The organism is Pseudomonas sp. DF5, assembly GCF_058148225.1.
This window is the reverse complement of record NZ_JBYVYM010000005.1, coordinates 1-56648: the sequence shown is the minus strand read 5'-3', so window position 1 is coordinate 56648 and position 56648 is coordinate 1. Positions and strand designations below refer to the sequence as shown.

The 56648-nt window shown below is 58.7% G+C and carries 53 protein-coding genes, 1 other RNA gene and 3 pseudogenes (1 of these 57 running past the window's edge); 26 read left to right on the top strand and 31 right to left on the bottom strand.

The features are described from left to right. Positions 1 to 32, top strand: the end of a protein-coding gene (gene recN, locus AC30D7_RS06585; protein ID WP_490133501.1) for a DNA repair protein RecN. The gene continues 1642 nt to the left of window position 1, outside the view; only the last 32 of its 1674 coding nucleotides appear in the window; its start codon lies off the left edge, out of view; the stop codon is at positions 30 to 32. A 75-nt stretch (positions 33 to 107) separates the two neighbouring features. Here the strand turns inward: recN and fur are convergent, their stop codons facing one another. Beyond that, positions 108 to 512 (bottom strand): ferric iron uptake transcriptional regulator, encoded by a 405-nt coding sequence (fur, locus tag AC30D7_RS06580; RefSeq protein ID WP_003197684.1) that lies wholly within the window; start codon positions 510 to 512, stop codon positions 108 to 110. A 97-nt stretch (positions 513 to 609) separates the two neighbouring features. Between fur and AC30D7_RS06575 the strand changes: the two genes are divergently transcribed. Then, complete coding sequence (locus AC30D7_RS06575) at positions 610 to 1137, top strand: outer membrane protein assembly factor BamE (protein ID WP_018929473.1); 528 nt, start codon at positions 610 to 612, stop codon at positions 1135 to 1137. 62 nt (positions 1138 to 1199) lie between these two features. Here the strand turns inward: AC30D7_RS06575 and AC30D7_RS06570 are convergent, their stop codons facing one another. The 3 genes from AC30D7_RS06570 to AC30D7_RS06560 are packed head-to-tail and all read right to left on the bottom strand — an operon-like array spanning position 1200 to position 3352. Next, positions 1200 to 1514 carry an RnfH family protein gene (locus AC30D7_RS06570; protein ID WP_490133500.1) on the bottom strand — a complete coding sequence of 105 codons (315 nt, stop codon included), beginning with the start codon at positions 1512 to 1514 and terminating at the stop codon, positions 1200 to 1202. Then, positions 1507 to 1941 (bottom strand): type II toxin-antitoxin system RatA family toxin, encoded by a 435-nt coding sequence (locus AC30D7_RS06565; RefSeq protein WP_007933502.1) that lies wholly within the window; start codon positions 1939 to 1941, stop codon positions 1507 to 1509. Before AC30D7_RS06565 ends, AC30D7_RS06570 begins: the two co-directional genes overlap by 8 nt. Before the next feature lie 7 nt (positions 1942 to 1948). Next, entirely contained in the window at positions 1949 to 3352 is a 1404-nt protein-coding gene (locus tag AC30D7_RS06560; RefSeq protein WP_490133499.1) for a sodium-dependent transporter, read from the bottom strand. A gap of 118 nt (positions 3353 to 3470) precedes the next feature. Between AC30D7_RS06560 and smpB the strand changes: the two genes are divergently transcribed. Continuing rightward, positions 3471 to 3953, top strand: coding sequence for an SsrA-binding protein SmpB (gene smpB, locus AC30D7_RS06555; RefSeq protein ID WP_490133588.1), 483 nt, complete (start codon positions 3471 to 3473; stop codon positions 3951 to 3953). 148 nt (positions 3954 to 4101) lie between these two features. Here the strand turns inward: smpB and AC30D7_RS06550 are convergent, their stop codons facing one another. Then, positions 4102 to 4869, bottom strand: coding sequence for an FCD domain-containing protein (locus tag AC30D7_RS06550; RefSeq protein ID WP_018929469.1), 768 nt, complete (start codon positions 4867 to 4869; stop codon positions 4102 to 4104). Between the two features lie 262 nt (positions 4870 to 5131). Between AC30D7_RS06550 and AC30D7_RS06545 the strand changes: the two genes are divergently transcribed. From AC30D7_RS06545 to ssrA, 7 genes are all read left to right on the top strand, one after another. Continuing rightward, complete coding sequence (locus tag AC30D7_RS06545) at positions 5132 to 6823, top strand: lactate permease LctP family transporter (RefSeq protein ID WP_490133498.1); 1692 nt, start codon at positions 5132 to 5134, stop codon at positions 6821 to 6823. Positions 6824 to 6973: 150 nt separating this feature from the next. Then, a complete protein-coding gene (locus AC30D7_RS06540) occupies positions 6974 to 7798 on the top strand; it encodes a (Fe-S)-binding protein (RefSeq protein ID WP_018929467.1) in 825 nt (274 codons plus the stop codon). Further along, entirely contained in the window at positions 7795 to 9249 is a 1455-nt protein-coding gene (locus AC30D7_RS06535) for a LutB/LldF family L-lactate oxidation iron-sulfur protein (protein WP_019651062.1), read from the top strand. The genes AC30D7_RS06540 and AC30D7_RS06535 overlap by 4 nt, the downstream gene beginning before the upstream one ends. Beyond that, positions 9249 to 9920, top strand: a complete 672-nt coding sequence (locus tag AC30D7_RS06530) for a LutC/YkgG family protein (RefSeq protein ID WP_490133497.1) — start codon at positions 9249 to 9251, stop codon at positions 9918 to 9920. The genes AC30D7_RS06535 and AC30D7_RS06530 overlap by 1 nt, the downstream gene beginning before the upstream one ends. Then, the gene (locus AC30D7_RS06525; protein ID WP_490133496.1) at positions 9917 to 12742 is read left to right on the top strand and encodes an FAD-binding and (Fe-S)-binding domain-containing protein; all 2826 of its coding nucleotides are present in this window, start codon (positions 9917 to 9919) and stop codon (positions 12740 to 12742) included. The genes AC30D7_RS06530 and AC30D7_RS06525 overlap by 4 nt, the downstream gene beginning before the upstream one ends. Positions 12743 to 13027: 285 nt before the next feature. Next, a complete protein-coding gene (locus AC30D7_RS06520; RefSeq protein ID WP_019582464.1) occupies positions 13028 to 13303 on the top strand; it encodes a PA2433 domain-containing protein in 276 nt (91 codons plus the stop codon). Between the two features lie 116 nt (positions 13304 to 13419). Further along, positions 13420 to 13817, top strand: a transfer-messenger RNA (tmRNA) gene (gene ssrA / locus AC30D7_RS06515). Between the two features lie 187 nt (positions 13818 to 14004). Here the strand turns inward: ssrA and AC30D7_RS06510 are convergent. Together AC30D7_RS06510 and AC30D7_RS06505 are read right to left on the bottom strand one after the other, a co-directional pair. Further along, positions 14005 to 14361, bottom strand: coding sequence for a DUF7079 family protein (locus tag AC30D7_RS06510; RefSeq protein ID WP_490133495.1), 357 nt, complete (start codon positions 14359 to 14361; stop codon positions 14005 to 14007). Further along, positions 14346 to 14945, bottom strand: a pseudogene (locus tag AC30D7_RS06505) (hypothetical protein); the annotation flags it as partial. The gene AC30D7_RS06510 and the pseudogene AC30D7_RS06505, both read right to left, overlap by 16 nt. 603 nt (positions 14946 to 15548) lie before the next feature. Here AC30D7_RS06505 and AC30D7_RS06500 point away from each other — a divergent pair. Together AC30D7_RS06500 and AC30D7_RS06495 are read left to right on the top strand one after the other, a co-directional pair. Next, positions 15549 to 16046, top strand: coding sequence for a GNAT family N-acetyltransferase (locus tag AC30D7_RS06500; RefSeq protein WP_490133494.1), 498 nt, complete (start codon positions 15549 to 15551; stop codon positions 16044 to 16046). A 26-nt stretch (positions 16047 to 16072) separates the two neighbouring features. After that, positions 16073 to 16261, top strand: a pseudogene (locus AC30D7_RS06495) (hydrolase); the annotation flags it as partial. Between the two features lie 47 nt (positions 16262 to 16308). Here AC30D7_RS06495 and AC30D7_RS06490 read toward each other — a convergent pair. The 4 genes from AC30D7_RS06490 to AC30D7_RS06475 form a co-directional block, all read right to left on the bottom strand. Next, positions 16309 to 16596: a hypothetical protein gene (locus AC30D7_RS06490; protein ID WP_019651040.1), complete on the bottom strand. Its 288-nt coding sequence runs from the start codon at positions 16594 to 16596 to the stop codon at positions 16309 to 16311. Next, complete coding sequence (locus AC30D7_RS06485; RefSeq protein ID WP_490133493.1) at positions 16593 to 17315, bottom strand: N-acetylmuramoyl-L-alanine amidase; 723 nt, start codon at positions 17313 to 17315, stop codon at positions 16593 to 16595. Before AC30D7_RS06485 ends, AC30D7_RS06490 begins: the two co-directional genes overlap by 4 nt. Next, entirely contained in the window at positions 17315 to 17854 is a 540-nt protein-coding gene (locus tag AC30D7_RS06480; RefSeq protein WP_490133492.1) for a PAAR domain-containing protein, read from the bottom strand. Before AC30D7_RS06480 ends, AC30D7_RS06485 begins: the two co-directional genes overlap by 1 nt. Positions 17855 to 18215: 361 nt before the next feature. Continuing rightward, positions 18216 to 19378 (bottom strand): IS3 family transposase gene (locus AC30D7_RS06475; protein WP_490133491.1). Its coding sequence is split into 2 segments (ribosomal slippage): positions 18216 to 19123 and positions 19123 to 19378, totalling 1164 coding nucleotides; the frame shifts between segments, so codons are not numbered across the junction. An 892-nt stretch (positions 19379 to 20270) separates the two neighbouring features. Here AC30D7_RS06475 and AC30D7_RS06470 point away from each other — a divergent pair. From AC30D7_RS06470 to AC30D7_RS06440, 7 genes are all read left to right on the top strand, one after another. Continuing rightward, positions 20271 to 20504 carry a hypothetical protein gene (locus AC30D7_RS06470; protein WP_490133490.1) on the top strand — a complete coding sequence of 78 codons (234 nt, stop codon included), beginning with the start codon at positions 20271 to 20273 and terminating at the stop codon, positions 20502 to 20504. A gap of 44 nt (positions 20505 to 20548) precedes the next feature. Further along, complete coding sequence (locus AC30D7_RS06465; RefSeq protein WP_490133489.1) at positions 20549 to 20917, top strand: DUF6124 family protein; 369 nt, start codon at positions 20549 to 20551, stop codon at positions 20915 to 20917. A gap of 35 nt (positions 20918 to 20952) precedes the next feature. Next, positions 20953 to 21210, top strand: a complete 258-nt coding sequence (locus AC30D7_RS06460; RefSeq protein WP_018929441.1) for a hypothetical protein — start codon at positions 20953 to 20955, stop codon at positions 21208 to 21210. Between the two features lie 144 nt (positions 21211 to 21354). Then, the gene (locus AC30D7_RS06455) at positions 21355 to 22395 is read left to right on the top strand and encodes a DMT family transporter (RefSeq protein WP_490133488.1); all 1041 of its coding nucleotides are present in this window, start codon (positions 21355 to 21357) and stop codon (positions 22393 to 22395) included. A 220-nt stretch (positions 22396 to 22615) separates the two neighbouring features. Beyond that, the gene (locus tag AC30D7_RS06450; RefSeq protein ID WP_028939926.1) at positions 22616 to 22984 is read left to right on the top strand and encodes a DUF6124 family protein; all 369 of its coding nucleotides are present in this window, start codon (positions 22616 to 22618) and stop codon (positions 22982 to 22984) included. 430 nt (positions 22985 to 23414) lie between these two features. Beyond that, entirely contained in the window at positions 23415 to 24107 is a 693-nt protein-coding gene (locus tag AC30D7_RS06445) for a DUF433 domain-containing protein (protein WP_490133487.1), read from the top strand. After that, a complete protein-coding gene (locus AC30D7_RS06440) occupies positions 24104 to 24511 on the top strand; it encodes a PIN-like domain-containing protein (protein ID WP_018929437.1) in 408 nt (135 codons plus the stop codon). The genes AC30D7_RS06445 and AC30D7_RS06440 overlap by 4 nt, the downstream gene beginning before the upstream one ends. 217 nt (positions 24512 to 24728) lie before the next feature. On the opposite strand, the gene AC30D7_RS06435 is transcribed toward AC30D7_RS06440, so the two are convergent. Beyond that, positions 24729 to 24992 (bottom strand): GNAT family N-acetyltransferase, encoded by a 264-nt coding sequence (locus tag AC30D7_RS06435; protein ID WP_490133486.1) that lies wholly within the window; start codon positions 24990 to 24992, stop codon positions 24729 to 24731. Positions 24993 to 25168: 176 nt separating this feature from the next. Between AC30D7_RS06435 and AC30D7_RS06430 the strand changes: the two genes are divergently transcribed. Continuing rightward, positions 25169 to 26608 (top strand): ArnT family glycosyltransferase, encoded by a 1440-nt coding sequence (locus AC30D7_RS06430; RefSeq protein ID WP_490133485.1) that lies wholly within the window; start codon positions 25169 to 25171, stop codon positions 26606 to 26608. Here the strand turns inward: AC30D7_RS06430 and AC30D7_RS06425 are convergent. Both AC30D7_RS06425 and pmrG read right to left on the bottom strand, forming a co-directional pair. Next, on the bottom strand, positions 26559 to 27422 hold the full coding sequence (locus AC30D7_RS06425) for a phosphatase PAP2 family protein (RefSeq protein WP_490133484.1): 864 nt from the start codon (positions 27420 to 27422) through the stop codon (positions 26559 to 26561). The two genes, AC30D7_RS06430 and AC30D7_RS06425, sit on opposite strands and share 50 nt — an antisense overlap. Positions 27423 to 27456: 34 nt before the next feature. After that, a complete protein-coding gene (gene pmrG, locus AC30D7_RS06420) occupies positions 27457 to 28128 on the bottom strand; it encodes a lipopolysaccharide core heptose(II)-phosphate phosphatase PmrG (protein WP_490133483.1) in 672 nt (223 codons plus the stop codon). A 260-nt stretch (positions 28129 to 28388) separates the two neighbouring features. Between pmrG and AC30D7_RS06415 the strand changes: the two are divergent. Next, positions 28389 to 29402, top strand: a pseudogene (locus AC30D7_RS06415) (methyl-accepting chemotaxis protein); the annotation flags it as partial. Between the two features lie 42 nt (positions 29403 to 29444). Further along, positions 29445 to 30308 (top strand): methyl-accepting chemotaxis protein, encoded by an 864-nt coding sequence (locus AC30D7_RS06410; RefSeq protein ID WP_490133587.1) that lies wholly within the window; start codon positions 29445 to 29447, stop codon positions 30306 to 30308. Positions 30309 to 30462: 154 nt separating this feature from the next. Here the strand turns inward: AC30D7_RS06410 and AC30D7_RS06405 are convergent, their stop codons facing one another. From AC30D7_RS06405 to mdaB, 8 genes are all read right to left on the bottom strand, one after another. Continuing rightward, positions 30463 to 30675: a FitA-like ribbon-helix-helix domain-containing protein gene (locus AC30D7_RS06405; RefSeq protein ID WP_490133482.1), complete on the bottom strand. Its 213-nt coding sequence runs from the start codon at positions 30673 to 30675 to the stop codon at positions 30463 to 30465. A gap of 67 nt (positions 30676 to 30742) precedes the next feature. Next, positions 30743 to 31111 carry a glyoxalase superfamily protein gene (locus AC30D7_RS06400; RefSeq protein ID WP_490133481.1) on the bottom strand — a complete coding sequence of 123 codons (369 nt, stop codon included), beginning with the start codon at positions 31109 to 31111 and terminating at the stop codon, positions 30743 to 30745. A 161-nt stretch (positions 31112 to 31272) separates the two neighbouring features. Then, positions 31273 to 32730: an N-acyl-D-amino-acid deacylase family protein gene (locus AC30D7_RS06395; protein WP_490133480.1), complete on the bottom strand. Its 1458-nt coding sequence runs from the start codon at positions 32728 to 32730 to the stop codon at positions 31273 to 31275. 1 nt (position 32731) lies between these two features. Further along, positions 32732 to 33592, bottom strand: coding sequence for a MurR/RpiR family transcriptional regulator (locus AC30D7_RS06390; RefSeq protein ID WP_490133479.1), 861 nt, complete (start codon positions 33590 to 33592; stop codon positions 32732 to 32734). A 15-nt stretch (positions 33593 to 33607) separates the two neighbouring features. Continuing rightward, positions 33608 to 34957: a GntT/GntP/DsdX family permease gene (locus tag AC30D7_RS06385; protein ID WP_258672318.1), complete on the bottom strand. Its 1350-nt coding sequence runs from the start codon at positions 34955 to 34957 to the stop codon at positions 33608 to 33610. Positions 34958 to 35171: 214 nt separating this feature from the next. After that, entirely contained in the window at positions 35172 to 36617 is a 1446-nt protein-coding gene (locus tag AC30D7_RS06380) for a SulP family inorganic anion transporter (RefSeq protein WP_490133478.1), read from the bottom strand. A gap of 206 nt (positions 36618 to 36823) precedes the next feature. After that, on the bottom strand, positions 36824 to 37735 hold the full coding sequence (locus AC30D7_RS06375; protein ID WP_490133477.1) for a LysR substrate-binding domain-containing protein: 912 nt from the start codon (positions 37733 to 37735) through the stop codon (positions 36824 to 36826). A 55-nt stretch (positions 37736 to 37790) separates the two neighbouring features. Beyond that, a complete protein-coding gene (gene mdaB, locus AC30D7_RS06370) occupies positions 37791 to 38381 on the bottom strand; it encodes an NADPH:quinone oxidoreductase MdaB (RefSeq protein ID WP_490133476.1) in 591 nt (196 codons plus the stop codon). Between the two features lie 159 nt (positions 38382 to 38540). Between mdaB and AC30D7_RS06365 the strand changes: the two genes are divergently transcribed. Next, positions 38541 to 38855, top strand: coding sequence for a putative quinol monooxygenase (locus AC30D7_RS06365; RefSeq protein WP_305411048.1), 315 nt, complete (start codon positions 38541 to 38543; stop codon positions 38853 to 38855). Here AC30D7_RS06365 and AC30D7_RS06360 read toward each other — a convergent pair. Then, positions 38845 to 39609 carry a sulfite exporter TauE/SafE family protein gene (locus AC30D7_RS06360; RefSeq protein WP_490133475.1) on the bottom strand — a complete coding sequence of 255 codons (765 nt, stop codon included), beginning with the start codon at positions 39607 to 39609 and terminating at the stop codon, positions 38845 to 38847. The two genes, AC30D7_RS06365 and AC30D7_RS06360, sit on opposite strands and share 11 nt — an antisense overlap. Before the next feature lie 233 nt (positions 39610 to 39842). On the opposite strand from AC30D7_RS06360, the gene AC30D7_RS06355 reads away from it, so the two are divergent. Beyond that, positions 39843 to 40727: a LysR substrate-binding domain-containing protein gene (locus tag AC30D7_RS06355; protein ID WP_490133474.1), complete on the top strand. Its 885-nt coding sequence runs from the start codon at positions 39843 to 39845 to the stop codon at positions 40725 to 40727. Between the two features lie 155 nt (positions 40728 to 40882). Next, the gene (locus tag AC30D7_RS06350) at positions 40883 to 41227 is read left to right on the top strand and encodes a cupin domain-containing protein (protein WP_007900627.1); all 345 of its coding nucleotides are present in this window, start codon (positions 40883 to 40885) and stop codon (positions 41225 to 41227) included. Between the two features lie 94 nt (positions 41228 to 41321). Here AC30D7_RS06350 and mmsB read toward each other — a convergent pair whose 3' ends face one another. Together mmsB and AC30D7_RS06340 are read right to left on the bottom strand one after the other, a co-directional pair. Continuing rightward, the gene (gene mmsB, locus AC30D7_RS06345) at positions 41322 to 42209 is read right to left on the bottom strand and encodes a 3-hydroxyisobutyrate dehydrogenase (RefSeq protein ID WP_019582621.1); all 888 of its coding nucleotides are present in this window, start codon (positions 42207 to 42209) and stop codon (positions 41322 to 41324) included. Positions 42210 to 42219: 10 nt separating this feature from the next. Beyond that, positions 42220 to 43737 carry a CoA-acylating methylmalonate-semialdehyde dehydrogenase gene (locus AC30D7_RS06340; protein WP_490133473.1) on the bottom strand — a complete coding sequence of 506 codons (1518 nt, stop codon included), beginning with the start codon at positions 43735 to 43737 and terminating at the stop codon, positions 42220 to 42222. 163 nt (positions 43738 to 43900) lie between these two features. Between AC30D7_RS06340 and AC30D7_RS06335 the strand changes: the two genes are divergently transcribed. Next, positions 43901 to 44848 carry a LysR family transcriptional regulator gene (locus AC30D7_RS06335; protein ID WP_096481194.1) on the top strand — a complete coding sequence of 316 codons (948 nt, stop codon included), beginning with the start codon at positions 43901 to 43903 and terminating at the stop codon, positions 44846 to 44848. Here the strand turns inward: AC30D7_RS06335 and yfiB are convergent. From yfiB to recC, 6 genes are all read right to left on the bottom strand, one after another. Beyond that, positions 44845 to 45348: an outer membrane lipoprotein YfiB gene (gene yfiB, locus AC30D7_RS06330; RefSeq protein ID WP_490133472.1), complete on the bottom strand. Its 504-nt coding sequence runs from the start codon at positions 45346 to 45348 to the stop codon at positions 44845 to 44847. The two genes, AC30D7_RS06335 and yfiB, sit on opposite strands and share 4 nt — an antisense overlap. A 5-nt stretch (positions 45349 to 45353) precedes the next feature. Next, entirely contained in the window at positions 45354 to 46622 is a 1269-nt protein-coding gene (dgcN, locus tag AC30D7_RS06325) for a diguanylate cyclase DgcN/YfiN (RefSeq protein WP_490133471.1), read from the bottom strand. Continuing rightward, a complete protein-coding gene (yfiR, locus tag AC30D7_RS06320) occupies positions 46619 to 47194 on the bottom strand; it encodes a regulatory sequestration protein YfiR (RefSeq protein WP_028939939.1) in 576 nt (191 codons plus the stop codon). The genes dgcN and yfiR overlap by 4 nt, the downstream gene beginning before the upstream one ends. Positions 47195 to 47311: 117 nt before the next feature. Continuing rightward, a complete protein-coding gene (gene recD / locus AC30D7_RS06315; RefSeq protein ID WP_490133470.1) occupies positions 47312 to 49420 on the bottom strand; it encodes an exodeoxyribonuclease V subunit alpha in 2109 nt (702 codons plus the stop codon). Next, positions 49417 to 53106 carry an exodeoxyribonuclease V subunit beta gene (recB, locus tag AC30D7_RS06310; protein WP_490133469.1) on the bottom strand — a complete coding sequence of 1230 codons (3690 nt, stop codon included), beginning with the start codon at positions 53104 to 53106 and terminating at the stop codon, positions 49417 to 49419. The genes recD and recB overlap by 4 nt, the downstream gene beginning before the upstream one ends. After that, complete coding sequence (recC, locus tag AC30D7_RS06305) at positions 53103 to 56555, bottom strand: exodeoxyribonuclease V subunit gamma (protein ID WP_490133468.1); 3453 nt, start codon at positions 56553 to 56555, stop codon at positions 53103 to 53105. Before recC ends, recB begins: the two co-directional genes overlap by 4 nt. Positions 56556 to 56648 lie beyond the last annotated feature (93 nt).

The window sequence follows — 56648 nt, the reverse complement described above, 5'->3', positions numbered from 1 at the left end:
CGAAGAAAATGGTCGTTACCGCAAAGATCTAAGAACGGCAGAAAGCACGAAGGCGACCCAAGGGTCGCCTTCGTTCGTTTCGCAAACCTGAAGTTCGCGCGACATGCTTACTTTTTCTTGCGCACGTACAGTACAAGATTGTGATCGACCATCTCGAAGCCATACTTGTCGACGATTGCTTTCTGCAGCCGCTCGATTTCTTCGTCGAAGAATTCGATCACTTCACTGGTCTCGACGTTGACCATATGGTCGTGATGCTTGCCGTCGTCCAGCTCGAAGACCGCATGGCCTCCGTCGAAGTTGTGCCGCACCACAAGGCCAGCTGCCTCGAACTGGGTCAGAACACGGTAAACCGTGGCCAGACCGACGTCCTCACCAGCCTCCATCAGCGCCTTGTAGACATCCTCGGCACTCATGTGGCGTTGCTCGGCGGAATCGAGCATTTGCAGAATCTTGACCCGTGGAAGGGTCACTTTGAGGCCGGCTTTGCGTAGTTCGCTATTTTCAACCATGGTCAGCTTTCTCGCGATGCTGCTTCGCAGCTTCTCTTAATGCGGGTATGATCGGCGTTTACGTTGTCCCAGCCAAGATAGTGGAAGTCGCCCACCGATGCAAAACACCAAGCTCTTGCTAACCAGTTTCACCTTTGTGGGACTGCTCGCACTCGCCGGTTGTTCATTCCCCGGGGTTTACAAAATCGACATCCAGCAGGGCAATGTCGTCACGCAGGACATGATAGACCAGTTACGCCCGGGAATGACCCGTCGGCAAGTACGGTTTATCATGGGCAACCCTCTGTTGACTGACACGTTCCACGCCGATCGCTGGGATTACCTGTATAGCCTGCAACCGGGTGGCGGTGAACGCCAACAGGAACGCATCAGCGTTATCTTCAACCCGAATGACCAACTTGTCAGCCTCTCTGGCGATTTCATGCCAGGCGTGAGCCGCGACGAGGCCATTCTCGGCAAGGACAGCGGCACTACCGTGACCGCGCCGGCAGGAAACGCCGAGAAGCCGAAGCCAGAAAAACCGGTCAAGCCAGGCTCGTTGCTGGACCAGATCCAGAAGGACGTGGACAACGTAGAAACTGTCCCGGTCCCGACTCCAGAACCGCTGGAAACCTCGCCGCAATAATTTGCGACGCAATAAAAACCCCGGCATGTCCGGGGTTTTTATTGTCTAGCGTTTAATCGAAATCACTGATTCCGGGCTTTGGCCTCGGCCGCTTTGGCTGCACGTAACCGGCGAACTTCTTTCGGGTCAGCGAGCAACGGCCGGTAAACCTCGATGCGATCCCCTTCCTGAACCAGGCGAGTGGCCGGATCAGCGATCACTTTGCCAAAGATCCCGACCGGACAACTGCCCAGATCCAGCTCCGGGAATTCGTCATTCAGGCCCGATTTGAACAACGCATCCCGCACCGTCGCGCCCATCGGCACCGTTACGCTCAGCAGCACCTGACGATCAACGGCGGCATACACCACCTCGATCTTGATCATCGCCTCAACCATGCATCTGCTTCGCGCGCTGGCAGAATGCGTCCATCAACGTATTCGCCGCCTGATTAAACAAAGGCCCCAACGTCGCCCGCACCAGCGGTCCCGAGTAGTCGAACGACAGGTCCAGGCTGATTTTGCAGGCCTTCTCGCCCAGCGGCTTGAACACCCAGACGCCGTGCAACTGGCTGAACGGACCTTCCTCGAGGTTCATTTCGATCGAACGCCCGGGCACCAGGGTATTACGCGTTACGAAATGCTGACTAAGCCCCCCCTTGGCCACGCCGACGCTGGCGCGCATGAACTCAGGAGAGCTTTCCAGAATTTCGGTCGATGAGCACCACGGCAGGAATTCCGGATAGCGGGCCACGTCGTTGACCAGGTCGTAAAGCGCTTGCGCCGGATACGGCAGCAGGGCCGAACGTTGAATGTGTGTCGTCATGTCAGCGTTATTTCCACAACTGGGCGGCAAACACTACAAGAATGCCGATGGGCGCCACATAGCGCATCAAAAACAGGGACAGGGCGAACAATACCGGGCTACGGATCGACAACTCGTCGCGCACCGCTTCACGCCCCATCACCCAGCCCGCAAACACCACGAAACACAAACCACCGAGTGGCAGCATGATCCGCGAGGTGAAGAAGTCGATCACCCCAAAGAAGTCCAGGCCACCGGCAGCTCCCCATTGGTAGAGATGGAATAGCCCGCCGTCGTTCACGAAAAATTTGGCTTCCTTCCATATATTGAAGGAAAACACGGTGCCAAGACCGACGAACCAGCAGGTGAATGCCAGCCAGAAGGTGACCCAGGCGCGGCTGATTTTCGTGCGCTCAACCAGGTAAGCCACCATCGGCTCAAGCAGGGAAATCGCCGAACTCCAGGCCGCAATCGCTACCAGTACGAAGAACACTACGCCCATCAACTGGCCGAACGCTACGTTACCGAAGGCAAATGGCAGGCTGACGAACATCAGGCCGGGGCCTTCGCTCGGGTTCAGCCCGGCAGCAAACACGATCGGAAACAATGCCAAGCCAGCTAATAGCGAAACGAAAGTGTCGAGCAACGCCACACCGACGACGGTTCCGGAAATCGACGAGTGCTTCGGCATGTAGGCGCCGTAGATCATGATTGAACCGACACCCACGCTCAGGGAGAAGAACGCGTGCCCCATGGCCGGCAGCAAGCCATCCAGCACCTTGTCCGGGTGGAAGTCGAACATGAAATGCACGCCTTCCATAAAGTGACCCGTGGTCATGCTGTAACCCAGCAGGACAATCACCATCACGAACAGCAGCGGCATCATGATCCGCAGGCTGCGCTCCAGCCCGGCAACCACACCCTTGGCGATCACCACTGCCGACAACAGCATGAAAATCGTGTGCCAAAGTGTCAGGCGCCATGGGTCGGCGATCACATTGCCGAAATACGCACCGACCTCGCCCGCCGTTACACCCTGGAAGTCGCCACGCCCCATGTCGATGATGTAATCCAGCGACCAACCGCCGACCACACTATAGAAGGACAGAATCAGCAACGCCGTGATCATCCCGGCAAATGCACCCCAGGACCACTTCGCCGAATGCCCCGCTTCCAGCGCCAGGACCTTCAAGGCATTGGCCGGACTCTGCCGCGCGCGCCGCCCGATCAGGGTTTCGGCCAGCATGACGGGCATACCGATCAGCGCGATGCACGCCAGGAACATCAGCACGAAGGCCCCGCCACCGTAGACGCCAACCATGTAAGGGAATTTCCAGATACTACCCAAACCCACGGCCGAACCGGTCGCGGCGAGTATGAAGACCCAGCGGCTAGCCCAACTGCCGTGGACAGAAACCTTGTCTGTCGACATCGTTATCACGCCCAAGCGTTCAAAAAAGAGGCCGCATTGTCCGGGATTCAATCAACCTGCTCAAGCACGTAGCGTCACCGTAGCCGACTCGCGCGCAACTCCCTATAATGCCGCCCCTATGGCTAAACAGAAGAAACACCCAACAGGGACCATCGCGCAAAATAAAAAGGCGCGACACGATTACTTCATCGAACATCGGTTCGAGGCTGGTCTGGTCCTGGCCGGCTGGGAAGTAAAAAGTCTGCGGGCAAGCAAGCTGCAACTGGTTGACAGTTACGTACTGCTCAAAGATGGCGAAGCCTGGCTGCTCGGCAGCCACATTACGCCTCTGACGACGGCCAGCACCCACGTTATCGCTGATCCGACCCGCACCCGAAAGTTGCTGCTCAATCGGCGCGAGCTGGAGAAGCTGGCCGCTGCCGTGCAGCAGAAAGGTTACGCCTGCGTATGCCTGTCCTGGTACTGGAGCAAGCACATGGTCAAGTGCGAGATCGCTCTGGGCAAGGGCAAGAAGGAATACGACAAGCGTGACACCGAACGCGAACGCGACGCCGACCGTGAATTGCAGCGTGCGGTGCGGAACAAGGGCAAGGAAGATTAATTTTCCTGCTTGATAGCGGCTTTTGTGGCGAGGGAGCTTGCTCCCGCTCGGCTGCGAAGCAGTCGTAAACAATCTGCCCACAATGCTGGCCGGAGGGGCCGCTTCGCGCCCCAGCGGGAGCAAGCTCCCTCGCCACAGAGAGAGCTGACTACATCCCCTTGCGCCGCTCCGCCCGAGCCATGCGCTGCACTTCCTGACGCACTTCTTCCAGCACTTCCTGCACATACAAAATGTGCCGACTGGACACTTCTCGCGCCTCCTCCGCCCGCCCTTCGATAATCGCCTGATACAACTCCCGGTGCTGCGCAATCAGCATGTCGCGGGTTTCGACGCGCTGTTTGTACATGCCGCCGATGTTGGTCACCACGTTGCGCTTGAGCAGGTCGAACAGCCCGCGAATGGTGTGCAGCAACACTGCGTTATGGCTGGCCTCGGCGATAGCCAAGTGGAAATTCGCATCCGCCGCGCCCTCTTCCGCCCGACTCACTTCATCGTGGCGCGAATAGCAGTCCTGCAATTCGTCAAACGCCGCCGTCAGCCGCTCACGATCCACATCGGTGGCACGCAGTGCCGCGTAGTAAGCGCAGGATGCTTCCAGGGTATGGCGAAACTCCAGCAAATCGCGCTGGGCCTCGGGGTTGCTCTCCAGCAGGTGCAGCAATGGATCGCTGAACGTCGAGCCCAGGGATTCCACCACATAGTTGCCGCCGCCCTGACGACTGACCAGCAGCCCTTTGGCCACCAGTTTCTGAATCGCCTCACGCAACGAAGGGCGTGACACGCCGAACTGCTCGGCCAACGCACGCTCTGCCGGCAGGCGTTCGCCAGCCTTCAAGGTGCCCTCGAGAATCATCCCCTCGAGTTGCTCGACAATATCGTCAGACAAACGGCGTTGCCGAATCTGATCAAACCCCATCACTCAATTCTCCACGATCCCGGCGGCTCGCCGGGCTCTCTATTCTGGCCTATCGGCGCTGCGCCAGCACCTACCAGACAACGCTTGATCGAACAGATCAGATGCATTCTGCACCGCTCATTCGACAAAAGTTTTAGGGCGGCAAATTGACACACCGCCTCCAAGGCTTTTACCCTAGCCAACAGCGATTGTAAATTGGTCTTACCAATTATCCAAGAACGCTGACCAGTGCCTGACCAACAACAATTAGGGGCCACCCCATATGCAAACCTGGCAACAGCTCTACAGCCCGCTCGGCAGTCTCGGCGTGTCCGCACTCGCGGCCGTCATTCCCATCGTATTTTTCTTCCTGGCCTTGGCCGTGTTCCGCCTCAAAGGCCATGTGGCCGGCAGCATCACCCTGGCGTTGTCCATTGCCGTGGCAATCTTCGCTTTCCAGATGCCGGTCGACATGGCTTTCGCCGCCGCTGGATATGGCTTTGCCTACGGGCTGTGGCCGATTGCGTGGATCATCGTGGCAGCGGTGTTCCTCTACAAACTGACGGTCAAGAGTGGCCAGTTCGAAGTGATCCGCAGCTCGGTGCTGTCGATCACCGACGACCAGCGCCTGCAAGTGCTGCTGATCGGCTTCTGCTTCGGCGCGTTCCTGGAAGGTGCCGCCGGTTTCGGTGCACCGGTAGCGATTACCGCCGCGCTGTTGGTAGGACTGGGTTTCAACCCGCTGTACGCCGCCGGCCTGTGCCTGATCGCCAACACCGCGCCGGTGGCCTTCGGCGCCCTGGGGATTCCGATCATCGTCGCCGGGCAAGTCACCGGCATCGACGCCTTCAAGATCGGCGCCATGACCGGTCGCCAACTGCCGTTGCTATCGCTGTTCGTGCCGTTCTGGCTGGTGTTCATGATGGACGGCCTGCGCGGCGTTCGGGAAACCTGGCCAGCTGCGCTGGTGGCCGGCTTGAGTTTTGCCATCACCCAATACTTCACCTCGAACTTCATTGGCCCGGAACTGCCGGACATCACCTCGGCGCTGGTCAGCCTGATTTCCCTGACGTTGTTCCTGAAAATCTGGCAGCCAAAACGCGCTGCGGGCGCGCACATCGTCGGTGCTGTCTCGGCGTCCGTGGTGGCCAGCACCGGTGGTTTCGGCCAACCGCGCACTACCGTGGCTTCGCCTTACAGCCTGGGGGAAATTTTCAAAGCCTGGTCGCCATTTCTGATCCTCACGGTATTGGTCACCATCTGGACGCTGAAACCGTTCAAGGCCATGTTCGCTGCCGGTGGCTCGATGTATGGCTGGGTGTTCAACTTCGCGATCCCGCACCTGGATCAAATGGTGATCAAGGTCGCGCCGATCGTAACCAACCCGACAGCGATTCCGGCGGTGTTCAAACTCGATCCGGTTTCCGCTACCGGCACGGCGATTTTCTTCTCCGCGCTGATCTCGATGCTGGCGCTGAAGGTCAACATTAAAACTGGTCTGACCACTTTAAAAGAGACGTTCTACGAACTGCGCTGGCCGATTTTGTCCATCGGTATGGTGCTGGCCTTCGCCTTCGTTACCAACTACTCGGGCATGTCGTCGACCATGGCTCTGGTATTGGCAGGCACTGGTGCGGCGTTCCCGTTCTTCTCGCCATTCCTCGGCTGGCTCGGTGTGTTCCTGACCGGTTCCGATACCTCGTCCAACGCGCTGTTCAGTTCGCTGCAAGCGACCACCGCGCACCAGATCGGCGTCAACGACACCCTGTTGGTGGCGGCGAACACCAGCGGTGGGGTGACCGGCAAAATGATCTCGCCGCAATCGATCGCCGTGGCCTGCGCCGCGACCGGGCTGGTGGGTAAAGAATCGGATCTGTTCCGCTTCACCCTCAAGCACAGCCTATTCTTTGCAACGATCGTCGGCCTGATCACCTTGGCTCAGGCTTACTGGTTCACCGGCATGCTGGTGCACTAAGCACTACACACCACACGGAAAAAACCGACACCGGGTTACGCTCCGGTGTCAGCTATTCACAACCGGGTCTGCAAGGCTGCTGAAAGCTTCTCTCTCTATATTCAGCAGCCTCAGCGGACGGATAACCGGGACCACCCGGAGACACGCCTGATGAGCGAGCTTTTTTACAACGCTGTGCCGAACGCGACCCGCGTCGCCCCGCCACTGCCTGAACCTCGGCAATACCCCAGCGAAAAACCGTCACGGGTGTACCTGTTCGGGACCTGCGTGGTGGATCTGTTCTACCCCGAAGCCGGGATGGACGCGATCCACCTGCTGGAACGCGAGGGCATTCGTGTCGAATACCCGCAAGGGCAGAGCTGCTGCGGGCAACCGGCCTACACCTCGGGTTACACCGAACAGGCCCGGACCGTGGCGCGTTCGCAACTGGCGTTGTTTGCCGGGGATTATCCGGTGGTGGTGCCGTCGGGTTCTTGCGCGGGCATGTTGCGCGAACACTATGCCGACTTGTTCAAGGACGAGCCGCAAACGTTGAAACAGGTTCAGGCCCTCGCGGCACGGACTTACGAACTTGCCGAGTTCCTGCTGTTTGTCTGCAAGGTGCAGCTCAAGGACAGCGGCGAACCGGTGAAAGTGGCGTTGCACACGTCGTGCTCGGCACGCCGTGAAATGAACACCCACTTGCATGGCCGTGAGTTGTTGGCGCAGCTGAGCAACGTGGAGCGCGTCGACCACAGCCACGAAAGTGAATGCTGTGGCTTTGGTGGGACTTTCAGCGTCCGTATGCCGGATATTTCCGGCGCGATGGTGGCTGACAAGACCCGTGCGTTGAAGGAATCCGGCGCGCACAAGGTACTCAGTGCCGACTGCGGCTGCCTGATGAACATCAACGGCTCGTTGGAGAAACAGCAGGAGGCGTTGCGCGGTCAGCATCTGGCCAGCTTCCTTTGGCAGCGAACCGGAGGTGCCCGATGAGCAGCTCCACGATTATTCCTACGGTCGCCGTAGAAGAAGATTTTCGCAGCCGGGCTCACAAGGCTTTGGCTGACACGCAATTGCGAAACAACTTTCGCAGCGCGATGGATTCACTGATGAACAAACGGGCAGCGTCCTTCAGCGATGCCCATGAAAGAGAACATTTGCGAGCGCTGGGCAATGCCGTCCGCGCCCGTGCGTTATCCAAGTTGCCCGACCTGCTCGAGCAGCTTGAACAGAACCTGACCCGCAACGGTGTGACAGTGCACTGGGCGGAAACGGTGGACGAAGCCAATGGCATCGTCTTGTCGATCATCCGCGCTCACGAGGGGCGGCAAGTGATCAAGGGCAAATCGATGGTCAGCGAAGAGATGGAGATGAACCATGTCCTCGAAGCTCAAGGCATTGAATGCCTGGAGTCGGACATGGGGGAATACATCGTCCAGCTCGACCACGAGAAGCCTTCACACATCATTATGCCGGCGATCCACAAGAATGCCGGTCAGGTCGCGTCCTTGTTCCACGACAAACTTGGCGTGGAGTACACCAAGGACGTTGACCAACTCATTCAGATCGGTCGCAAAGTCTTGCGGCAGAAATTCTTCGAAGCCGACATCGGCGTCTCCGGCGTCAACTTCGCCGTGGCCGAGACCGGCACCTTGCTGCTGGTGGAAAACGAAGGCAACGGGCGGATGACCACCACGGTGCCGCCAGTGCACATCGCCGTCACCGGCATCGAAAAAGTCGTGGAAAACCTGCGCGACGTAGTGCCTCTGTTGTCGCTGCTGACCCGCTCGGCCCTGGGCATCCCGATCACCACCTACGTCAACATGATCTCCGGCCCGCGCAAGGAACATGAACTCGACGGCCCGCAGGAAGTGCATCTGGTACTGCTCGACAACGGTCGCAGCCAGGCGTTTGCCGACAGCGAATTGCGCCAGACCCTGAACTGCATCCGCTGCGGCGCCTGCATGAATCATTGCCCGGTCTACACCCGAATCGGCGGTCATGCCTACGGCGAGGTTTACCCCGGGCCTATCGGAAAAATCATCACTCCGCACATGGTCGGTCTGGCGAAAGTCCCCGACCACCCGAGTGCCTCGTCGTTATGCGGCGCCTGCGGTGAAGTCTGCCCGGTAAAAATTCCGATTCCTGCATTGCTGCGTCGCCTGCGGGAAGAAAACGTCAAAGCGCCGGACAGCCCACATCAAGTGATGCGCGGTCAGGGCAGCAAGTATTCGCGCAAAGAACGATTTATCTGGAACGCCTGGGCCAGGCTCAACAGTTCGCCAACGCTTTATCGCCTGTTCGGCTTCTTCGCCACTCGCCTGCGAGCGCTGACGCCGAGCAACGTCGGCCCATGGACCCAGAACCACAGCGCACCGAAACCCGCGGCCCGCTCACTGCATGACATGGCCCGCGAGCATCTGGCCAAACAGGGGGACCGTTGATGAGCGCCAAGCAAAATATCCTCGCCAAATTGCGCAACAGTCTGACGGGCACCACGCCGGTGGCTGACAACTTCGATGTCGAACTGGTGACCGAGCCCTACACCTACACGCCGGAACAACGCATTTCGCAACTGCGCAAACTGATGGAAGCGGTGCACACCGAAATCCATCTGACGTCCAGAGAAGGCTGGCCCGAACTGCTCGCGCAACTGCTGCGGGATCGCCAGTTGCCGAGCCTGCTGATTGCGCCGACGACGCCCCACGGACAACGCATCACCGAGCATTGGGCGAAAAATTCTGGCCTGCCAGCGCTCAAAGCCTACAACCGCCCGGTCGAGGAATGGAAAGCCGAGTTGTTCAACGACACCCCGGCCAGCCTGACCACCACCCTCGGCGCGATCGCCGCGACCGGTAGCCTGATTCTCTGGCCGACGCGGGAAGAACCGCGTTTGATGAGCCTGGTGCCGCCAGTGCATTTTGCCCTGCTCAAGGCCAGTGAAATCCGCGACAACTTCTATCAGGTGCAGCAGGAATTCGAATGGGCCCAAGGCATGCCGACCAACGCCTTGCTGGTGTCCGGCCCGTCGAAGACTGCCGACATCGAGCAAGTGCTGGCTTACGGTGCCCACGGCCCGAAAGACCTGGTGGTGTTGATCCTGGAGGACCAATGAGTCTACCGGCGGCTTTTCTGCGCGATGCGCAGCAACTGATTCCTGAAGCACGACGTTTCGACGATCCGCTGTCGACCCTGGCCTTCGGCACCGACGCCAGTTTCTACCGGCTGATTCCAAAACTGGTGATCCGCGTCGAGTCCGAAGACGAAGTAGTGGCGCTGCTCAAACTGGCGCAACGGGACCACGTCCCGGTGACCTTCCGTGCCGCCGGCACCAGCTTGTCTGGCCAGGCCATCAGTGACTCGGTGCTGATCGTGCTGGGGGATAACTGGAACGGTCGCGAGATCCGTGGTCAGGGCATGCAAATCCGCCTGCAACCGGGCGTAATCGGCGCGCAGGCCAATGCGTGGCTGGCACCGTTCGGCCGCAAGATCGGTCCGGATCCGGCGTCGATCAATGCCTGCAAAATCGGCGGCATCGTCGCCAACAATGCCAGCGGCATGTGCTGCGGCACAGCGCAAAATACCTATCACACCCTGGCCGGGATTCGTCTGGTGCTGGCCGATGGAAGCCGACTCGATACCGAAGACCCCAGCAGTGTTGCGGCGTTCCGAAAGAGTCACGCCGAATTGCTGGCGCGCCTGGCGACGCTGGGCCGCGAGACCCGCGCCAATGCCGAACTGGCTGCGAAAATTCGCCACAAATACCGTCTGAAAAATACCACAGGGCTGTCACTCAATGCCCTGGTGGATTTCGACGAGCCTGTGGATATCTTGAGCCACTTGCTGGTGGGCTCCGAAGGCACGCTGGGGTTCATCAGCGCGGTGACCTACGACACAGTGATCGACCACCCGAACAAGGCGTCGGCGCTGATTGTGTTCCCGGACGTGGAAATCTGCTGCAACGCCGTCACCGTCCTGAAAAGCCAACCGGTGTCGGCCGTGGAACTGCTGGACCGTCGCAGCCTGCGCTCAGTGCAGGACAAACCCGGCATGCCGGCTTTCGTACAACAACTGTCGGCTAACGCCTGCGCTCTGCTGATCGAATCCCGCGCCGCCTCTTCCACTTTGCTGCAGGAACAACTGGCGCAGATCATGGCGTCGTTGACCGGCTTCCCGGTAGAGAAACAAGTCGACTTCACCGAAGACCCTGTGGAAAACGCCCGGCTCTGGGCGATCCGCAAGGACACCTTCCCCGCCGTCGGCGCGGTGCGCAAAACCGGCACCACGGTGATCATCGAAGACGTGACCTTCCCGGTGGAACAACTGGCCATCGGCGTGAATCGCCTGATCGAGCTGTTCGACAAACATCACTACGACGAAGCGATCCTTTTCGGACACGCCCTGGAAGGCAATCTGCACTTCGTCTTCACCCAAGGCTTCAACAGCGCGGAAGAAGTCGCACGCTACCAGGCGTTCATGGACGACGTAGCGCAGTTGGTGGCCGTGGAATTCGGCGGTTCGCTGAAAGCCGAACACGGCACGGGGCGCAACATGGCGCCCTTCGTCGAACTGGAATGGGGCAGCGACGCCTACCAGTTGATGTGGCAGCTCAAACGCCTGCTCGACCCCAACGGCATCCTCAACCCGGACGTGGTGCTCAGCGACGATCCGCAGATCCACCTCAAACACCTGAAGCCGCTGCCCGCCGCCGATGAGATTGTGGATAAGTGCATCGAATGCGGTTTCTGCGAACCAGTGTGCCCGTCGAAAGGCCTGACGCTGAGCCCACGCCAGCGCATCGTGATCTGGCGTGACATCCAGGCGAAGAAACGCGCCGGCATGGACACCGCCGAACTGGAACAGGCCTACGAATATCAGGGCATCGATACCTGCGCCGCTACAGGCCTGTGTGCACAACGTTGCCCTGTAGGCATCAACACCGGCGAGCTGGTGAAAAAGCTCCGTGGCCGTAACGCGAGCCATACGAAAACCGCCAACTGGATTGAAGGCAATTTCGCCACTGCGTTACAAGGCGCGCGCTTCACCTTGCACGTCGCCAACGGTGCACGAATGCTGCTGGGGGCACCACGTTTGGCGAAGCTTTCGGCAACATTGACCCGCTTGTCCAAAGGCCAGGTTCCGCAATGGACCAACGCCATGCCACAGCCGGAAAAGGCCATTCGCTTCAGCCCGAGCGTGTCGGACAAACGCCCTCGGGTGGTGTACCTCGCGGCCTGCGTGTCGCGGGTCATGGGCCCGGCAGCGGGTGATAAAGAGCAAATGTCGCTGTACGACAAAACCCGTGGCCTGCTGGAAAAGGCTGGCTACCAGGTAGTTTTTCCAGACAATCAGGACAACCTCTGCTGCGGTCAGCCATTCGCCTCCAAGGGCTACGCCGAACAGGCCGAACACAAACGTCAGGAGCTGATCGGCGCACTACTGCATGCCAGCCGCGGCGGGCTCGACCCGATCTACTGCGACACCAGCCCCTGCACGCTGAGGCTGGTTCAGGACCTGGGCGACGTACGACTGGACCTGTACGACCCGGTGCGTTTCATTCGTACGCATTTAATGGACCGACTGGACTTCACCCCGCAGGAAGCGCCGATCGCGGTACACGTCACGTGCAGCACGCAGCATCTAGGCGAGAGCCAGGCGTTGATCGATCTGGCGCGTAAGTGCAGTAAAAACGTGGTCATTCCGGAAGGCATTCACTGCTGTGGTTTTGCTGGCGACAAAGGCTTCACCACGCCGGAATTGAACGCGCATTCGTTACGCACGCTGAAAGACGCGGTACAGCAATGCAGCGAAGGGATTTCCACCAGCCGCACCTGTGAGATTGGTCTGACACAACACGGTGGAATTGACTACCACGGGCTGGTCTACCTGGTGGATCGGGTCACCCGGGCCAGAGCGGTTTTGCCCAATGCCAGTTAGTTAAACGCAATCCCTGTGGGAGCGGGCTTGCCCGCGAAGACGGCAGCACAATCAACATTGATATTGCCCGACACACCGCTTTCGCGGGCAAGCCCGCTCCCACAGGTTCCGAGGTGTTCTTAACTGACTGGCTTAAGGCATTTTTGCCCCTTTTTCGCACCCGCCTCCCGAAAAAATCTTTCACCCCAACGCCAGCGAAAACAGAACCCTTGCACGCCATCACAGTCCATTTGTTAAGCCCCAATCAGCGTGGCCCAATCCCCACCCCCGTTCCAGGAGATACCCATGAAGCGTTCCGCCCTGGCTGGACTGCTCATCGCTGCAACAATGCTGGCCTCCTCCGCATACGCCTCAAACGATAGCGATCAATGCGTAATGAAGCTCCAGGAGGTCAACAGCAAGCTGTCCAGCGCAGCCACGCTGGATGCCGCCACCAAAGGTGTCGTCGTCACCAAAGCCGAACAAGCCAAGGCCGCCCACGCCTCCAACAACGACAGAGAGTGTGTTTCCCTGGCGCAGCAAGCGCTTCAGGACATTCAAAGCCACATGAATAGCCATTAGGGCCGGGCCAGAGCCAATCCTGCGTCGGCCCTGACGCACAGGTAAGGACAGAAGGTCGACTCGGCGCGCGTATTGGCGTACACTTCGCTTACCTGCTGGTTACACACAGCAGGTTCGGGGCCGCTTTGGATTCGACGCCGGTTGCGAAACTTTAGGTGCATGCCGACTTGGTAACAGAAGTCGTAAATCCACTGTTGCAACTACTTATAGTTGCCAATGACGAAACCTACGGCCAGGAATTCTCTCTCGCTGCGTAAGCAGCTTTAGATCCTGAGCTTCTGGTACCTTCGGGTCCAGCAATCATCAGGGGATGTCTGTAAACCCAAAGTGATTGTCATATAGAACAGAATCGCCGTGCAGTACGTTGTGGACGAAGCGGCTAAAACTTACACAACTCGCCCAAAGCACCCTGCCCGTCGGGTCGCTGAGGGTTAACTTAATAGACACGGCTACGCATGTAGTACCGACAGCGGAGTACTGGCGGACGGGGGTTCAATTCCCCCCGGCTCCACCAATCCGAAAACGACAAAGCCCGCCAAGTGCGGGCTTTGTTGCGTCTGGGGGTTGGCAATCGATGGCTCACACATCCCTGCGGGAGCGGGTTTGCCCGCGAAGAGGCCAATCTGACCAGCACAAATCACCCGCGACCAAAAATGCAACCGTCGCCGGAACCGCCCGGAGATGCCACTCTCACTGCAAGCTCACAGCCTACTGGCGATCTCCTTCCAGATATAGGCGTAATTGTATTTCAGCCAGCGAACCAGCACTTTATCGAACTGCCGGCGAAACCAATTGCGCTCTCTTGCTGCCAGCCTTTCCTCTATCGATTCTCTGAGTATGTCAGGATCGAAGCCCGTCCATACCGGGGGTACAGCGGCCACCAAATTGGTGAAACACACCGGTGCGACCTCTGAATAAAGGATTTCGTACAGAATGTCAGGATCAACGCCTCTGACCTTGTTCGCTACATAGTCATATTCGACTGGAAAATCGTTGAATGGCTCGGAGAGTGCCGCTCTGACCTTTGTCAGCTGTGGTTCAGTCAGAAGATGTCCCAATGTGTAAATTCCTCCAGCTCTTCATCCAGTGAGCTCGCGACCGCTTCGCCTGCGACACCACCGGCGACTGTCCCAGCCAAGACAACTGCAATTGCACAGATGGGGGCAGCAGGGCCACAAATTGCGCTGACACCCATCCCCGCAAGGATACCGCCTACCGCACCAGCACCAGCACCAGCACCAGCACCAGCACCAGCACCAGCACCAGCACCAGCACCAGCACCGACGATGATGCCTTGGCGCGCCGCTTCTTTGGGTTTGTTTTCAGCATTCAATATTTGATAGGTCGCCAGAGCGGCGGTCACCAGAACGCCGAGCTTGCCCATGATCAGCATTTTTTTGGTGCCGGTCGTGAATTTGGCATTATCACGGCCCGAGGATTCCAGAATGGTATAGTGGACCTTATTCTTTTCTACTTCTGAAAGGCTGTCGTAACCCTTTTGGAATAGGCTTTCAGAGTACATATCCAAAAGCGTTTTGAGCCCCTTTCCTTCCCTTTTCTTCCTTTGGACGATGGCCAAACCCTGCGCAGAGGTGAGTTTGCGATGTTCAATCATGATTTTGTTTCGCATCTCATGACTGAATGGCATCAGCAGGGTTCACAGCATCATCACAGACAAGGGTGAAAAGATCACTGGTCAGCTCGTGGTTGCTGACACAAAGAGCTCGTTCCTCCTAGTGAAAGACACCCTCTACAAGGTTGATAACAAGACCAACCGAGTGATGAGGCAAACTGTGCTGAAGGCAAAAGATAAAAAAGAGCCTGCGAGTGAGCACTGATTCAGAGGTATTGCCACGCATGAAATACACACAGCCCCAGTTAGCGTGTATCCCCATGTGTATCCCGACGAAAGCGTTACCGCGTCAAACCCAATGTATCCGGGATATTTACCGACACGTTCAAACGACCCCGGCCCCAATCCGAAAACGACAAAGCCCGCCAAGTGCGGGCTTTGTTGCATCTGGGGTTTGGCAATCGATGGCTCACACATCCCCCTGTGGGAGCGGTCTCCTTTGCTTTGAGTATGCTGAACGGTTCTTGAAATGTAAGCGGCTGGCAAACACATGTGGACCGCGCGTTCAATAGCCATCCGCGCTCGTGAACTGGTTAGGGCATCGGCTATTGCCCCAATCGGCGCCGCGTCAGTAGACTGCCTGCGGTGAGTAATCAGCATTGGAGTTGCGCAATGGCGACGTTTAAGACTCGTAGACTTTTGATAACGCGTCTGTCGCCGGATGATGTCAGTTTTGTGATGACGATGGAGGCCGACCCAGAGGTCATGCGCTACACGACCGGAGTGGTTGCCCCTACCCCTTCTCGGCGGAAAGAAGTTCTCGCCTATGTAAATTCTGCACCGCTTGAGGGGCCAGGGCATTGGCGTGTGGAGTTACAGGGGAAACCAATTGGCTGGATAAGCCTCACCCCCCTAGAATCCACTGATCGATTTCAACTGGCATACCGTTTCGCTAAAGTCTTTTGGGGTAATGGATACGCTACAGAGGCTGGTGCGGCAATTCTCGATTATGCACGTGAGGTGTTAGGTCTTTCAGAGTGTGTTGCTCTCGTCTGGCCCGATAACAATGCATCTACTCATGTTTTATCTAAGTTGCGGTTTCAGTATGAAGGCTCTTCCGTGTACTACGGCAATGACGTGAATGTCTTTGTCCGTGCGCTGGATGTATAGGCTTCTTATGAAGCTGCCTTGGGCTCATCGACGTTATCCAGTCACTCATCGGCACCCTGCCCAGCATCGCCACCATCGAACGCCACGACGGATCCAAAACGCCCCTCCAGAAGCTGCACCCCGCTCCAGATGACGACAACCTGATCCAGGCCGACCGCGTCTTTATCAAGCACGGTTACGCACCATCGTCTGAGACCATCGAGTATTTGAAAGCCTGGGGGTGGAGCGGGTTAAAGGCCCTTCTCTTCCTACCCGGATGACTCTATTTTTTTCTGCACATCTCAATATCGCTCTGTGCTTTCAGATCCGTATCGATTCCCAGCCGATACCGGCAGTAGTCAATGATCCACTTTCGCTCCTCGTCCGTGAGTCGTTCGACGTGCCTGATCTCTCCATCGTTGGCGTGGATGTTGTAGAACTTCACCTGGAACGTGGGGTGCTTCTTGATGAACAGGATGGTCTCAATGTCGCCATCTTCAAGGGCTTCGTAGTAGCCGACGTAGAGCACAGCCAATACCGCCAACACTGCAGCAAACAAAAGCTTTTTCATTCTTTCGGCGCCGGTGGAGGCAAAAGTTGGGTCTTGGCTCGGAGGTTTCTCACCAATTCCATACCGATATTGCCTGGACAGATTTTCCCCTCGGACGCCTGCCCTGGATACTCCCTATGGCCACCAAAGTGCTTGATGACGAACACGCTTTTCAGCGCGTCGATCAGGTGCATCAACGCGACGATTTGAGCATCAGGAATCACGTTTGTGGTGCTGTAGCCGATGCTGTCGAGGGCGACGCGTCCTTTCGCGACCCAGTCGCCACCCTCTTCCGGCGTCGTCAGGTTTTCCAGTAACACAATGCCGATCAAACCGGTGTTGAACTTCAAAACGCTCGAACCCTGAAGCCGGATATCACGACCTTCGAAAATCTGTCCGGTGCAGTCGATCCCGTAGTGGTAGCCGATATCGTCGTACTTCTGGCTCAGGTGGCCTTTTTGGATCTCCTGCATCTGCTCTGCACCGGGGGTGCAGCTATGGCTTCGCCCGGCATGGTGCAGGGCAATCATGCTGTAGTCCCAATCCATGACCATATCCGGCTTGCCTTTCACCGCTCCCCAAGAGGATCGCTCGACGAACGTTGCGTTCAGCGATCGAACCTTTTTGATGATCGCCTCGCGCGTAGCGGCCCGGTCGTTCACAGTGATTGGGATTGGGCACATGAACTCGCCAGGCTTGATCTCCTGTGCAGTCGCTTGAGTCGCAAATTGGCTCGTCATCACTGCTTCTCCGACAGTTCATGAAGCGTTCGGGCCGGAGCGTTGAACTTGATGTGAAGGGAGATTTTTGCGTCTGGCGTGGGTGTCTTTACATGCGCTATGCCGTTGGCATCCGTAACGCCGATTGTCTCTACACCGTTGATAGTCGCCACATAGTCGCGGAAGGCCAACGGATTGCCTGTTTCACTATCAGTGATACTGAACGACTGCCCGTAGGTTTTCTGAATGGTGAGAGGCACGGGAGGTATGAACGGTGCGGGGGTGTGCGAGTCGCCGATAATCACCGTGCCTGAGCCACCGATCACGATGTCGCCATGAGTGCCCACGGTATCGATTAGAGCGGCGTTTTTGCCGTTGATGAACACAGTAGCTGATACGCCTGAGACCAAGGCGCTGCCACAGGTGCAGGAATCGCCTTTGCGGGCTGCAGCGAGCCCGTCGAAGAATACGTCAGAGGATCCGGAAGCGATGGCTTTGGCGCCATGCCCAGGCATTGAGCAACTGGTCGGATCGGTGATACGTGCGGCTGGCTTTGCCATGCATGACTCCCTGTCAGCGGTTTTCAACGATGGTCGACCTTAGCAGATTTGTTCTAAAAGTAGGCTAGGCTCATCTATCAAGGGCCGATACCGGCCGATTCTGTTGAAAAAGTCGGCTTCGGTTTCCACAGCAGAAAAGTACGCGCCTGAGATTGAAATCTGTGTTTTGGCTTTCACCTATCAATATTCGAGCGTTTTGGGCAACCCGACTTTTTCAACAGAATCGGCCAGGAGCAGACGATCAACACTGCAAATAAATTTGTCCCCTTTTCACTCGTCCCCTTTTCACTCGCTTGACGAGAACCTGGTGTTCATTCGTGAGGGCATCGCTGAGCTGACCGTCGCCGGCAGTCTGTAGTGGTCAACTGATCCCGGACACGACGTTAAGTTTTTCTTCGGCCCGGGCTGGCGCCAACCCACCGTTGAATTGGTGGGGCCGAATCCAGTTGTACCGATGCATCAAAAAATGGCTGATATCGCGCTGTACTTCCTGCGCAGTTCTGTAGCCTAGGGTCGGTATCCACTCGGTTTTCAAGCTGCGGAACACACGCTCCATTGGCGCGTTATCCCAGCAGTTCCCACGCCGGCTCATGCTCTGGCGTATGCGGTATCTCCACAATCGCTGACGAAATAGCCGGCTTGCGTATTGCGCCCCCTGATCCGAGTGAAACAGCAGACCCGAAGGTCTGCCACGCTGCTCGTAGGCCATATCCAGGGCCTTGATCACCAGATCGGCGTCCGGCTTTTCCGACAACGCCCAACCCACCACCCGGCGCGTGCAAAGATCCAGCACGACCGCCAAGTAATGCCATTTCCCCTGGGCCCAAATGTAGGTGATGTCGCCGCACCAGACTTGATTCGGGGCTGGCACATCAAACTCACGGTTCAAGGTATTCGGGATATCGAGTCTTTCTACTGTCGCTCGTTTGTAGGCATGTGAGCCGGGTTGTTTACTGACTAAATCAAGTTCGCGCATCAAGCTGCGTACTTTGAATCGACCGAGCTGCTCACCGTCTTCAAGCATCAGCGACAAGATGCTGCGGCTCCCGGCAGCGCTACGACTTTGCGTGAACAACTCGCTCACCCGGCTGCGCAACCTAAGTCGTTCAACATCGGGCGTGCGGTGCCTAAGGCGCTGGGCGTAGTAGCACGAACGAGTGACTTCAAACACCTTGCACAGCCAATCAACTGGCTCATGGACGCTCAGCTGATTGATCAGCGCGTACGCTCGTGATCTTCCGACATCAAGAGCGCGGTAGCCTTTTTTAATATCGATTTTTCCCGTTCAAGGCGGGCGATCCGGGCTTCCAGCTCCTGGATTTTCTGCTGTTCTGGGGTCAGCGCTTTGCTCTGCGGCGTGACGCCTTGGCGCTCCTGCTGAACCTGATCGACCCAGCGGCGCAGGGCCGACTCGCCGACGCCAAGTGAACGGCTGGCTTCGATGTAGCTGTAGTTTTGCTTGAGCACGAGGTCGGCAGCCTCGCGTTTGAATTCAGCAGAAAAGGAACGGCGTTGTTTGGTCATCTGACACCTCGATCTGGCGAGCATTCTCGCCTAAATGGGTGTCCGGTTTCATTAGACCACTACACCTCTACTCGACCAGCGCGCAGATCAATGCAAGGCTCAGCTTGCTTAAACAAACGTTGAAATAACTTCATGGTCATCCCTGTTTTCTGAAAGTAAATATCTCGCTGGCTAAAGAGTATGTGAGCAGCTCTTATGCCGTTCAGGCGCACAAGCAATTACCCTCACCTGAGAGTCGCGTGAGCTGAGAAGACGAGTTCGAGCACCGACTGAATATCCCAGCCGGCTACGAGGCTAGCAAAGTGCCATACCACCGTCCACCAATCCGGACAGCATGGATTAGCCTCAAGCACACGACACATTTTGCGCAATCAGGAACGTGTCGCGACACATGCCCTAGCGAAATGGGAGGCCAGTCATCCTGGTAGCGGCCTTTTGTCTCGAACGACGATTTGCGAGAACTAACCCCATGGAAGACCACTACCCTGATCCGGGGTGGTGATGAGCATCCCTTTTGCATCAACTACGATTTCGGAGAGACAGGCGCGCCACCCGTCGGAGGATGAGCTTGGAAATTTTGCGCATTATTCGGCGGTAAAAAATCACCCAGCAGAAAGCACCGTGTATCCCCAGCTGTATCCCTGTCAAAACCAAAAGACGTAAAGTCCAATGTTTACAGCGTAAAAACATGCCAGTTCAAACGGCCCCGGCCCACCAATCCGAAAACGACAAAGCCCGCCAAGTGCGGGCTTTGTTGCATCTGGGGTTTGGCAATCGATGCTCACACGTCCCCCTGTGGGAGCGGGCTTGCCCGCGAAGAGGCCAACCACACCACCACAAATCCCCCCGCGCCCAAAACATCCAACCGTCGCCGCGAGCGCCCGGAAATGCCATGCGCCAAGCCCTCCAGATCATCGACATGCAGCCCAGCTTCGCCCCGCTCAAATGGCTCATCGACGGCATCCAGACGCTCATCGGCCCCCTGCCCAGCGTCACGCCCCTCAGGAGGAAAACTAACCATGTCCTAGGACATTTCCCTCAAGTTGTGGCGAACCTCATGAACTGGCGAGTAACAATCCAAGAAGATAACCTTCCCTCTTCGCTGCAACCCGGCGGACGGTTTTGACAGGCCGAAAAGCGTAGGGATCCCTAACCTTTCGGAGTTCCTCTATGAAAAAGACCAACCCACTTGAAAACTCAACCCTTTCAGAGTCGGAAGACCTCGACCTGACCCAACTCTCCCAAGCCACCCAACGCGCCGTCAGCGCCCGCTTGCGCAACCCGAAACAGCCCGATCCCGTGAGCCATGTGTTCACCATCCTCCCCGACGTCGACACCCCCACCCTGCTCGGTCACGCCAGTGAAACCCTGGCCTCCTTGAACGTCATGACCACCGACCTGGCCGACCATCTCGAAGGCTCGCATCGCAATGTGGCGTTGGCGATGCAGCAACTGGCCGTGCTGGCCGAGATGTTGATCAATCGAGCGCTGGATAACCTTGATTCGCCCATGCCGGCGGTCGAGCCCGTCAGCCACTGAGCAATCGCGATCGTTGATCGAATGGAGGTTTTGTCATGGATCGATACATGCCGATCACCGGCATCGACTGCACTATCGCGTCGCTGCTGATCGACACCGAAGCGCCGCTGGATGTGCTGCATGAAACGGCGGCCTACCGCATCCGCACGGCGACTCAATTGCTGGAGAGCTTCGCTGTAAGTGAAGGCGTTCACAGTGAGCTGGCGCGGGTGTTGGTGACTTCGTTGCGCGATGGTTGCGATTTGCTGGATGTGGTTGGGCGGCGGTTGCAGAGGCAGGTTTCAGCGTCTTAACGATTCCGGCAGCCGCGCCCCCAACGCAAAAAGGCACCTGACGAGCCTATCGCAGGTGCCTTTTTTGTGGATTCGATTCAATGCGCTGTCGATGCATGACGAGTATCGTGTCTCTCCACCATGCCTTTTGCTACGGAACAGATGATGAACAAAAGCGTTTTATACGCCTTGGGGGCTGCAGCGCTGTTTGGTGCCAGTACACCGCTTGCCAAGGTCCTGGGGCTGAACGTTTCACCCGTTTTGCTCGCCGGTTTGCTTTACCTGGGAAGTGGCTTGGGTCTCACGGTTACCCGGCTGATCCGCGATCGCGGCTGGCAACCTGTCGGCTTAACCCTTTCCGAATGGCCATGGCTCATTGGCGCTATCGCGTTCGGCGGCGTGCTGGGGCCGGTGTCTTTAATGTTCGGCCTTACTCTCACATCCGCTACCACTGCTTCGCTGTTGCTAAACCTTGAAGCGGTGTTAACCGCCCTGCTTGCCTGGATGGTGTTCAAGGAGAACGCCGACCGGCGGATCGTCGCTGGAATGATCGCAATCGTTGCCGGTGGCGTGCTCTTGGGTTGGCCTCAAACTTCCGCACAGATCCATGGTTGGGTTGGCCCGGTCGCCGTGGTGATTGCCTGTTTTTGTTGGGCTATCGATAACAACCTTACCCGGAAGGTTTCCGCATCGGATGCATTGTTCATCGCTGGCATCAAAGGATTGGTCGCCGGGATCGTCAACTGCACTATAGGGATTGCTCTTGGCATGCATCTCCCCGAGTTATCTCTATTGGGGCCAACGCTACTCGTAGGCTTTTTGGGCTACGGCGTTAGCCTGGTGCTATTCGTTTTGGCTTTGCGCGGGCTTGGCACCGCGCGCACAGGTGCGTACTTCTCTACTGCACCGTTCCTGGGGGCCGCTATTTCGATCCTGTTGTTAGGCGAAGCGGTGACGTGGGTGTTTTGGGTGGCTGCCGGCCTGATGGGGGTTGGCGTCTGGATACACCTGACCGAAAGCCATTCTCACGAGCACCAACACGATCCGCAAACACATGACCATCCGCATATTCACGATGAACATCATCAACATGAACATGCCTTTGAGTGGGACGGCACTGAACCTCATAGCCATTTACACGACCACGCTCCCATCAAACACAGTCATCCGCACTTTCCCGATATCCATCACAGGCACCAACACTGAGCGGCTGAGACGGCACGGCGGTTGCTCAGGGTAGTGAAAAAGGATTTCTCTGACAGATTAGAACCACGTCATCCTGGGAATTTTCCTGCAACCCGTAGCGACTGTCATGAACTGGCGAACAACATTTCTGGAAGATAATCTTCACCCTTCGCTGCGACCCTGCGGATGGTTTTAACAAGCCGAAATTACGTAAGGATCCCCAAACCAATGGAACGCCCTTATGAAAAAGATCACCCGAATCCCACTGAAAAATACGGCCACTTCACAGCCTGAAACTCTCGACCCAACCCAACAGCCCAAAACCACCGAGCGCGCTGTCAGCGCCCGCCGGCGCAACGTGAACAGGAACATCTTCAGCGTCCGCCCCGACGTCGACATGCCCACCCTGCTCGCTCACGCCAGCGAAACCCTGGCGTCCCTCAACGTCATGACGCTGGACTTTGCCGACCGACTCGAAGGCCCACAGCGCAATGTGGCACTGGCGCTTCAGCAGTTGACGATGCTGACCGAGCTTTTGGTCAACCGAGCGAAGGATAACCTTGATCCGAACGCGTCAGTGGCCGCGGGAGAGCCTCCCGTTCTTCACTGAGTGATCGCGCTCGTTGATCGAATGGAGTCTTTACCGCTCCCCCAACACAAAAAGGCACCTGACGAGAATATCGCAGATGCCTTTTTGGGCTTTGAATGGGTAGAGATGTTATGTATGCATGACAATTGAAGCTGAATGTTACTTATACGAGACAATGCAGTGTCAGACGACTCAACACTAGGTTTCATAATCTGCAACTTACTGTCGACTCAATAGACGACAGAGTAGCCACGTTTTCGCCCAAGCGACTTACAGGACAGGGTTTTCAGAAATTTCCTGCAAGCCGTGACGACTCCGAGCTGATTGTGTAGCTCACGCTTCAAACCTACTCTGCCCAAACAAAACAGCGGTTCGTCCCCGACCAGTTGCTTGAGTTCACCCTTACGACCAGAATCCATCCATCGGATCACCTGCTGACAAGGAGGCCAACATGCAAAACATTAAGCTACCTAGCCGCCTTGTCGGCATTGGCTTGTACACCCCAGCAGAAGCTTCGCTTTACACCGGGATTTCAGCTACCGATATACGCCGCTGGTTATTCGGATACACCGCCCACGGTGTTCAGCATCCGGGGCTTTGGGACTCAGAGCTGTCTGATGTGAACGAGTGCGTTCTAGGTTTTCATGACTTACTGGAAATTCGTTTCGTTCATGCTTTTCGCCAACACGGCGTAAGCCTGCAAGCCATCCGTAGTGCCTCGCAGCAAGCAAAAGAGTTGTTTAACCAAGCGTACCCATTCACCTGCAAACGCTTTCAAACCAACGGACGAAGCATCTTCGCCACGGTGATGGGTGAAACAGGGGATGAGGCACTTCTGGACTTGATCAAGCGACAGTATGCATTCGAACAAGTCATCAAACCTTCGCTCTATGAAGGTATCGACTACACAGGATCAGGCTCAGCGCAGCGCTGGTATCCGGTCAAACGCAGCAAAGCCATCGTTCTCGACCCCTCTCGAAACTTTGGAAAACCTGTCCTGTCAGGTACGGGAATTGACACAGCAGCCATTTTTAGCGCCTACAGAGCTGAAGGCAGAGACGTCAAACGTGTAGCCCGCCTCTATGAAATACCTATTGCTGCAGTTGAGGCAGCGGTCAGTTTTGAGCAAAGGAATGCGGCTTGAAGTTCCTATTGGATAACAATCTTCCCCCTGCGTTGGCCCGAGCCTTGAACGAACTGACTAAAGCTGAGGGCCATTCGGTACTGTCTTTAAGGGATAAATTTCCGCAAAGCACCGCTGATGTGGCATGGATATCAGTGCTGAGAGAAGAAGGTGGATGGGCTGTCATCTCTCAAGACAAATTCACAAAAGGTGATATTGAAAAGAGAGCGTTCCGCGAGTGCGGACTGCCGGTCTTCTGTTTGGCCAAGCATTGGGGAAACGAGTCTTATTGGAACAAAGCGCATAACCTGGTGCGATGGTGGCCGTCGATCATGAGTCAGGCACATCTGAATGGAGGTGGCGCTGCGTTCCGCGTACCGTGGAAATGTCCGGCGCACGGAAAATTTGATCAAATAAAAATATAAACCCCGAACCGTGACAGGGCTTCTTTTCATTCATACCTTTGGTGAAGCTACGAGCGACTGAAGCCATCCATCCACATGAATTTTTCTTCACCCCACCGCCCCCCTCCAACCTGTACATTCCCCCTCGCTCATTCAAGAAACTACGGTTTGCCCGCCCTCCCGCGGGCTTTTTTTTTGCGATTTGGTTAGCGGTCGGTTCCAGTGACTGCTCCCACCATCATTTCAACCGATACAGATACGTATCCTGCGCCTCATGCGGCTGCAAACAAGCCCTCTGATAACACCGTCTGATCAAACCAAACCCGGCCGCTTCGGCCAGCCGCTGGCTCGCCACATTGGCCGAGGCGATGGTCAGGTAAAACGTGAATCCGGGCATGCTTTTGATCAACGCTTCAAGCGCCGTGCGCATATAGCCTTTGCCCGAATACTCGGTATTGACCCAATAGCCGACCACATACCGGTTACGGTGCCGGGGCTTCAAGCCAATGCAGCCGATGATCGCGCGAGGAACGATCGGGCCTCGTCCTCGGTGGTGTAGGGTTTGGCTCAGGGCAGAAATTCATCGCCCATGACCTCTCGCTGGCCGTTCATGTTTCGTTAAGCATTCAACTCGTATGCTTGGGGTTCCCGGTCCCCTGCTCGGTTAGCCAGAAACTCATGTCACGCCCCGTCTCTTCACTGTTTCTACTCGCCGCTCTGCTGTTTTTCTTCGCCCTAAGCAATCACCAATTACAAGGTTCCACGGAGGCCCGGGTCGCCGGAATTGCCATGGAGATGCACCTGGATAACGACTGGGTGACCCCGCATTTGTTCGGCGAGCCATTTCTTGAAAAACCGCCCTTGAGCTTGTGGCTCGACGCCGGGGCGATTCGCGCATTCGGTGGTACGCCGTGGGCGGTGCGACTGACGTCCGCGTTTGCCGGGCTGTTCAGTGTGATGCTGTTGTACACGATGCTGCGGCGATTCAACCGGCCCAAGGTTGTTGCCTGGACGGCGGGGATTTTGCTGGCGACCATGGCCAGTTATTGGAGTAATACGCGCAGCGTCGGCGAAGACGCATTACTGGCCTTCGGCGTGAGTATGGCGCTGCTGGCGTTTTTTCATGGTCAACGGCACTCGACCGTCGGCAACGCCCTGCTTTTTGCATCAGGGATCGCTATCGCGACCTTGAGCAAAGGCGTGCTGGGGCTGGCGATGCCGGGGGTGGTGATCTTCGCGTATCTGCTGGCCGAAACCTTGATGGACAAGCGCCTGAAGCCCTCGGACTGGCTGCGCCCCGGCCTGTTGACACTGTTGGGATTGGTGCCGCTGATGATCTGGCTCGCGGTGCTGTATCAGCGCGATGGTGTGCATGCCGTGGGGGAAGTGTTGCTGACCAATAGCGTCGGGCGCTTCAGCGGCTCCTTCGTCGAGGCCGGCCATTACGAGCCGTTCTACTACTATCTGGCCAAGCTGCCGGAGGCCTTCGCGCCCTGGAACATTCTGGTGTACCTGGGGCTGTGGCACTTTCGCAAAAGCCTGATGGCCAATCGTTACCTGTTGTTTTTCACGGTGTGGCTGCTGGCGCAGTTCGTCATGCTGACCCTGGCGTCGAGCAAACGCACGGTATACATGATGTCCATGACGCCGGCAGCGGCGGTGATTGCCGCAGAATATGCGAGCGTGCTGTTCGAGCGACTTCAAGCCTACACCGGTGCGTCGACCTTGCCGGGGCTGATTGTCCGGCATCGTCGCGGTATAGGGGTTGGTGTACTAGCCTTGGTGATCGGCAGCTACGTCGCTGCGGCTCAATGGGCATTGCCTCACGCTGATCGCACACTGTCCTTCCTGCCGCTGACTGAACAGATTCAGGCATTTCAGGACAGCGGGCAGCAGGTCGCGTTGTTTCAGGCCAACGAGCGGGTGGGCGGCGCCAGTGTGTTCTACACCCGGCGCATCCTCAAAGGCCTGGATACCGAGGCGCAATTGCATGAGTTTCTGAGCGCCTCACCGGCTAATGTGGCACTCATGTCTGGTGTAAATGAACCCGCCGCGCCCTTAAAGGTGATCAAGACAATGAAGGTGGGGCGCCAGGCTTACTACTTTGTGACCCTGTAAACGGCTCGGCGACGGGTACCACAGCCTTCTGCAGCAACGGCAGTTCCAGCCGCGCCCGCCCATAGAACGCCAATGCCGTCAGCAAACACGTCAGCCACACGAAGATCCCGGACCAGAAGGTGTGGGACATGTAGTGCCAGCCTTGCAGGACACGTGTCGTGCCATAGACGAAACCGAGCAGCAGCGAGCCGTACATCACCGCTTTGGCGTGCCGCCAGCGGTAGCGGCGAGCCACGAAGTACAGCGCGAGCATGGTGAAGCCACCCGACGCATGCCCACCCGGCCAGCAGCGACCGTCACCGGCTTCTTTCAGCAGGTCAAAATTCTGGTACCACTCCTTGTGCTCGATTTTCCCGGCGTACTGAGTGGTTTCAACCGGGCAATACACACTGGTGTGGCTCTTGAGGTAGTGGATAACGCCGGTGCTGATGGAAAACGCGAACACCATATACAGGAAGTCCCGGCGGTGTTTACTGGCGAACCGAAGCACGGGCGCGACTTTTATTTTTTCCAGGAACGCGATGATCTTCGAATGTTTTTCAGCCTTCAGTCGCGGCCAGAGAAATGACAGCAAGGCGCCGATGATCGCAATCTCACCGGTCCAGTTCGGGATGATCCGCGCCCATTTATGGGTGATCTGTTCGAACAGACGGACATGCTCCAACGGAAACACCTGGGTAACCGGGTCATAAAAAAGATCGCTGAAAGCGATGTCGATTTTGGTCATGTCAAACATCAGGAACACCGCGACCGCGCAGGCCAGCGGAATACCAAAGTTCACCCAGTAAAAGCGGTAACGGGAAGAAGTCAGCATCGTACGTCCAGATCCAGAGGGATGAAGAAAAAGCTCATTCGGTGGTCACCGAATGCCAGTCAGAGGCTTCGATGGAACCAAGCATGCGAGGTTCCTGAGGTTTTTCCGCGGAGATAAACAGAGAAGCACCGTAGCCTAGAGTAACAGTCGGCAGCTTGAGATCTTTTTCCAGTTGATCCATGCACTCGCTGTGAGTCACCAGAATCAGGTTGCGCCCGGCCACTTTGTGCGCCAGGGCATCGCGCAACATGCTACCCCTGCAGTTGATCAGCCAGTCTTCGCCGACGCCAACCTTGTTGAACATATAACTGGAGGTCTGTGCCGCACGGATGACCGGACTGTTGTAGATATCGGCCTTGTTCAGGCCCAGATGTTCAAACTGTGCACCGACCCCCACCGCCACGCTACGCGAGCGATCCGTAATGCCATCGTCGCCAATCAGACAGGCGGCGGTGGAGTGATCGCAACGCTCGACGTGGCGCACCAGCACGATCATGTCGCCCTTGGCCCAACCCGCAACCAGCGCACGGGCACCCGCCACATTGCCATGGGCCAGGTCGGGCACAGCCGCAGGCCGCAACAGCCACACGGTCAGCGGGATCACCAGCAACAGTGAAGCCACGATGACCACAGCGTTTCGATAACGGGCCAAACGGCTCAGATCGATCGAGCGTTTTATCCCGAACAGACTCAGTCTCAATTCCACGTTTAGCCGCCTCGCCGGCATGCATCACATTCATGCAAAACCGTAAGAGTAGAGAGTCTCGCGTCGGCTGCTGGTGAAACCCATGTGAAAAAAAGCTTAAGACCTGCGTAAAAATCTTGTTACAGATTCCATCCGACAAAATCCTTTCAGCTCCCGGGATTGCGGCCGATACATACCTGCTACACACCTTGCTGGCTCCCAAAAACAAAAATCTTCCAGCCAACCGACGATCAAAAGCGCAACGTTCCTGGAGGAATTTGATGAATAGCTGGTTCGGCAACATCAGCGTGAACCTGAAACTGGGCCTGGGATTCGGCCTGGTCCTGGCACTGACCTGCATCCTCGCCCTGACCGGCTGGACCAGCCTGGGCGGGTTGATTGACCGCAGCAACTGGATGAGCGACATCACTCAGCTCAATGCCGGCCTGACCAAGCTGCGCGTGGTTCGCCTGCAATACATGCTGACCAACGGCGACGAAACCGCCGCACAGAATGTGCAAACTACCCTGGACAGTTTTGTTGCTCAGCAAACCGCTCTGCTGGGCAGCTTCAAAAACCCTGAAAACGTCAAAATGCTCAAAGAGCAGGCCGCGACCATCGCCGCTTATCAGACGTCGCTGAACAAAATGCGCAGCGCCTACCGCACCGGCAACAGCGCCCGCGAAGCCATGGCAGCCAACGCCGAAACCGCTAGCAAGCTGATCGATGCGATCAATATCCGTGTGCAGCAAATGCCCTTGAGCGATCAGCGCTTCGAACAGTTCCTGGCCATCACCGCCGCCAAGGAAGCGTTCATTCTTGCCCGCTATGAAGTGCGCGGCTACACCGCCAACACCAATGCCGAGACCGAGCAGAAAGCCGTTTCCCAACTGGATGCGGCCATCGCCAGCCTGAAATCACTGAACACACATTTCGCCGAAACCCAACAAGACGCGCTGCGTCAGTTGGAAGCCGCCCTGAGCAACTACCGCAGTGCCTTGCAAGCCTATAAAGCCGCCAATAGCGATGCGGTGCAGGCGCGTAAGGAAATGACCGATCAGGGCGCCGCCATCGTGACCCTGAGCGATCAGCTGTATCAATTCCAGCTCGACCGCCGTGATGCCGAAAGCGCCCAGGCCCGCACACTGCAATTGATCAGCACCTTGCTGGCGTTGCTGGTGGGCATCATCGCCGCCGTGGTCATCACCCGTCAGATCACCGGCCCGTTGCGCGATACCCTTAAAGTGGTCGAGCGCATCGCCGGTGGTGACTTGTCTCAAGACATCAAAGTCACCCGCCGCGACGAGCTCGGCGTGTTGCAGCAAGGCATTGCGCGCATGGGCGTGACCCTGCGGGACTTGATCAGTGGCATTCGTGACGGCGTCACTCAGATCGCCAGCGCCGCCGAAGAACTGTCGGCCGTGACCGAACAGACCAGCGCGGGTGTGAACAGCCAGAAAGTGGAAACCGATCAGGTCGCCACCGCCATGCACGAAATGACGGCCACCGTGCAGGAAGTCGCGCGCAACGCCGAAGAAGCCTCCCAAGCCGCAGCCGCCGCTGACGGTGAAGCTCGCGAAGGCGACAAAGTGGTCAACGAAGCCATCGCCCAGATCGAGCGTCTGGCCAGCGAAGTGGCGCGCTCCACTGACGCGATGAGCGTACTGCAGCAGGAAAGCGACAAGATCGGCAGCGTCATGGATGTGATCAAAGCCGTGGCCGAACAGACCAACCTGCTGGCCCTCAACGCCGCCATCGAAGCAGCCCGTGCCGGTGAGGCCGGTCGTGGTTTTGCGGTGGTGGCTGACGAAGTTCGTGGCCTGGCCCAGCGCACGCAAAAATCCACCGAGGAAATCGAAGGCCTGGTGGCCGGCTTGCAGAACGGCACTCAACAAGTGGCGGCGGTGATGAACAACAGCCGTACCCTGACCGACAGCAGCGTGGCGCTGACTCGCAAGGCCGGCGTATCACTGGATAACATCACCCGCACGGTGTCCAACATCCAGTCGATGAACCAACAAATCGCTGCCGCCGCCGAGCAACAAAGCGCCGTGGCCGAAGAGATCAGCCGCAGCATCATCAACGTGCGCGACGTGTCCGAACAGACCGCCGCCGCCAGCGACGAAACCGCTGCGTCCAGTGTTGAACTGGCGCGGTTGGGCAATCAGTTGCAGATGATGGTGAGTCACTTCCGGGTTTGATATTCACTTTGCGGTGAATGAAAGATCCATTCGCGGGCAAGCCTCGCTCCTACAGGTTACTCACTGAACCTGTGGGAGCGGGCTTGCCCGCGAATGCTTTTGAACAGACACAAGTTATTTCGGGTTAGCCCTTGCTTCGCATTCACTGCCCACTCTAGCGATGTGGCAGATCCGACACGATCCCGCCACTAGTTTTGAATCGGTTGTTGATTCGTGTCCCCAATCCATGAGCACCATCCATCTGAGCGAGAGCGCGCCTCAGAATCAAGCGAGCCTCTTCCTCCATGGACCTGCCATTACTGCGCGCGTTGTTGCGCAATTGCTCATAAATCTGCGGGTCAAGATTGCCAATGGTAAGGCTGGCCATAAGCGCCCTCTGTGCTCGCTGAATTGATCGGACGACACTATCACGGGTTAAGCTTTTTCCTGCTGCCTCAAACACTAATCGTATTGGTAAAAACCAACCGATTGCCAAACGGGTCGGCCACGGTCATGTCCTGACTGCCCCACGGCATCGCCTGGATTTGTGGGTGCGCAAACTTATATTCCTTGGCCAGCAATTGCTGCTGAAACGCCTCCAGCTCATCGGTCTCGATGCGCAGGGCCGAGCCCGGTGTCGCGTCGCCATGGTGTTCGGAAAGATGCAGTACGCATTCGCCACGGGAGATTTGCAGGTACAGCGGAAAGTTAGCTTCGAAACGATGCTGCCAATCAATCTTGAACCCCAGGAACTCGACGTAGAACTCCAATGCCTTGGCTTCATCGAAAATCCGCAGGATCGGGGTGGTTTTGCCGAAACTCATGGGGTAACTCCCTGACTGAATGAGCCCAGTGTAGCTGGGCTGGATGTCAGCGCTTCGGCTTGGCGACGGCTTTCTTTAACTGCAATGTGCCACCATGAGACCTGGATCAAAAGATCGTCCGAACGCGGCCCGAACCTTCGGCAGCTTCTACGAAGGCGCGATCAATGAAACCCTTTACGCAAATCCCCCTCTCGCGCCAGAAATCGCCCTTCCCTTCTGCCGTTCGCCTGCCCGTCGCGATAACTCAAGGCACCATTGATCCATACGCCATCAATCCCTTGCGCCGCCCGTTGCGGATCGTTGAAGTCGGCCACATCGCGAATCGTCGCCGGATCGAACAACACCAGATCCGCCCAATATCCTTCACGAATCTCGCCACGTTCCTTCAAGCCAAAGCGTGCCGCCGACAACCCGGTCATCTTGTGCACGGCGGTGTGCAGCGGAAACAGGCCGACGTCGCGACTGAAATGTCCGAGCACTCGTGGGAAGGCGCCCCACAAGCGTGGATGCGGAAACGGGTCTTCCGGCAAACCGTCGGAGCCGATCATCGACAGCGGATGCGCGAGGATGCTTCGTACATCGGCCTCGTCCATGCCGTAATACACCGCCCCCGCCGGCTGCAGTCGGCGGGCTGCTTCGAGCAGCGCAGTGCCCCACTCGGCAGCAATGTCCATCAGATCCCGCCCCCCCATTTCCGGGTGCGGCGTGGACCAGGTGATGGTGATGCGATGGGCGTCGGTGACTTGCTTGAGGTCCAGCGTCGAAGAACTCGCCGCGTAGGGATAACAATCGCACGCCACCGGGTGGGTTTTCGCGGCGTGTTCGAGGGACGCCAGCAATTGCGGACTACGGCCCCAGTTACCGGCGCCGGCACATTTGAGGTGGGAAATGATCACCGGCGACTGTGCGTGGCGTCCGATGCGGAACGCCTCGTCCATGGCCTCCAGCACCGGTTCGAACTCACTGCGTAAATGGGTGGTGTAGACCGCGCCGAATGCCTTCAACTCTTCGGTCAACTGCATCACCTCATCAGTGGATGCCGAGAAGGCGCTGGCATAAGCCAGGCCTGTGGATAAACCCAAGGCACCGGCCTCAAGGCTGTCGCGCAGTTGCTCGCGCATCGCGCTGATTTCAGCGTCGGTCGCGGTGCGATACAGATCATCCAGGTGATTGCTGCGCAACGCGGTGTGCCCCACCAGCGCAGCTACGTTCAGCGTGGTATTGGCCGCTTCGACGGCGGCGCGATAGTCGCTGAAGCGCGGATACACAAACGCCGCGGCGGTGCCGAGCAGGTTCATCGGGTCCGGCGGATCACCGCGCAAACTCACCGGCGACGCGCTGATCCCGCAATTGCCGACAATCACCGTGGTCACGCCCTGGCTGAGTTTGGGCAGCATCTGTGGCTGGCGAATCACCACCGTATCGTCGTGGGTATGCACATCGATGAAACCCGGCGCCAACACTCGGCCAGCGGCCTCGATTTCTTCGATGGCGCGAGCGTCGTGCAAGTCGCCGATTCGCTCGATGCGGCCATTCAGAATCGCCACGTCAGCGGGGTAACCGGGGGTGTTGCTGCCATCGATAATCAGCGCATTGCGGATCAGCGTGTCGTACGTCATGTCAGTCTCCCAGCGGCAAGTGATCGTCGCCGCCGCGGTAGTCGTCCAGGGCCAGTTTGATCCGACGCAGACGTTCTTGATTGTCTTCAGGACTGGCCAACGCCAGCTCGGTGGCGAGCACATCGATGGCCAACAACATGCCGTAGCGCGCCGCCGTGGGTTTGTAGATAAAGGAAGTCTCGGCGCTTTGCAGCGGTAACAGCACATCGGCCAATTGCGCCAGCGGCGAGTCGGCGCGGGTGATGGTGAGAATTCGTGCGCCGTAGCTGCGCGCCAGCTCCACCGCTTCGAGCAGTTCGGGCGTGATGCCGGTCAACGAACAGGCGATGACCGCGTGTTCGGCGCCAAGGCTGGCGGCGGTGACGCGCATCATCACCGGGTCGTGACACGCCGCAATCGGGTAGCCGAGGCGCACCAGCCGCACTTGCAGTTCATCGCTGCACAGGGTCGAGCAGCCGCCCATGCCGAAGGCGTGAATCATCCGTGCCTTGCCCAACAGTTTCACCGCATCGGCGAAGCGCGACTCATCGAACGCCGCCAGGTGCTGGCGCAAGGTCGACTCGATATCGCCGACAATCTGCCCGTAGAACGCCGACTGTTCGGGCGTGCCCGCCGGGTCCAGAAAGCGGCTACCGACGCCACTGGCCTGGGCCAGTTGCAGGCGCAAATCCCGCAGGTCGCGGCAACCGACTGTGCGGGCGAATCGCGACAGCGTGGCGGTGCTGACTTCCGCCCGCTGCGCCAGCTCATCGAGGCTGGCGGATGCGGCAAATCCTACGTCGTCGAGCATCAGCCGAGCGATACGTCCTTCGCCGGCGCTGAAGGATTCCTGACGAGCGCGGATCTGATAGAGGATGTCCATGGCGGATGGCTCCGACTAAAGCAGGTGAGAAAGGCCAACGGTCAGGCCGAAGGCGACCACCGAGATCAGCGTCTCGAGCACTGTCCAGGTCTTGAAGGTCTGGGTGACGGTCATGTTGAAGTATTCCTTGATCAACCAGAAGCCGCCGTCGTTGACGTGGGAAAAGATAACCGACCCCGCCCCCGTCGCCAGCACCAACAACTCCGGATGCGGATAACCCAGACCAATGGCCACCGGCGCGACAATCCCCGAAGCGGTGGTCATGGCCACGGTGGCAGAACCAGTGGCGATGCGCATCAACGCGGCGAACAGCCAGCCCATCAACAGCGGCGACAACTGGAATTCATCGGCGAGGCTGACGATCTGATTGGTGACCCCAGCGTCCACCAGAATCCGGTTCAAGCCACCACCGGCACCGACCAGCAAAGTGATGCTGGCGGTCGGCGCCAGACATTCATTGGTGAACTTGAGGATCGACTCGCGATTGAAGCCCTGGGCCAGGCCGAGGGTCCAGAAACTCAGCAAGGTCGCCAGCAGCAAGGCAATCACCGAGTTGCCGATGAACAGCAGGAACTGATTGAAACCGCTACCCGGCGTGGAGATCAGGTTGGCCCAGCCGCCGATCAACATCAGCACCACCGGCAACAGAATCGTGGCCATGGTGACACCAAAACCCGGCAGGCTATCGCGCGGCTCACGCTCCAGGAACTGGCGTTCCAGGGGGTTATCGGCCGGCAGTTGAATGCGCGGCACGATGAATTTGGCGTACAGGGGACCGGCGATAATCGCGGTCGGAATACCGATCAGAATCGCATAGAGCAAGGTCTGCCCCACTGATGCCTGATAGACCTGCACCGCCAGCATCGCCGCCGGGTGCGGCGGTACCAGCGCGTGGACCACCGAAAGCCCCGCAACCATCGGCAAACCGACCATCAGAATGGACACGCCCACCCGCCGCGCCACGGTAAACGCGATCGGCACCAGCAAGACAAAACCGACCTCGAAGAACAGCGGCAGCCCTACAAGAAAGGCGATACACACCATCGCCCAGTGGGCATTTTTCTCGCCGAAACGGTCGATCAAGGTGCGCGCCACCCGCTCCGCACCGCCGGACTCGGCCATCATCTTGCCGAGCATCGTGCCCAGCGCCACCACCAGCGCAATGTGCCCCAGCGTCTTGCCAACCCCGGCTTCATACGCCCCCACCACACCCGACGGCGGCATCCCCGCCAACAGCGCCAGGCCGATAGACACCAGGGTGATCACAATGAAGGGATTGATCCGGTAACGGGCGATCAGAACGATCAGCGCAATGATGGCGATGGCGGCGTAAACCAACAGCCAATAGCCGAAAGAAAGCGTCATGCGGTACTCCTCGAAAGGGTCACGTCGAATGGGTTGTGAAACTCATAAATCATTTCGACGGACTACTTTCAAACGAAGTGAAAGTAATTTTCGTGGAGGGATATGGGATGTCGTGCAGAGGTATGGGAGATCGCGGGTCATGAAAATCGGATAGAGGGATTTTCATTCCTCCACGCTGATCGTTCCCATGCTCGGGAACGATCACTCATCAATGTCAGTCGTGATGCTCGCTGGCGCGCTTGAGCAGTTTCTTGCAGCGTTCGGACAGGTGCAGCACGCGTAGCTGCTTGCCAGCCTTGGTGTAGCGCTCGCGCAATGTCTTCAGCGCGGCGATGGCCGAGTAATCAACGAAGCTCAAGTGGCGACAGTCGACAGTGACCACGGATGGATCATTGGCGGGATCGAACTGGTTGAGAAAAGGCGTCGTCGAGGCAAAGAACAACGTGCCGTGCAGGAGGTAGAGCTTGCTGCCGTCGGCTTCAACATGACTGTCGGCATACAGCTCGCGAGCGTGTTGCCAGGCAAAGTTGAGCGCCGCAATGATGATCCCGCACAACGCGGCGATGGCCAGATCGGTGAACACGGTAATCACCGTGACCGCGATGATCACCAAGACATCGTTCAGCGGCACCTTGTTCAGCACCCGCAGCGAAGCCCAGGCGAATGTCTGCTGCGCCACCACGAACATCACCCCGACCAATGCGGCCAGCGGAATGCGCTCGATCAGCGGCGAAAGAAACAGCACAAACAGCAGGATCATCCCCCCGGCAACCGCACCGGACAGCCGACCGCGACCGCCGGAGCTGAGGTTGATCACGGTTTGCCCGATCATCGCGCAGCCACCCATGCCGCCGAACACACCAGAAACCATGTTGGCAGCGCCCAAGGCCACGCACTCGCGATCCGGGTAGCCACGGCTCTCGGTGATCTCGTCGGTCAGGTTCAGGGTCAACAGGGTTTCCAACAAGCCGACCACCGCCATCAATATCGCGTAAGGGACGATGATGCGCAGGGTCTCCGGGCTCCAGGGGATGTCTGGCAGCGCAAAACCCGGCAAGCCACCGGCAATGTGCGCCATGTCGCCCAGGGTGCGGGTCGGCAGGCCTAGCAGGTAAACCGCCAGCCCAACGCCCAGAATCGCCACCAGCGCCGGCGGCACGGCCCGCGTCAGGCGCGGCATCAGGTAAACGATGGCCATCGTCAGCGCCACCAGCCCGATCATCATGTACAGCGGCGCCCCACTCAACCAGGCCTCACCGCTCTTGAAGTGCTCCAACTGGGCCAGCGCAATGACAATCGCCAGACCGTTGACGAAGCCGAGCATCACCGGATGCGGCACCATGCGCACCAGCTTGCCCAGCCTCAACAGACCAAACGCCAACATGATCAGCCCGCCCAGCAACACCGTCGCCAGCAAGTACTGGACACCGTGCTGCACCACCAGCGCGACGATCACCACCGCCATCGAGCCAGCGGCACCAGACACCATCCCCGGCCGTCCGCCGAAGAGCGCAGTCAGGGTGCAGATGATGAAAGCGCCGTAAAGCCCCATCAATGGATTGAGGTGGGCCACCAGCGCGAAAGCGATACATTCGGGGAGCAGGGCGAAAGAGGTGGTGAGTCCGGCCAGGACATCGGCGCGCAGACGTTTGGGTTTCATGGCTTACCTAAAAATACAGGCGGGAAAAGAGGGACGCGGATGTTACGGAATTGACGGCGGGCGGGCCAGTGAATGGGTGGCCAAAACCGCTTTCGCGAGCAAGCCCGCTCCCACACTGGACTTGCATCAATTCACCATAATGGGAACGACACAGGACCAATGTGGAAGCGGGCTTGCTCGCGAAGAACGATCACGCGGTCTGCGAATCAGCCCCTGAAATCGGCAATCGCATAAGCCGCCAATTTGCCCTGGATGAAGTCCAGAAAGCACTGGATCCGTAGGGCCAGTTGCGAGTTGCGGTAGTACACCGCGTTGATGGGTTGGCGATATCCGCTGTTGAACTCCGCCAGCAACACCTGCAAGCGACCGGCGCGGATGTCGTCGATGGTCATGAAGTGCGACAGGCAGGCAATGCCTTGACCGGTCAGCGCCAGGTGCCTGATCGTCTCGCCACTCGACGCACTGATCGACGCCTGAATCGGCCAGCGGTCACCATGGACATAGCGCAGTGGCCATTGGTTGAGACCTTCGTTATGGGTAAAACCCAGCAGCGTGTGCTCGCTCAAATCCTCGACAGCGCTCGGTACGCCGTGTTGTTCCAGATACGCTGTGCTTGCGACGATGTGCAGCGGGCTGCAACCCAGGGAGCGGGCGTGCAGGGTCGAGTCGGCCAGCGTGCCGATGCGAATGGCGATGTCGGTGCTTTGTTCGAGCAGGTCGATGATCAAATCGTTGCTGTTGAGTTCGAGCTGGATGTCCGGGTAGAGACGGCGGAACTCATCGATGTACGGCACGATGGCGTGCAGCATGAACGGCGACGCGGCGTTGATCCGCAGTCGCCCGGACGGGGTTTGCTGGCGTGAGGACAGACGCTCTTCGAGCTCGTCCATCTGATCGAGAATCAGCTTGGCGTGCTCGAAGAAATATTTGCCCTCTTCGGTCAGGTCCATGCGCCGCGTGGTGCGATTGATCAGCGTGGTATCGAGCTTGGCCTCCAGCCGCGACAGCGTGCGGCTGACCGCCGACGGCGTTTGCCCGACTTGCTCAGCCGCAGCCGAAATCGACCCGCACTCAATCACGCAGACGAAAATCTGCAACTCATCGGATCTGGCTTTCACGTGTGTCCCTTATCGATAGTCCTGCGCTGCTTCAGATATCGATAGTAGCCGAGCGTCATGCCTTAAGGCCAAACACCTCGGTCAAGTGCTGCTCATAACGCGCCACATCAGCTTCGATATTCGGGCGCTTCATTACATCGACGCACAGAAAGGTCGGCAGACCGGTCATGCCGAGGAAGGTATTGGCCTTGTGGAACGGTAGGTACACCGCGTCCACGCCCTTGGCTTCGAAGAAGTCGGTCGAGTCGTCGAAGGCTTGCTGCGGGGCGTTCCAGGTCACCGACAGCATGTATTTTTTACCGTGCAGCAAGCCGCCGCTGCCGTACTTCTGCGACGCGTCGGAGCGCGTGCGACCGTCGCTGGCGTAGAGGCTGCCGTGGCCTGCGGTGAAGACTTCATCGACGTACTTCTTGACGGTCCAGGGCGCACCCATCCACCAGCCTGGCATCTGATAAATGATCACATCGGCCCAGAGGAATTTGGCGACTTCCTCGGCGACGTCGTAGCCCTCGTCGATGAACGTGGTTTTCACATCCACCCCACCGCGATCCAGCACGCTCAACGCTGCTTGGTGCAACGTTGTGTTGTAGCGACCATCGGAGTGGGCAAATTTTTTGCCGCCATTGAGCAACAGGACTTTTTTCATGAGGAATCTCGCAAGGTTGAAATCGATGGCGGCAGACTAGCGATCAGCCTCGCGCGGAATAAGCGCTCAATCCGCAAAATTCATTTGACCTATACGCACGAATCAACAAGCGATTGTTGCCATAAACTTGCGCCGATTCTGACTGTTTAGGAGATTCTGATGAGCGAGCTGCAAGGCTTCATCCTGCACGCCAAGACCCGCCCGGATAAAGCCGAGGCCTTCGAAGCGTTCTTCCGTGCCTATGTCGAACCGAGTCGCGCCGAACCCGGTTGCATCGAGTACCACATGCTGCGAGACAAACAGGACCCGACGCTGTTTATCTTCTACGAGATCTGGCAATCCCAGGCCCATCTGGACGTGCACTCGAACCTGCCCCATATGAAGCAGTTCCTCGATATGCGCATGGAGTATCTGGAGCAGGATTTCGATATCCGCCCAATCGAGATGCTCAGCACATCGTCCGCTAGCCGCTGATCAGCAAGTGGCCGCCGAGCACGCCGAGGCCGATGAAGAACACGCGCTTGAACAACACGGCGCTGATCCGCAGGCGTAGCCATTGCCCCAGCAACATGCCGAGCACCGCCGGGATCAGCGCCAGCAGCGACGCGCTCAACTCGCCACCGCCGAGGGCGCCGCGCCATAACAGGCCGGCGGCCAACGCGAGAGTCGAGACAGTGAACGACAGGCCTAGCGCCTGTACCAGTTCATCCTTGTTCAAGCCCAGCGCTTGCAAATAAGGCACCGCCGGAATCACGAAGACACCGGTGGCCGAGGTGATGACGCCCGTCAGCACACCGCAGAGCGGACCGAGCCAACGCTCGGTGCGACCGCCGACGCGCAAGGACGGCAGGATCAACCCGCTCAAGGCATAAACCAACAACGCCGCTCCCAGCCCCCGCACTACCCAATGTCCACCGGCCATGCCGATCCATATTGTGCCAGCACCTGTGCCGATGAAAATCGCCAGCAGCATCGGCCACAACCGGTGCAACAACCCGCGCAAATGACCGCCGAAGGCCAGTTGCCAGACGTTGGTCAGTGTCGCGGGAATGATCAACAACGCCGCAGCCTGCGACGGCGCCATAGCCAGACCGAGCAAGCCCATGGCAATGGTCGGCAGGCCGAGGCCGATCACGCCCTTGATCATCCCGGCCAGCAGAAAGGTGGCGACAACCAATAAGGACAGGGCCAAGCCCAGATGTTGATAGAACGCGGCGAGTGTATTCATGGGGCTATCCTGAGCCCTGACGGTTGCCTTGAAAATCTGCCATATACTGAGGCTGCCTCTTGTCCAACAAGAGGCATAAGGCTTCGTCGATGCTGCTGACGCCTTCGCGGGCAAGCCCGCTCCCACAGGGTCTGGTGCGGACACAAAGAGTCGGCACACCCGCGATCCATTGTGGGAGCGGGCCTGCCCGCGAAGGCCTCCGCCCGGCCAACAATCCTCCCGAGGCTGTAACAATGCACTTCGACCTCACCGACCTGCGCCTCTACCTGAATATCCTCGACACCGGCAACATCACCGCCGGTGCCGCCCGCAGCCATTTGTCGCTGGCGGCGGCGAGTGCACGAATCCGCGCGATGGAAGCTTCGCTGGGCATCGAGTTTCTGGAGCGAGGTCGCCGCGGTGTCAGCCCCACTCCGGCCGGCAAGGCGCTGGCGCAGCACGCCCGAGTCCTGTTGCAACAGGCCGAGCGCATGCAGCAGGACCTGGTCGAATACGCCAAAGGCGTCAAAGGCCAGGTGCGGTTGCTGTGCAATACCACTGCGATCACCGAGTACCTGCCGGAATTGCTGGCGGACTTTCTGCGCGACCATCCGAATCTCGACATCGACCTGCAAGAAATGCCCAGCACACGTATCACCCACGCCTTGCGCCAGGGCGCGGCGGACCTGGGGATCGTGTCTGACGCCGTGGATACCGACGGCCTGCAAACCCGCTATTTCCGTGACGATCCACTGGTGCTGATTCTGCCGAGGGGGCATCCCTTGGCCGCTGCCGGAGCGTTGAATTTCAGCACCACCTTGCACCACGATTACGTCGGCCTGAACGCCAACAGCGCCTTGGCCGTGTACCTGGAAGAACAAGCCCTTCACAGCGGCTTGCGGATGCAGATCCGCATCCGTGCAGATGGATTCGATGGCGTGATGCGCATGGTCGCCCGGGGGGCCGGGCTGGCGATCGTGCCCTTGGCGGCGGTCGAGCGCTGGTCGACTGAAACGCCGTTCAAAAGCGTGGTACTGGAGGAGCCGTGGGCTCGCCGCAAACTGTTGCTGTGCGCCCGGGATTTCACGGTTCTGCCCGGTTATGTCCAGGCCTTGCTGAACGCCTTGACTCTCCCTTGAGGGGCGGTTTTTTGCCCGCTGGAAAATCTTTGAGCGTTTGCGCGTTTCTGGACAGCTCGATGTCGAGTACAGACAACTGACCGGTGAGCGGGCGCTATAGGGTGCGACTTCAGTTCTTCAATACCACTCTCTCTATTCCAAGGCCCGGAGTCCACATGACCGCACCGATTACCGTTCTTCGCGACACTCACCCGTTGCCCGTGCTCGACGCCTGCAAATGGGAAAAACTCGAAGGCGATCCGCACACCGTCAACCTCAACGCCTACACCAGCGAAGATGGCAGCAAGATCATGGGCACCTGGATCTGCACGCCGGGCAAGTGGTATGTGGAATACGTGAAGTGGGAATACTGCCACTTCCAGGAAGGCTACTGCATCATCACCCCGGAAGGCATGGCGCCGATCCACCTGCGGGCCGGTGACATCTTCGTCATCGAACCGGGGATGAAGGGCACGTGGGAAGTGGTTGAAACCGTGCGCAAATATTTCGTGTTTGCCTGATGCAAAAAACCGAGAGACCACCCGACGTGGTCTCTCGGTAAAAAGGCATGCATGAATCCTGTGGCGAGAGAGCTTGCTCCCTCACCACAACCGCTTATTGGGGTTTGCGATAGCTGTTGATGATCGCCGAGAAGTCCTTCCCCCCTTCCCCACGTAGGCTCATCGCCTGATACAACTGCTGGGCCACCGCGCCGAGCACGACCGGCTGGTGCGCCTGACGCGCCGCCTCAGTGGCCAGCCCCAGATCCTTGAGCATCAGTTCAGCACCGAAACCGCCGGTATAACCGCGCGAGGCCGGCGCTGTTTCGACGATGCCCGGCCACGGGTTGTACATCTCCGAACTCCAGCAACGCCCGGTTGAACTGTTGATGACGCCCGCCAGCACGGTTGTGTCGATACCCAGGGCGCTGCCCAGCGCCATGGCTTCGCTGACACCGACCATGGAAATCCCCAGCAGCAAGTTGTTGCAGATCTTGGCGATTTGCCCGGTGCCGACTTCGCCGCAATGGACGATGTTGCGGCCCATCTGCGCCAGCACCGGTTGCAGAGTGGCGAACAGTTCAGGCGTGGCGCCGACCATGAAGGTCAGCGTCCCGGCCGCTGCACCGCCAGTGCCACCGGAAACCGGTGCATCGGCCATGGCCACGTCTTGCTTTGCGGCCGCCGCGGCAACATCTCGCGCCGTCTGCGGATCGATGGTGCTGCAATCCACCGCTGGCACGCCTTTGGCGATGCCCGCCAGCACACCGTCTTCACCCAGCCAGACACTGCGCACATGGGCCGCTGCCGGCAACATGGTGATCACCAGTTGCGCGTCTTTCGACGCTTCCTTCGGTGAAGTGCTGATGGTGCCGCCGAGTTGAGCCAGTTCGGCCAGCACGGTTTGATTGAGGTCAAACAGGTTGAGCGAATGGCCGGCCTTGATCAGGTTGCGCGCCATTGGCGCGCCCATGTTGCCGAGACCGATAAAAGCGATTTTCATGTCCGGCTCCTTAGCGCAAGTGGATGGTGGTGTTCACACCGTGGTTGATGCTGTCGTCATCGAACCAACGTGCAGTGACGGTCTTGGTTTGAGTGTAGAACTGCACCACTTGCTTGCCATACGGACCGAGGTCGCCGAGCTTCGAACCACGGGAACCGGTGAAGCTGAAGAACGGTACCGGCACCGGGATCGGGATGTTGATGCCGACCTGGCCAACGTCGATTTCCGACTGGAATTTACGCGCCGCCGCACCGCTCTGGGTGAACAGCCCCGTGCCGTTGCCGAACGGGTTGGCGTTGACCAGGGCGATGGCCTCATCGAGGGTGTCGACTTCCAGCACTACCAGCACCGGGCCAAAGATTTCCTGGGTGTAGATCTGCATCTCAGGGGTTACGCCAGAGAACAGGGTCGGGCCGACAAAGTTGCCCTGCTCGTAGCCCGGAACAGTGATGTCGCGACCGTCCAGCTCCAGCTTGGCGCCTTCCTTGATCCCGCTTTCGATCAGCTCGAGAATCCGCGCCTTGGCCCGCTTGGAAATCACCGGACCCACATCAGTGCCTGGCTCGCTGCCGGCATTGACCTTGAGTTTCTGCGCCAGCGCCTTGAGATCCGGCAGCCATTGTTTGGCCGCGCCCACCAGCACCACCACCGAGGTGGCCATGCAGCGTTGCCCGGCCGCACCGAAACCGGCGCCGACCAGTGCATTGAGCGCTTGCTCGCGGTTGGCATCGGGCAGCACAACGGCGTGGTTCTTGGCCCCCATCATCGATTGCACGCGCTTGCCGTGTTTGCCGGCCAGATCGTAGACATGCGTGCCGACTGCGGTCGAACCGACGAACGAAACAGCCTTGATGTCCTTGTGGGTGCAAAGCGCATCCACCACATCCTTGCCACCATGAACGACGTTGAGCACACCTGGCGGAATGCCGGCTTCAATCGCCAGTTCCACCAACAGCATGGTCGACATCGGATCCTGCTCGGAAGGCTTGAGCACGAAGGTGTTGCCGCAGGCGATGGCCATCGGGAACATCCACAGCGGAATCATCGCCGGAAAGTTGAAAGGGGTAATGCCGGCGCAGACGCCGATCGGCTGACGCAGGGTATAGGTATCGACACCGCCTGCGACGTTCTCGGCGAACTCGCCCATTTGCAGGCTGCCGATGGAGCAAGCGTGCTCGACCACTTCCAGGCCACGGAAGATATCGCCTTCAGCGTCGGCGATGGTTTTGCCCTGCTCATTGCTGAGCACCACGGCAATACGCTTGGAGTGCTCGCGAATCAGCGCCTGAAGCTTGAGCATGATGCGCATCCGCGCGCCGATTGGCGTCAGCTTCCAGGTCTGAAAGGCGCGATGGGCGGCGCTGATGGCTGCATCGACTTCAGCAGCGGTCGCGAAGGGGACTTTGGCCAGCACTTGCTGAGTCGCCGGATTGACGATGTCGTGCCATTCGGTGGACTGGGATTCGACCCACTCGCCATCGATCAACAACTTGACCTTTTGCACGGTGGTTTCTTGCGATGCGTTCATGTTGGGTCTCCGGGACGTTGTTCTTATTTAGAGAGCTATCTTGGGAGCCAAGGCGAGAAAGTCGCCTTGTGATGAGGCGTGTGTCGCGATTTGGTTGTCGGACTGTTTTTGGAGTATAGATGTGCAAACTTCTAATAAGAACGCACATAAAAGCCGGTCCATCATGCAAAAAAACATCACGTCTTTAGGCTCGTTGAACTGGGATGACCTCAAGTTTTTCCTTGAAGTTGCCCGTACTCGCAAGGCCAGCACCGCAGCCAAGCGCCTGGCGGTGGACTACACCACCGTGTCGCGACGCATCAGTTCGCTGGAGACCTCGTTAGGTACGCTGTTGTTCGAGAAGTCCCGCACCAGCGGCTTCGTCCTGACTGCTGAAGGCCAGCGTCTGCTGGGTTACGCCGAGTCGATCGAAAGCACCCTGCACATGGCCTGCGAACAGGTTTCAGGCTCAGGCGTCGCGTTGTCCGGGCATGTGCGTATGGGCTGTACCGAAGGGTTCGGCAGCTTTTTCATCACCCCGCAGCTGAGCCATTTCGTCGACGCCTACCCGGCGATCTCGGTGGACATCCTGCCGCTGCCCCACTTCATCAGCCTGTCCAAGCGCGAGGCAGACATCGTCATTGCGCTGGAGCGACCGGAACACGGCCCTTATGTCTGCTGCAAACTCTGTGACTATCGATTGCAGCTGTACGCGACCCAGGATTATCTGGACAAGCACCCACCGATCCGCCGCCCGGCAGACTTGGGCAAGCATCAATTCATCAGTTATGTGGACGACCTGGCGTTCAGCTCGGAGCTGCTGTACCTGGCAAATGTGCTGCCCGGTGCCAGCGCCAATCTGCGCAGCACCAGTGTGATCGCGCAGTTCGTGGCGGCGCAGCAAGGACGGTCACTGGCGATTCTGCCGTGCTTTTTGGCGGCTCAGGATCCGCGATTGCTGCCGGTGTTGCCGCAAGAGATCACCATCACCCGGCAGTTCTGGATGTACTGCCGCGAGGACCTGCGCAAGCTCAAGCGGATCACCTTGCTGTGGGACTACATCCGTGGCGTTACCGAGCAGAATCATGCGCTGTTGATGGGGGAAAGCCGGGAGATGGTGTTCGCCGATTAATCCGCACTCACTACGATCGACACCCGGCGGTTCTCGGTACGCCCGGCCGCGGTGGCGTTGGAGGCGACGGGCTTGCTGCTGCCCAGGCCGCGCAGCTGGATGTTTTGTTCTTTTATGCCGACAGCGGCCAAGACATTGCCGACGCTTTTCGCGCGACGCAGGGAAAGTTGTTCGTTATAGGATTCCTCGCCCGAGGCATCGGTATGGCCGTCAATCCTCACCCGCTCGATTCCCACGCCCAACAACGCCTTGCCAATGCGTTCGACGATCTGGGTACTGGCGGGGTTGAGGTGTTCGACATCGCTACCGAACAGCACTTTGCCGGACAGGCCGAAGGCCCAGCCCTCATCCGTCATCTCGAAACCTTGTTGCTTGAGCACAGCGATCTGCGCCGGGGTCAGTCCTTTCTGCGGTGTCGTCTGGCAACCGGTCAATGCCAGCAAGGTCATGAATAAGCTAATCGTAAAAAATCGCAGAGAACGCTGAGTGAATGTGAACACAAAAATTAGCTCCTGGTTTGAAGATGGACGACAGAGTGCTCCGACCCTGCCGTGTGGTGAGCGCCTCGGGAAAGGCGTTTGGCCTGATACATCGCGGCGTCTGCAGCATCGAGCAGCGCACCGGGCGTAAGCCCATGATCCGGGTACACGGCGATTCCGATGCTGAGTGAAGTCAACACCTGGGTACCGCCCGGCAACGGGATTGGCGCGTCCATACTGGCAATGATTTTGTCGGCAATCCGTTCGGCGTCTTCTATCTTGTGCAGCGGCGTCAACAGCACGGCAAACTCATCGCCGCCCAGACGCGCAACCAGATCTTCTTCACGCAACTGCGCACGAACCCTTGTCGCCACGGCGATCAGCACCGCATCACCGGCAGCGTGACCGAAGTTGTCGTTGATCTCCTTGAACCGGTCGCTGTCGAGAAACAGTACGGCCACTCCCTCATCCAGCTTGCCCGCATTGCGCAAGGCGCGCATCAGGCGGCCTTCGAAAAACGCCCGATTCGGCAACCCGGTAAGGCTGTCATGGCTGGCCTGGTGGGCCAGGGTTTCGTTTTCGTTTTGCAGATGGGTCTGCCAGGACTCGAGCTCGTCGAGCAAAGCATTGAAGTCGTTGCCCAGGTTGTCGAGTTCGGCAATGTCGGCGGGCGGTACGCGTCGGTCGAAGGCACGCTCGCTACGGGCGGCGTGAGCCACGGCAGCCAGGCTGCGCAACGGGCCGGTGATTCCTCGCAATTGCCGACGCGCCAGATAGAGCGCAACCCAGGCACTGACAGCGGTACACAAGACGATTCCCACCAGACCGCTGAGCAAGAAGCGCATCAGGCTACCGCCGTGACCGATGAGCAGTATGCTGCCGATTTCCTGACCTTGATGGGTGATCGGCATGCTGATGGGTTTTTCCAGAATCGTTCGGGCGATCTGCATTTCAAGATCGGAGAGCCATCCCGTTTCCGGTCGTTGCCAACGTGCGAGCAACTCGCCTTGCTCGTCCATTACTTGTGCATCAGCCACTTCTTCAGTGGACGCGATCAATGCCAGCGCTTCGGTGGCGGCAGCCTTGTCGTTGAACACCACCGCGGCTTCCACGGTGTAGTTGATCGAACGGGCAATCAGATGCAGGTTGTGATCGGCATAGACCCGCAAAGCCAGAACACCCAGCAGGGTCAGTGAAACACTGGCCATGGCCACGCCCACCAGGGCGACGATCAAATGTCCACGGCCGATAACCGACCCCAGGGTCGGACGTATGCGAGGTTTGAATAGACTCATGGCGCCGCCGGCTTGCGGCGCGACAGTTGCAGCACGCTGGGATGAATGCGCACACCGCTGCGGGCGACCGAGTCGAGGTTGACCTCGAAGGACACCTGCTCATCACCGACCCGCAGGCAGAACAGACTGCCGACAGTGCATTGATCGCCGCCTTCGCTGATGCTCACCACCGGGCGTCCCGTCAACGAGGCGAATAGCCGACTGCGTTCATCGCCGGTCAGCTTGCCGATGTACACCGCATCGCATTCACTGGCGATGACCGGGTTATCGGCCAGCAACCGTCGTACAGTAACCGGTCGACCCGTGGCTTGTGTGGTGCCTTTGACCAGGTCGTCGGTGTATTCAGTGGGGCCGACCACGCACAGGCGCAGTTGTTGGGGCTCAACAGGCCATCGGGCATAACTGAGGATCCCGAGCACCACCTGAGTGACCGACCTGGCACGTTGGTCGGCTTTGCTCACGATAGTTTCCGACTCAGCACAGGCAACGCCCGTCAACAAACAGAGGAGGCCGGCAAGCAGCACTTGTTTGCAGCCAACGACGCGCTCTGTCGCCCAGACAGCCAACTTCATGCAGGAATTCTCTACGATCGCAACAAAATGATGCCGCAACGATAGCACAGCACCGAAACACCAGCGAGGCGACGCACCACGGCGCATCGGACAGATTCCGGCGGCTGGCACCGCCCCTCAATGGCTCGGCCAGGCACCCTCTTCCAGCTCCAGCATTAACCCGCTCAAGCGCTTGACCTTGCGCCGCACGGCCTCTTCGAATACGCCGGCTCGAGGCTCAATCAGGGTGAACCAGTCCTTGGCCCGGGTTATCCCGGTATAGATCAGTTCCTTGGTAAGCACAGGATTCAAAGCATCCGGCAGAATCAACGCCGTATGGGCAAATTCCGAGCCTTGGGATTTGTGCACGGTCATGGCATACACCGTGTCGACATCGTTGAGTCGGCTTGGCAGGACAAAGCGCACACCGCCCTGCCCGTCATTACGCGGGAAGGCCACACGCAGCACGTGCCGTCCGGCCTCCGGGCCTTCACGCTCCGGCAGCTTGAGGGCAATGCCAATGTCACCGTTCATCAAACCCAGGCCATAGTCGTTGCGGGTCATCAGCACGGGCCGACCTTCGTACCACTGATGATCGCTGTCGATCAGCCGAGCCTTGAGCAGCGCATCGGTCACGCGCTGATTCAAGCCTTCCACACCCCAAGGCCCTTTGCGTACGGCACACAACAGCTGGAAAGCGTCGAAGGCTTGTAGCACCACGCGAGCCCAATCAGCCCAGCATGGATCGTCGAGCGGGCGGTCGAGCGGTGGTCGCTGGCTGCGCAAAAGACTCAGGTAATGCCGATAGCCTTGCGGCCCCCCGCCATGGCCCTCGAGCAACAAGCGCTCCAGCGCCCGGTCCTGCTCACCCTTGAGGGGCAGGGAAAATACGTCGTCATGACTTGCAGCGGCCAATAACTTGCGCGCGTCCTCGGGATGCTGCTGGTTGACCCAACGAGCCAACTGACCAATGCCGCTACCCTCGCCGAAGCGCCGTGAGTGGCGCAGCATCACAACTTGCTGGGCCAGTGGATGCACTCCGTGGGTGTCTTCGCGCAAACCGCTGGCATCGAGGCGTTCACCGCTGACCGCCTCCAGCCACTGGCGGGTCTGCGGGCTGTACCAACCGGCTTCGGCATCGCGACACAGATCGCCCAGTACGGCACCGGCCTCGACCGACGCCAGTTGATCCTTGTCACCGAGCAGCACCAGACGGGCATGGGGCGGCAACGCATCGAGCAGGTTGGCCATCATTTCCAGGTCGATCATCGAGGCTTCGTCCACCACCAATACATCCAGCGGCAAGCGATTACCGGCGTGGTGGCGGAAATGCCGGGTGCCGGGACGACTGCCGAGCAAACGGTGCACGGTGGTCACATCCGACGGGATCTTCTCGCGCACCGTTTCAGGCACTTTCAGGGTTTGAACCTGCTGACTGATGGACTCGGTCAATCGTGCGGCAGCTTTGCCAGTGGGTGCCGCGAGACGAATGCGCAGCGGTTTACCGGCCTCCACTGCGGGTGCCTGGAGCAATGCAAGCAAGCGCACGACCGTGGTGGTCTTGCCGGTTCCCGGGCCGCCGGTGACGATGCTGAATGCACTGCGGGTAGCCAGGGCACACGCGAGCTTCTGCCAGTCGATCACTTCATCAGACCTGGCTGGACCGAACAGGCCGGTCAAGCGTTGGAGCAAATCACCCGGGGTTGCTTCGTGTGCCGCCAGACGCTGGCGCAGGGCGTGGTCGATGCGCCGTTCGTAAGCCCAGTAGCGGCGCAGGTACAGACGCTTGCCCGACAGCACCAACGGCCGGTGTTGCGCGGCCTCACGCCCATCGACAGCCAGAGCCACCAGACGGCTGGACGCCAGGACCTTGCACCAATGGGCACCGTCCAGCGCCTCAAGCAATTGCGACGGCAGCAACATCGCACCGCTTTGCACATCACCTTCCGGCGGCAGCGACAAAGCGAAGTCCGGCTCCTTCAGTGTTTCGAACAGATCCAGGCAGACATGACCGTGGCCCAGTTGGTGACTGATCAACGCGGCGGCCAGCAGCACCAGCGGATCATCGTCGGGAGCGAGCTCGTGGAGAAACGCGACGAAGGCCTTGTCCAGCGCCCGCAGCCAGCCGCGTTCGACCCAGCGCGTGAGCAGCAGCAACAAGTCATCAGCGCGGCTCAACGGGGCCAGGTCCGCCAGACTTTCGGCCGCCAACGGCGTAGGCAGCAAATCGGCGAAAGTGCGACTCATAGCAATACTCCCTGTTCCCAGGCAGGTTCGGCCTTGGGCTCTGGCTTGCCCTGGAACAACCGGTCCAGGCGCTCGATCAGCTCCCGTGGCGGACGGGCAAAATACACACCCTGGCTGGCCGCTCGAGTACCGCGAAGAAACAGATACAACGCTCCACCGACATGCCGGTCGTAATCGTAATCGACCAGCCGAGCCTTAAGCTGGCGATGCAGGGCGAGCAGGTACAGTACGTATTGCAGGTCGTAACGGTTATCGAGAATCGACTGCTCCATGGCCTGCTCGGTATAGGCCGCGTCATCGACGCCCAGCCAGTTGGATTTGTAGTCAGCGACGTAGTAACGGCCTTCATGCTCGAACGTCAGGTCGATGAAGCCTTTGAACATGCCATTGAGCAGCACCGGTTCGGCGGCCACCCGGGCCACGCCGTGATGGGTGTATTGACGCACAAGCTCATCGAGCTTGAGTACATCGACTTTATGACTGGCGAACCAGAACTCCATCTCGACCCGGTATTGAGTGAGTTGCTCGAACACCACCGGCGCCTGCCCGCCACCGATGTGCAATGGGGATTTGAGCAAGTGTTGTAGCCAGCCGCTCAGCGTGGTGATCCAGCCTTCCCAGCCACGGCGGTTGCAGCGACGGGCGATCGCGTCTTCCACGGTTTGCGGTGCAGCGGCAAAACCTTCGTCACCGGCCCACTCGAGCAATCCATGAAGAAAAGTGCCGGGGTTCGGACCACGAGGGAATCGATGGATATCTGCGCCGCCAGCGGCGACTTCTCGTGGAGCTTCAGGATCAAGGCGTTCGTCATCAAAGAGCTTTTGTGCTTGCGCGCTCTCCGGTGCTTCGTCACTGCCCACGCTCAGACTGTCACCAATGCGTAGGGCGCTGTAAGAAGCGATCCACCAGTTTTCACTGGCCTTGCGCCGGGGTATCAGCGGGGCCAACAAGGTCGCTTCATTGCGTGGCGGATGGTAATGCTCGGCGGTCGCGTCAGGCATTCCAGCGTAGTTCAGCGCCGCACAGTCTTGCTGCAGGTCTTCCAGCCAACGACGCAGCCCAGCCGACTCGGCCAATGGCGCACCACCGCCCAACAGATAACCCAACGCCGAAAGGTGCAGGACCGAGCCATTGTTATTGCCACGCTTGAGGTCCGCCACACCCAGCCAGCACGCATGTTGCGCCCGGGTCAGGGCCACATAGAGCAGTCGAAGGTCTTCGGCCAAACGCTCATTATCGGCGAGGGCGATCAACTCGGCCGTCGGCTTCAAGCTCACCTGCGCCTTGCCCGCGGCATCGTGGTAATACAACGGCAGACGACTGCCATCCACCGGTTTTGCCGAGCAGATGAACGGCAGAAACACCAACGGATATTCAAGCCCTTTGGATTTGTGGATGGTCACGACCTTGACCAGTTGCTCGTCGCTTTCCAGGCGCAGGATCTGTTCTTCGCCAGCCTGACCGGACAATGCCAGATGCTCGGACAAATGACGGATCAGTGCTTGCTCGCCATCGAGTTCGGCGGCGGCCTGCTGCAGCAACTCGGACAAGTGCAGCAGGTTGGTCAATATCCGCTCACCATCGCTGCGCGCGATCAACGCCTGGGGCAGCTGAAAATCATGTAGCAATCGCCGCAACATGGGCAGCACGCCCTGTTTGCGCCAGAGCTCGCGATAACCGCGGAACTGCATGACCCGTGCTTCCCAGGCCAGTTCGTCCTGATTCAGTCGCTCCAGTTCAGCCAGTGAAAGGTTCAGCGTGATGCAGGCCAGCGCGGCACGCAGGGGACGTTCGACATCCGGCTCGGCACACGCCTTGAGCCAGGTCAGCAGGTCATGGGCCTCTTGTGCGGCGAATACCGAATCCTTGTCTGACAGGTAAACACTGCGCACACCGCGGGCGGAAAGTTCGCCACGCACGGCCTGGGCCTCTTTGCCGTCGCGCACCAGGATTGCGATGTCCGCCGGCAACAGGCCTCTGAAACCCTTACCATCCTGGATGAAGCCCGCACGCCCCTGCTGACCGCCATTGAGCAACGCAGTGATCTCACTGGCGCAGACGGCGGCCAATTGCTGTCGATACACCACGCCGGACAGTGGCTGATCAGAGGACAGATGCCAGACGTTCAAGGCAGGTACAACCTGACCATCAATATGCAGGACTTCTTTGCGCCCCTGGGACTCCACGGGCAGAAACGGTACAGGGTTCTCACCACTTTTCTCACGGAACAGGAATGCGCCGCGCCCCTGCTCGCGAGATTCTGCGTGCTCGAACACATGGTTCACCGCGTTGACCATGCCATGACTGGAACGGAAATTTGTACCCAGGGTATGCAGGCGGCCAGTGGTGGCTTGCCGGGCTCGCAGATAGGTATAGATATCGGCACCGCGAAAGGCATAGATCGCCTGCTTCGGGTCGCCGATCAGGAACAGGCCGGATTCAGAGTTGTTGTCTTCGATGCGATAAATGCTCTCGAAGATTCGGTACTGCACCGGGTCGGTGTCCTGAAACTCGTCGATCAGCGCAACCGGGAACTGCTCGCGGATCAAGGTCGCCAGACGCTCACCGCCATCGGACTGCAACGCCGCATCGAGACGCAGCAGCATGTCATCGAAACCCATTTCCGCGCGACGACGCTTTTCTTCCTCGAACCGAGCACCGACCCAGTGGGCGGCATGTTGCAGCACGGCGGCATCGGGGGTCGGCAAGCCATCGAGACTGGCCTTGAGGCCGGGCATCGCATCGAGACCGGGATGACGGGGAGCTTCACCTTTCCAGGCTTCAGCCATGCCATCGGGAGTCAGGCGAGTGAAGCCGGTGCCAATGTCCAGTTGCTCCAGAGATTCGTCTTCGGCCCAGGCCCGGAGCTTTTCGAACCAGGGTTCGAAGTAGCGCGCCTGCATCTTGCGACCATCGACGCTTTTGCTCGCGACGCCCTGATGACAGATGGCAAGCAGCTCATCGGCCCATTGGCGCCAGGGCATCTTGAGCTCGAGCAACGCGGCCCGTCGTTCCTCCAGGCACTCGGCAATCAACTCGGCAGGTTCTTTACCTTCAACGCTGTCACGCTCGCTGGCGAACAACCCACGCACTCGCGGCAACAACGCTGCCGGGCCACCCCAGTTGCCGCGAACCCAATTCAGCGCATCGCCTTGCATCGGATAGCAGAACAGTCGCCAGTAGTCGCGCAGGACTTCGCCAAGCAAATCACTGTGATCGGTTTCCAGGGTCTGGGTGAACAGGCTGCCACTGTCAAATGCATGTTCGCGCAGCATGCGCTGGCACCAACTGTGGATGGTCGATACCGCCGCTTCATCCATCCACTGGGCGGCGATGTCCAGGCGGTTTGCACAACCAGGCCACTGTTCTGGGAGGTATTGCTCGCGCAACTCGGCAATCAGGCCATCCGGTGCCGGTGTCTCATCGCGGAAAAAACGCGCAGCTTCAGCCAGTCGCGTACGAATACGTTCGCGCAGTTCTTTGGTCGCGGCATCGGTGAAGGTCACCACGAGGATTTGCGGCGGCAGCAATTCACGGCCAAAACCATTCGACTCGTCGCCATGACCAAGGACCAGACGCAAGTACAGCGCAGAAATGGTGAAGGTCTTGCCCGTCCCGGCGCTGGCTTCGATCAGTTGGCTGCCACGCAAGGGGAACGCCAAGGCCAGCGGTGTCTTCGTGGTCATGAGCGCCCCTCCTCGCTGGTCAATGAACGCCAGGGAGCCTCAAGCAGCGGCCGATACAACGCGTCGCACCAATCAGGGAAGGTCTCGTCGGCAATCAGGACATCGTAGTCGGCGTATTGCCGAGCGAGTGCCGGGCTTTCGCGGCGCTCACCATCAGTGGTCTGGCCATCGCCTTCATAGGCCTTGCGAGCGGCGGCGCCAGCCTTGACCGGATCGGTTTGAGCGAGCCAGGCGAAGGCTGTTTTTACAGCAATCGGCAGCGGCTGGCGCATACCCGTTTGCCAGGCCAGCAACAGATCGCCCAAGGCATCAAGTGCTGCATCCTTCGCCAAGGGAGCCAGTAACAGACTGTCGTCGCTCGCCACCAACGCGGTGGTCATCGACATCCCGCTGGCACAGGCAACCAGGTGATTGATCCATGGTCGTGTCAGACGATGCCATTTGCGTGTCTTGAGCGAGCCGATGCTGTTGGGAATCGTGGTGACCGATAGCAAACCACCGTCCGCGCGTTGATGCAGGCTACTGAGCCAGCCCTCCAGGCGCAGCCCATGCAGTTCCAGACTCACGGGCAACGCGCTGGTGAGTGGGGTCGGCCATAACGCCAGGAGCTGTTGATAGCGCTGCAACAGATCCGGCAACGGCTCGATCAACTCTCGCTGAAGGCATTCGCCAAAACCTGCCATAGGCAAGAGCCCGCTGTTTTGCAGGCGTTTCGCCTGCGCCTCCAGTACCTGATCGGTTTGGTCCAGTTGCCCCAGTGCTGCTTCTAGCAAGCTGTCGCTGAGGCTATAGCGTTGCAGCGCGTCGAGTACAAATGGCTCTTCATCCGCCAAAGGCGCTTCGGCAGCCTCGAAGAACACTTTGAGTCGCTGACTGAAGAAATGCCGTACCGGATTGCGCAGAAAATCCTGCAACTGACCCAGGCTCAGCGGCTCGTCCTGAATATAGGGCTCAAGAACCTCAATGGCAGGCGTCAAACCGCTGGACTGATGAAGTACCTGCCACTCGCTGGCGTAGCTGAACAAATCATCGCCTTCATGGAAGTAGCGTGCACTGAAGGGTTGCAGCGGATGTTCCTGAGTCATGGACTCAAGCAGATCAGCCTTGTCATCGTGCAATCGCCAACCGCTGGCGAGATGATCACGTAGCTGTCCTATCAATACCGAAGCCGGGCGCTCACTGTTGTCCCGAATACTGCGGCCGACCCAGCTGATATAGAGTTGGTCCCGCGCCGACAACAAGGCTTCCAGCAACAGATAGCGGTCATCTTCACGCCGGGAACGATCGCCGGGCCGGTAGTCGCTGCCCATCAGGTCGAAGTCCAGCGGCGGCTGCGCGCGAGGGTAATCGCCGTCATTCATGCCCAGCAGGCAGACCAGTTTGAACGGGATCGCTCGCATGGGCATCAGGGTACAGAAGTTGACGGCACCGGCGAGAAAGCGCTGAGACAAGCGACCTTGGTCGAGGCCAGCCAGCCAGGCTTCACGGACTACGGTCAGTGGTAACTCGTCCTGCAAGCCTACTGACTCGCAGGTCTCAAGCCAGGTCTCGCGCAACTCTTCGAGTTGAGCCAATAAATAGTCGTCATGTTCGTTACTGGCCTGGAAGAACAACTGCACCAGTGCTTGCAAGCGGATGCCCCAGAGTTTGGGCGACGCAGGTTGGGTGAGCTCCTGGTGGGCAATCTCCAGTGCATCCAGCAGTGCGACCAAAGGACCTATGAGCGCAGCATCCAGGCCACCGATCTCGTCGTAGGGTTCAATACCCTCGCAGGCACTGGCGCTGCCCACGGCATAACCAAGCAACATCCGTCGCAAGCCGAAACGCCAACTGTTTTGCTCCAGTTCTTCCGGCAGGCCCAGACCCGCACGCTGCTCGGCATTCATCCCCCAACGGATACCTGCGCCTTCGATCCAGCGGTGCAAAGTCGGCAGGTCACGTTCCTCTACGCCAAAGCGAGCGCGTAATGCCGGAACGTCCAGCAGATCGAGAATTTCGCTGACGGGGAAACGACTGTCGGGCAGCTTGAGCAGATGCTCGACAGCGATCAGTAGCGGGTCCCTGCCGCGCTGGCCTTGATCCGCGAGCGTGAAGGGAATGAAGCGTGGGTCGTGCCGATCAAGCTGACCAAAGACAGCGCGGATGTGGGGGGCGTAACTGTCGATGTCTGGAACCATCACGATCACGTCGCGAGGCCTTAAGTCTGGATCAGCACTGAATCGTGCGAGCAGCTGATCGTGGAGAATCTCCACTTCGCGTTGAGCGCTATGGGCGATGTGAAAACGGATCGATTCGTCCTTTGTCAGATCGACTGCAGGCCAACTCTCGCGAGTTTCGTTCAGGGGGCGCAATTCCAGGATGTCGTCCTGCAACTGATTGAGCATGCTCTGTGGCTGGTTATCGCTGAAAAGGTCGATGCGCCCATCACGAAACGCCGAGCGATAGCTGTTGGGATCGTCGTAACTGTCGAGCAGATTGATGTAGTCACGCCCCTGCTTGCCCCACGCCGCCAATAGTGGGTGGGCATGCTGATGGAGCGTTTGCGGATCGAGCACAACCGGCATGCCGCGCTTGCGAGCCTGACGCTTGTATTGATGCCGCAACAGGTCTTTATCGGCGACGATGTCCGCCCAATGGTGACGACATGGGTTGTGTACGCACAGCAAGACCTGGCTGAATCGAGCCAGCCCGGCAAGTGCTTCCAGGGCTTGAGCTGGCAGTGAAGAAATCCCGAAAACAATCACCCGTGAAGGCAATCCACTGGGCGCTGTGTCGAGACCATTGATACGCTCGATAAAACGTTGGTGGACACCTGCGCGGCTTTGCGCCATGCCTTGCTCACCGACATCCAGCAACAGCGCTCGCCACAGCTCTGCTTGCCAGCAATTGGCCGGGGTCAGGGCTTTGGCTTCGCCTCTGCCATTTCGTAATTGGTGACGGCCTTCTGCCCAGTCTTCGAGCCAGTCCGCCCTGTACACCTGATATTGGTCGAATAGATCGGCCAGCCGCTCCGCCAATTGATAGCGTTTGCGTAAGTCGGTGTCATTCGTAAGGAAGCGCTGCAGGGGTTCGAAGTGCGGTTGGTTGATCAACTGTGGCAGCAGACGCATCAGGCGCCAGGTCAGCGGGGCTTTATCGAGCAGGGACTTGGCCGGGATTTCGTCACGTCCCAGCACCATGCGATAGAGCTGCCACATGAAGCTGCCTGGCAGTTGCACGTCGATAGCTGCTGCGACTCCGCAACCGCCCATGTCGTCATCTTCAGGATCTTCGGCCAGTGCCAGCTTCAGCCATTGGGCGATGCCGTTGCTCTGTACCAAGGCAATTTCATTTTCCAAAGGGGCCAGCGGGTAGCGCCGCATCCAACTGACCACCAGGCTGCGCAGCTCGTCCAGGCGGTTGCCGTGAACCACCATAAAACCAGCACTGAGGGACGTAGCGTCCGGCATAAAGGCTTCCTTGGGAAAATACAAAAGCTAGGGCCGAACCTTAGCACTGTCGGCAGACCGTGACAGCCGGGACCGCTCCGATGTTGCTGTACG

What these genes read in the sequence shown, in the direction of transcription:
- AC30D7_RS06565 (WP_007933502.1), bottom strand. Translation starts at nt 1,941, where the DNA reads ATGACGACACACATTCAACGTTCGGCCCTGCTGCCGTATCCGGCGCAA.
- AC30D7_RS06485 (WP_490133493.1), bottom strand. Translation starts at nt 17,315, where the DNA reads ATGACGAGCCAATTTGCGACTCAAGCGACTGCACAGGAGATCAAGCCT.
- AC30D7_RS06490 (WP_019651040.1), bottom strand. Translation starts at nt 16,596, where the DNA reads ATGAAAAAGCTTTTGTTTGCTGCAGTGTTGGCGGTATTGGCTGTGCTC.
- mdaB (WP_490133476.1), bottom strand. Translation starts at nt 38,381, where the DNA reads ATGAAAAAAGTCCTGTTGCTCAATGGCGGCAAAAAATTTGCCCACTCC.
- smpB (WP_490133588.1), top strand. Translation starts at nt 3,471, where the DNA reads ATGGCTAAACAGAAGAAACACCCAACAGGGACCATCGCGCAAAATAAA.
- AC30D7_RS06355 (WP_490133474.1), top strand. Translation starts at nt 39,843, where the DNA reads ATGCACTTCGACCTCACCGACCTGCGCCTCTACCTGAATATCCTCGAC.
- fur (WP_003197684.1), bottom strand. Translation starts at nt 512, where the DNA reads ATGGTTGAAAATAGCGAACTACGCAAAGCCGGCCTCAAAGTGACCCTT.
- recC (WP_490133468.1), bottom strand. Translation starts at nt 56,555, where the DNA reads ATGCCGGACGCTACGTCCCTCAGTGCTGGTTTTATGGTGGTTCACGGC.
- AC30D7_RS06425 (WP_490133484.1), bottom strand. Translation starts at nt 27,422, where the DNA reads ATGCTGACTTCTTCCCGTTACCGCTTTTACTGGGTGAACTTTGGTATT.
- AC30D7_RS06460 (WP_018929441.1), top strand. Translation starts at nt 20,953, where the DNA reads ATGGATCGATACATGCCGATCACCGGCATCGACTGCACTATCGCGTCG.
- AC30D7_RS06365 (WP_305411048.1), top strand. Translation starts at nt 38,541, where the DNA reads ATGAGCGAGCTGCAAGGCTTCATCCTGCACGCCAAGACCCGCCCGGAT.
- AC30D7_RS06500 (WP_490133494.1), top strand. Translation starts at nt 15,549, where the DNA reads ATGGCGACGTTTAAGACTCGTAGACTTTTGATAACGCGTCTGTCGCCG.
- AC30D7_RS06410 (WP_490133587.1), top strand. Translation starts at nt 29,445, where the DNA reads ATGGGCGTGACCCTGCGGGACTTGATCAGTGGCATTCGTGACGGCGTC.
- mmsB (WP_019582621.1), bottom strand. Translation starts at nt 42,209, where the DNA reads ATGAAAATCGCTTTTATCGGTCTCGGCAACATGGGCGCGCCAATGGCG.
- AC30D7_RS06470 (WP_490133490.1), top strand. Translation starts at nt 20,271, where the DNA reads ATGCGCCAAGCCCTCCAGATCATCGACATGCAGCCCAGCTTCGCCCCG.
- AC30D7_RS06445 (WP_490133487.1), top strand. Translation starts at nt 23,415, where the DNA reads ATGCAAAACATTAAGCTACCTAGCCGCCTTGTCGGCATTGGCTTGTAC.
- AC30D7_RS06380 (WP_490133478.1), bottom strand. Translation starts at nt 36,617, where the DNA reads ATGAAACCCAAACGTCTGCGCGCCGATGTCCTGGCCGGACTCACCACC.
- AC30D7_RS06560 (WP_490133499.1), bottom strand. Translation starts at nt 3,352, where the DNA reads ATGTCGACAGACAAGGTTTCTGTCCACGGCAGTTGGGCTAGCCGCTGG.
- yfiR (WP_028939939.1), bottom strand. Translation starts at nt 47,194, where the DNA reads ATGAAGTTGGCTGTCTGGGCGACAGAGCGCGTCGTTGGCTGCAAACAA.
- AC30D7_RS06385 (WP_258672318.1), bottom strand. Translation starts at nt 34,957, where the DNA reads ATGACGCTTTCTTTCGGCTATTGGCTGTTGGTTTACGCCGCCATCGCC.
- AC30D7_RS06335 (WP_096481194.1), top strand. Translation starts at nt 43,901, where the DNA reads ATGCAAAAAAACATCACGTCTTTAGGCTCGTTGAACTGGGATGACCTC.
- AC30D7_RS06395 (WP_490133480.1), bottom strand. Translation starts at nt 32,730, where the DNA reads ATGACGTACGACACGCTGATCCGCAATGCGCTGATTATCGATGGCAGC.
- AC30D7_RS06550 (WP_018929469.1), bottom strand. Translation starts at nt 4,869, where the DNA reads ATGGGGTTTGATCAGATTCGGCAACGCCGTTTGTCTGACGATATTGTC.
- AC30D7_RS06350 (WP_007900627.1), top strand. Translation starts at nt 40,883, where the DNA reads ATGACCGCACCGATTACCGTTCTTCGCGACACTCACCCGTTGCCCGTG.
- recB (WP_490133469.1), bottom strand. Translation starts at nt 53,106, where the DNA reads ATGACCACGAAGACACCGCTGGCCTTGGCGTTCCCCTTGCGTGGCAGC.
- AC30D7_RS06390 (WP_490133479.1), bottom strand. Translation starts at nt 33,592, where the DNA reads ATGGACATCCTCTATCAGATCCGCGCTCGTCAGGAATCCTTCAGCGCC.
- AC30D7_RS06465 (WP_490133489.1), top strand. Translation starts at nt 20,549, where the DNA reads ATGAAAAAGACCAACCCACTTGAAAACTCAACCCTTTCAGAGTCGGAA.
- AC30D7_RS06520 (WP_019582464.1), top strand. Translation starts at nt 13,028, where the DNA reads ATGAAGCGTTCCGCCCTGGCTGGACTGCTCATCGCTGCAACAATGCTG.
- AC30D7_RS06455 (WP_490133488.1), top strand. Translation starts at nt 21,355, where the DNA reads ATGAACAAAAGCGTTTTATACGCCTTGGGGGCTGCAGCGCTGTTTGGT.
- AC30D7_RS06525 (WP_490133496.1), top strand. Translation starts at nt 9,917, where the DNA reads ATGAGTCTACCGGCGGCTTTTCTGCGCGATGCGCAGCAACTGATTCCT.
- AC30D7_RS06545 (WP_490133498.1), top strand. Translation starts at nt 5,132, where the DNA reads ATGCAAACCTGGCAACAGCTCTACAGCCCGCTCGGCAGTCTCGGCGTG.
- AC30D7_RS06540 (WP_018929467.1), top strand. Translation starts at nt 6,974, where the DNA reads ATGAGCGAGCTTTTTTACAACGCTGTGCCGAACGCGACCCGCGTCGCC.
- AC30D7_RS06430 (WP_490133485.1), top strand. Translation starts at nt 25,169, where the DNA reads ATGTCACGCCCCGTCTCTTCACTGTTTCTACTCGCCGCTCTGCTGTTT.
- AC30D7_RS06450 (WP_028939926.1), top strand. Translation starts at nt 22,616, where the DNA reads ATGAAAAAGATCACCCGAATCCCACTGAAAAATACGGCCACTTCACAG.
- dgcN (WP_490133471.1), bottom strand. Translation starts at nt 46,622, where the DNA reads ATGAGTCTATTCAAACCTCGCATACGTCCGACCCTGGGGTCGGTTATC.
- AC30D7_RS06400 (WP_490133481.1), bottom strand. Translation starts at nt 31,111, where the DNA reads ATGAGTTTCGGCAAAACCACCCCGATCCTGCGGATTTTCGATGAAGCC.
- AC30D7_RS06575 (WP_018929473.1), top strand. Translation starts at nt 610, where the DNA reads ATGCAAAACACCAAGCTCTTGCTAACCAGTTTCACCTTTGTGGGACTG.
- AC30D7_RS06570 (WP_490133500.1), bottom strand. Translation starts at nt 1,514, where the DNA reads ATGGTTGAGGCGATGATCAAGATCGAGGTGGTGTATGCCGCCGTTGAT.
- AC30D7_RS06530 (WP_490133497.1), top strand. Translation starts at nt 9,249, where the DNA reads ATGAGCGCCAAGCAAAATATCCTCGCCAAATTGCGCAACAGTCTGACG.
- AC30D7_RS06535 (WP_019651062.1), top strand. Translation starts at nt 7,795, where the DNA reads ATGAGCAGCTCCACGATTATTCCTACGGTCGCCGTAGAAGAAGATTTT.
- AC30D7_RS06405 (WP_490133482.1), bottom strand. Translation starts at nt 30,675, where the DNA reads ATGGCCAGCCTTACCATTGGCAATCTTGACCCGCAGATTTATGAGCAA.
- recD (WP_490133470.1), bottom strand. Translation starts at nt 49,420, where the DNA reads ATGAGTCGCACTTTCGCCGATTTGCTGCCTACGCCGTTGGCGGCCGAA.
- AC30D7_RS06340 (WP_490133473.1), bottom strand. Translation starts at nt 43,737, where the DNA reads ATGAACGCATCGCAAGAAACCACCGTGCAAAAGGTCAAGTTGTTGATC.
- AC30D7_RS06360 (WP_490133475.1), bottom strand. Translation starts at nt 39,609, where the DNA reads ATGAATACACTCGCCGCGTTCTATCAACATCTGGGCTTGGCCCTGTCC.
- AC30D7_RS06480 (WP_490133492.1), bottom strand. Translation starts at nt 17,854, where the DNA reads ATGGCAAAGCCAGCCGCACGTATCACCGATCCGACCAGTTGCTCAATG.